The sequence below is a fragment of the Paraburkholderia sp. J11-2 genome, assembly GCF_905220185.1.
Lineage (GTDB): Bacteria > Pseudomonadota > Gammaproteobacteria > Burkholderiales > Burkholderiaceae > Paraburkholderia.
On sequence record NZ_CAJMYY010000020.1, the window covers coordinates 1 to 57,010 of the forward strand.

Annotated in this window: 49 protein-coding genes and 3 pseudogenes (1 of these 52 cut by a window edge); 36 read left to right on the plus strand and 16 right to left on the minus strand. The window is 64.8% G+C overall.

Going from position 1 to position 57,010, the window contains the following annotated elements; all coding sequences use genetic code 11:
* Positions 1-851: 851 nt before the first annotated feature.
* Positions 852-1,121 (plus strand): annotated as a pseudogene (locus U5A57_RS25880) (energy transducer TonB); the annotation flags it as partial.
* 81 nt (positions 1,122-1,202) lie between these two features.
* Positions 1,203-1,481: a superinfection immunity protein gene (locus tag U5A57_RS25885; RefSeq protein WP_321914478.1), complete on the plus strand. Its 279-nt coding sequence runs from the start codon at positions 1,203-1,205 to the stop codon at positions 1,479-1,481.
* A gap of 196 nt (positions 1,482-1,677) precedes the next feature.
* Here U5A57_RS25885 and U5A57_RS25890 read toward each other — a convergent pair whose 3' ends face one another.
* The 3 genes from U5A57_RS25890 to U5A57_RS25900 form a co-directional block, all read right to left on the minus strand.
* Entirely contained in the window at positions 1,678-2,313 is a 636-nt protein-coding gene (locus tag U5A57_RS25890) for a hypothetical protein (RefSeq protein ID WP_321914479.1), read from the minus strand.
* 156 nt (positions 2,314-2,469) lie between these two features.
* Positions 2,470-3,525, minus strand: a complete 1,056-nt coding sequence (locus U5A57_RS25895) for an alpha/beta hydrolase (RefSeq protein WP_321914480.1) — start codon at positions 3,523-3,525, stop codon at positions 2,470-2,472.
* Entirely contained in the window at positions 3,482-4,063 is a 582-nt protein-coding gene (locus U5A57_RS25900; protein ID WP_321914481.1) for a TetR/AcrR family transcriptional regulator, read from the minus strand. Before U5A57_RS25900 ends, U5A57_RS25895 begins: the two co-directional genes overlap by 44 nt.
* Positions 4,064-4,134: 71 nt before the next feature.
* On the opposite strand from U5A57_RS25900, the pseudogene U5A57_RS25905 reads away from it, so the two are divergent.
* Positions 4,135-4,305 (plus strand): annotated as a pseudogene (locus U5A57_RS25905) (IS5/IS1182 family transposase); the annotation flags it as partial.
* Between the two features lie 525 nt (positions 4,306-4,830).
* Positions 4,831-5,706 carry a lipid A biosynthesis lauroyl acyltransferase gene (locus U5A57_RS25910; protein ID WP_321914482.1) on the plus strand — a complete coding sequence of 292 codons (876 nt, stop codon included), beginning with the start codon at positions 4,831-4,833 and terminating at the stop codon, positions 5,704-5,706.
* A 390-nt stretch (positions 5,707-6,096) separates the two neighbouring features.
* Here the strand turns inward: U5A57_RS25910 and U5A57_RS25915 are convergent, their stop codons facing one another.
* A complete protein-coding gene (locus tag U5A57_RS25915) occupies positions 6,097-6,870 on the minus strand; it encodes an MBL fold metallo-hydrolase (RefSeq protein ID WP_321914483.1) in 774 nt (257 codons plus the stop codon).
* Positions 6,871-7,085: 215 nt separating this feature from the next.
* On the opposite strand from U5A57_RS25915, the gene U5A57_RS25920 reads away from it, so the two are divergent.
* A complete protein-coding gene (locus U5A57_RS25920; RefSeq protein WP_321914484.1) occupies positions 7,086-7,793 on the plus strand; it encodes a GntR family transcriptional regulator in 708 nt (235 codons plus the stop codon).
* Between the two features lie 69 nt (positions 7,794-7,862).
* Here U5A57_RS25920 and U5A57_RS25925 read toward each other — a convergent pair.
* From U5A57_RS25925 to tcuA, 3 genes and pseudogenes are all read right to left on the minus strand, one after another.
* Positions 7,863-8,117 (minus strand): annotated as a pseudogene (locus U5A57_RS25925) (MFS transporter); the annotation flags it as partial.
* 59 nt (positions 8,118-8,176) lie between these two features.
* On the minus strand, positions 8,177-9,196 hold the full coding sequence (locus U5A57_RS25930; RefSeq protein ID WP_321914485.1) for an MmgE/PrpD family protein: 1,020 nt from the start codon (positions 9,194-9,196) through the stop codon (positions 8,177-8,179).
* Between the two features lie 23 nt (positions 9,197-9,219).
* Positions 9,220-10,701 carry an FAD-dependent tricarballylate dehydrogenase TcuA gene (gene tcuA / locus U5A57_RS25935; protein ID WP_321914486.1) on the minus strand — a complete coding sequence of 494 codons (1,482 nt, stop codon included), beginning with the start codon at positions 10,699-10,701 and terminating at the stop codon, positions 9,220-9,222.
* A 495-nt stretch (positions 10,702-11,196) separates the two neighbouring features.
* Between tcuA and U5A57_RS25940 the strand changes: the two genes are divergently transcribed.
* The 4 genes from U5A57_RS25940 (at position 11,197) to U5A57_RS25955 (ending at position 16,412) form a co-directional block, all read left to right on the plus strand.
* Complete coding sequence (locus U5A57_RS25940) at positions 11,197-12,513, plus strand: MFS transporter (RefSeq protein WP_321914487.1); 1,317 nt, start codon at positions 11,197-11,199, stop codon at positions 12,511-12,513.
* A gap of 63 nt (positions 12,514-12,576) precedes the next feature.
* Positions 12,577-14,058, plus strand: coding sequence for an aldehyde dehydrogenase (locus U5A57_RS25945; protein ID WP_321914488.1), 1,482 nt, complete (start codon positions 12,577-12,579; stop codon positions 14,056-14,058).
* A gap of 37 nt (positions 14,059-14,095) precedes the next feature.
* A complete protein-coding gene (locus U5A57_RS25950; protein WP_321914489.1) occupies positions 14,096-15,013 on the plus strand; it encodes an NAD(P)-dependent oxidoreductase in 918 nt (305 codons plus the stop codon).
* A 91-nt stretch (positions 15,014-15,104) separates the two neighbouring features.
* A complete protein-coding gene (locus U5A57_RS25955; protein WP_321914490.1) occupies positions 15,105-16,412 on the plus strand; it encodes an MFS transporter in 1,308 nt (435 codons plus the stop codon).
* Between the two features lie 194 nt (positions 16,413-16,606).
* Here the strand turns inward: U5A57_RS25955 and U5A57_RS25960 are convergent, their stop codons facing one another.
* Complete coding sequence (locus tag U5A57_RS25960) at positions 16,607-17,842, minus strand: CaiB/BaiF CoA-transferase family protein (protein ID WP_321914491.1); 1,236 nt, start codon at positions 17,840-17,842, stop codon at positions 16,607-16,609.
* 155 nt (positions 17,843-17,997) lie between these two features.
* Here U5A57_RS25960 and U5A57_RS25965 point away from each other — a divergent pair, with 155 nt between their 5' ends.
* The 15 genes from U5A57_RS25965 (at position 17,998) to U5A57_RS26035 (ending at position 32,271) form a co-directional block, all read left to right on the plus strand.
* Entirely contained in the window at positions 17,998-19,206 is a 1,209-nt protein-coding gene (locus tag U5A57_RS25965; protein ID WP_321914492.1) for an ABC transporter substrate-binding protein, read from the plus strand.
* On the plus strand, positions 19,203-20,060 hold the full coding sequence (locus tag U5A57_RS25970; protein WP_321914493.1) for an FAS1-like dehydratase domain-containing protein: 858 nt from the start codon (positions 19,203-19,205) through the stop codon (positions 20,058-20,060). Before U5A57_RS25965 ends, U5A57_RS25970 begins: the two co-directional genes overlap by 4 nt.
* Positions 20,061-20,145: 85 nt before the next feature.
* The gene (locus U5A57_RS25975; protein WP_321914495.1) at positions 20,146-20,889 is read left to right on the plus strand and encodes an SDR family NAD(P)-dependent oxidoreductase; all 744 of its coding nucleotides are present in this window, start codon (positions 20,146-20,148) and stop codon (positions 20,887-20,889) included.
* A 16-nt stretch (positions 20,890-20,905) separates the two neighbouring features.
* On the plus strand, positions 20,906-21,826 hold the full coding sequence (locus U5A57_RS25980; RefSeq protein WP_321914496.1) for an NAD(P)-dependent oxidoreductase: 921 nt from the start codon (positions 20,906-20,908) through the stop codon (positions 21,824-21,826).
* The gene (locus U5A57_RS25985; protein WP_321914497.1) at positions 21,823-22,701 is read left to right on the plus strand and encodes a branched-chain amino acid ABC transporter permease; all 879 of its coding nucleotides are present in this window, start codon (positions 21,823-21,825) and stop codon (positions 22,699-22,701) included. Before U5A57_RS25980 ends, U5A57_RS25985 begins: the two co-directional genes overlap by 4 nt.
* A 1-nt stretch (position 22,702) precedes the next feature.
* A complete protein-coding gene (locus tag U5A57_RS25990) occupies positions 22,703-23,701 on the plus strand; it encodes a branched-chain amino acid ABC transporter permease (protein WP_321914623.1) in 999 nt (332 codons plus the stop codon).
* Positions 23,698-24,516, plus strand: a complete 819-nt coding sequence (locus U5A57_RS25995) for an ABC transporter ATP-binding protein (protein WP_321914498.1) — start codon at positions 23,698-23,700, stop codon at positions 24,514-24,516. The genes U5A57_RS25990 and U5A57_RS25995 overlap by 4 nt, the downstream gene beginning before the upstream one ends.
* The gene (locus U5A57_RS26000) at positions 24,509-25,273 is read left to right on the plus strand and encodes an ABC transporter ATP-binding protein (protein ID WP_321914499.1); all 765 of its coding nucleotides are present in this window, start codon (positions 24,509-24,511) and stop codon (positions 25,271-25,273) included. The genes U5A57_RS25995 and U5A57_RS26000 overlap by 8 nt, the downstream gene beginning before the upstream one ends.
* Before the next feature lie 22 nt (positions 25,274-25,295).
* Positions 25,296-26,231: an SMP-30/gluconolactonase/LRE family protein gene (locus U5A57_RS26005; protein WP_321914624.1), complete on the plus strand. Its 936-nt coding sequence runs from the start codon at positions 25,296-25,298 to the stop codon at positions 26,229-26,231.
* 209 nt (positions 26,232-26,440) lie between these two features.
* Positions 26,441-27,658, plus strand: a complete 1,218-nt coding sequence (locus U5A57_RS26010; RefSeq protein WP_321914500.1) for an FAS1-like dehydratase domain-containing protein — start codon at positions 26,441-26,443, stop codon at positions 27,656-27,658.
* A gap of 79 nt (positions 27,659-27,737) precedes the next feature.
* Entirely contained in the window at positions 27,738-28,901 is a 1,164-nt protein-coding gene (locus U5A57_RS26015; protein WP_321914501.1) for a CoA transferase, read from the plus strand.
* Positions 28,901-30,100 (plus strand): CoA transferase, encoded by a 1,200-nt coding sequence (locus tag U5A57_RS26020; RefSeq protein WP_321914502.1) that lies wholly within the window; start codon positions 28,901-28,903, stop codon positions 30,098-30,100. The genes U5A57_RS26015 and U5A57_RS26020 overlap by 1 nt, the downstream gene beginning before the upstream one ends.
* 48 nt (positions 30,101-30,148) lie before the next feature.
* On the plus strand, positions 30,149-30,730 hold the full coding sequence (locus U5A57_RS26025; RefSeq protein ID WP_321914503.1) for a cysteine hydrolase: 582 nt from the start codon (positions 30,149-30,151) through the stop codon (positions 30,728-30,730).
* A gap of 10 nt (positions 30,731-30,740) precedes the next feature.
* On the plus strand, positions 30,741-31,550 hold the full coding sequence (locus U5A57_RS26030) for a CoA ester lyase (protein WP_321914504.1): 810 nt from the start codon (positions 30,741-30,743) through the stop codon (positions 31,548-31,550).
* Between the two features lie 91 nt (positions 31,551-31,641).
* Complete coding sequence (locus U5A57_RS26035; protein WP_321914505.1) at positions 31,642-32,271, plus strand: GntR family transcriptional regulator; 630 nt, start codon at positions 31,642-31,644, stop codon at positions 32,269-32,271.
* Positions 32,272-32,313: 42 nt separating this feature from the next.
* Here the strand turns inward: U5A57_RS26035 and U5A57_RS26040 are convergent, their stop codons facing one another.
* Entirely contained in the window at positions 32,314-33,279 is a 966-nt protein-coding gene (locus tag U5A57_RS26040) for a LysR family transcriptional regulator (protein WP_321914506.1), read from the minus strand.
* 127 nt (positions 33,280-33,406) lie between these two features.
* On the opposite strand from U5A57_RS26040, the gene U5A57_RS26045 reads away from it, so the two are divergent.
* The 6 genes from U5A57_RS26045 to U5A57_RS26070 all read left to right on the plus strand — a co-directional run bounded on the left by U5A57_RS26045 (position 33,407) and on the right by U5A57_RS26070 (position 39,885).
* A complete protein-coding gene (locus tag U5A57_RS26045) occupies positions 33,407-34,399 on the plus strand; it encodes a hydroxyacid dehydrogenase (protein ID WP_321914507.1) in 993 nt (330 codons plus the stop codon).
* On the plus strand, positions 34,396-35,097 hold the full coding sequence (locus U5A57_RS26050; protein ID WP_321914508.1) for an RraA family protein: 702 nt from the start codon (positions 34,396-34,398) through the stop codon (positions 35,095-35,097). Before U5A57_RS26045 ends, U5A57_RS26050 begins: the two co-directional genes overlap by 4 nt.
* A gap of 100 nt (positions 35,098-35,197) precedes the next feature.
* Complete coding sequence (locus U5A57_RS26055) at positions 35,198-36,694, plus strand: MFS transporter (protein WP_321914509.1); 1,497 nt, start codon at positions 35,198-35,200, stop codon at positions 36,692-36,694.
* Positions 36,695-36,715: 21 nt separating this feature from the next.
* The gene (locus U5A57_RS26060; protein WP_321914510.1) at positions 36,716-37,639 is read left to right on the plus strand and encodes an SMP-30/gluconolactonase/LRE family protein; all 924 of its coding nucleotides are present in this window, start codon (positions 36,716-36,718) and stop codon (positions 37,637-37,639) included.
* 29 nt (positions 37,640-37,668) lie between these two features.
* Positions 37,669-38,907 (plus strand): alpha-hydroxy acid oxidase, encoded by a 1,239-nt coding sequence (locus U5A57_RS26065; protein ID WP_321914511.1) that lies wholly within the window; start codon positions 37,669-37,671, stop codon positions 38,905-38,907.
* 105 nt (positions 38,908-39,012) lie between these two features.
* Positions 39,013-39,885 (plus strand): glyoxalase/bleomycin resistance/dioxygenase family protein, encoded by an 873-nt coding sequence (locus U5A57_RS26070; RefSeq protein WP_321914512.1) that lies wholly within the window; start codon positions 39,013-39,015, stop codon positions 39,883-39,885.
* A gap of 84 nt (positions 39,886-39,969) precedes the next feature.
* Here U5A57_RS26070 and U5A57_RS26075 read toward each other — a convergent pair whose 3' ends face one another.
* From U5A57_RS26075 to U5A57_RS26085, 3 genes are all read right to left on the minus strand, one after another.
* Complete coding sequence (locus U5A57_RS26075; protein WP_321914513.1) at positions 39,970-41,511, minus strand: methyl-accepting chemotaxis protein; 1,542 nt, start codon at positions 41,509-41,511, stop codon at positions 39,970-39,972.
* Between the two features lie 164 nt (positions 41,512-41,675).
* A complete protein-coding gene (locus tag U5A57_RS26080; protein WP_321914514.1) occupies positions 41,676-42,716 on the minus strand; it encodes a porin in 1,041 nt (346 codons plus the stop codon).
* Positions 42,717-42,794: 78 nt separating this feature from the next.
* Positions 42,795-45,230, minus strand: coding sequence for a membrane-bound PQQ-dependent dehydrogenase, glucose/quinate/shikimate family (locus tag U5A57_RS26085; protein WP_321914515.1), 2,436 nt, complete (start codon positions 45,228-45,230; stop codon positions 42,795-42,797).
* Positions 45,231-45,587: 357 nt separating this feature from the next.
* Here U5A57_RS26085 and U5A57_RS26090 point away from each other — a divergent pair, with 357 nt between their 5' ends.
* Complete coding sequence (locus U5A57_RS26090; RefSeq protein ID WP_321914516.1) at positions 45,588-46,448, plus strand: 3-keto-5-aminohexanoate cleavage protein; 861 nt, start codon at positions 45,588-45,590, stop codon at positions 46,446-46,448.
* A gap of 179 nt (positions 46,449-46,627) precedes the next feature.
* Here the strand turns inward: U5A57_RS26090 and U5A57_RS26095 are convergent, their stop codons facing one another.
* From U5A57_RS26095 to U5A57_RS26105, 3 genes are all read right to left on the minus strand, one after another.
* On the minus strand, positions 46,628-47,926 hold the full coding sequence (locus U5A57_RS26095; protein ID WP_321914517.1) for an MFS transporter: 1,299 nt from the start codon (positions 47,924-47,926) through the stop codon (positions 46,628-46,630).
* 96 nt (positions 47,927-48,022) lie between these two features.
* Positions 48,023-48,955: a 3-keto-5-aminohexanoate cleavage protein gene (locus tag U5A57_RS26100; RefSeq protein ID WP_321914518.1), complete on the minus strand. Its 933-nt coding sequence runs from the start codon at positions 48,953-48,955 to the stop codon at positions 48,023-48,025.
* Between the two features lie 64 nt (positions 48,956-49,019).
* On the minus strand, positions 49,020-49,802 hold the full coding sequence (locus U5A57_RS26105) for an SDR family oxidoreductase (RefSeq protein WP_321914519.1): 783 nt from the start codon (positions 49,800-49,802) through the stop codon (positions 49,020-49,022).
* 95 nt (positions 49,803-49,897) lie between these two features.
* On the opposite strand from U5A57_RS26105, the gene U5A57_RS26110 reads away from it, so the two are divergent.
* From U5A57_RS26110 to U5A57_RS26130, 5 genes are all read left to right on the plus strand, one after another.
* Positions 49,898-50,710: a GntR family transcriptional regulator gene (locus tag U5A57_RS26110; RefSeq protein ID WP_321914520.1), complete on the plus strand. Its 813-nt coding sequence runs from the start codon at positions 49,898-49,900 to the stop codon at positions 50,708-50,710.
* Positions 50,711-50,955: 245 nt separating this feature from the next.
* Positions 50,956-52,101, plus strand: a complete 1,146-nt coding sequence (locus tag U5A57_RS26115) for a transporter substrate-binding protein (RefSeq protein ID WP_321914521.1) — start codon at positions 50,956-50,958, stop codon at positions 52,099-52,101.
* The gene (locus U5A57_RS26120; RefSeq protein ID WP_321914522.1) at positions 52,098-52,694 is read left to right on the plus strand and encodes an ANTAR domain-containing response regulator; all 597 of its coding nucleotides are present in this window, start codon (positions 52,098-52,100) and stop codon (positions 52,692-52,694) included. Before U5A57_RS26115 ends, U5A57_RS26120 begins: the two co-directional genes overlap by 4 nt.
* Positions 52,695-52,884: 190 nt before the next feature.
* Positions 52,885-53,721, plus strand: a complete 837-nt coding sequence (locus U5A57_RS26125) for an acetamidase/formamidase family protein (protein ID WP_321914523.1) — start codon at positions 52,885-52,887, stop codon at positions 53,719-53,721.
* Positions 53,722-53,729: 8 nt separating this feature from the next.
* Complete coding sequence (locus tag U5A57_RS26130) at positions 53,730-55,070, plus strand: APC family permease (protein ID WP_321914524.1); 1,341 nt, start codon at positions 53,730-53,732, stop codon at positions 55,068-55,070.
* A gap of 84 nt (positions 55,071-55,154) precedes the next feature.
* On the opposite strand, the gene U5A57_RS26135 is transcribed toward U5A57_RS26130, so the two are convergent.
* Positions 55,155-57,010, minus strand: partial view of an acetate--CoA ligase family protein gene (locus U5A57_RS26135; protein WP_415774664.1) — the 3' portion only. Its footprint extends 295 nt past the window's final position; the window shows 1,856 of its 2,151 coding nt (coding positions 296-2,151); the start codon falls outside the window, past its right edge — the gene reads right to left on this strand; it ends in the stop codon at positions 55,155-55,157.

A 57,010-nucleotide genomic window follows, 5' to 3' on the forward strand; every position in this document is an offset into this window, starting at 1 on the left:
TCTGGCCGGTTAGCGTCGATCGCCAGTGAGCACGCCGGTGCGCTCCATATCCCGCATGAGACGCGGCCGGATGCGAGCGCCTTGCTGGCATCCTCAATCGGCGTATTCATACGTTCAGTTATTGCGTGGCCGCTTCAATATCTCGTCGACCACGGGCTGGTCGTCACCGCGTGATTTAAATGTGCATTGGCGGCGTACTGTCGCATACATTTTGCTTACATTTCTTATATAGTTGATATGTCAACTTGAATTTGATGCGAAGCAAGCGCACGGACGTTCTGAACGGCGACGGGCGGATGATGCTGATCGGCCGCGTACTGCCCGACTCAAACGCAAGCCAGATCGGGTCTCGGAAGGAGTAAAGCATGGTAGCGAAGTCATGGCTGCTTACGGCGATCTGCATTTTCCTCACTGTCTGCTCTAGTGAGCTGACGACCGCCCAAACCAGGCAGGAGTTACCCACAAGCATTCCAGATCTGAGCGGCTACGACACCGAGACGCGAGAGTTAATGCGGCTCGCTTGCGCTTCGCAAAATACGAGGGGGCCCGTCGCCTACGGCGCATGCCTGAATCGCCAGATTGCTTCGCTGAATAACTCTCCGGGCATCCCTAATCTGCGCGGCTACGATGACGAGACGCGAGAATTAATGCAGCTTGCTTGTGCTTCGCAAAGTGTGAGGGGGCCGGTCGCCTACGGCGCGTGCCTGAACCGGCAGATCGCTTCGCTGCAACAGGCGTTGGGTGGCCCAAAACTGACCGGCTTCGACACGGAGACACGGCAAACAACTGCGCGCCGCGGCCGATATATGGAGGTGCGGAGTGACGCGCACGATTCCGTAGTGCAGGCCGACGCTTCCAGACCAGGCTACTCGGACAAGATCAGGCGGCGCGTTCACCCGAACATCGTCTGGTCGGGCGAGACGTCGGGCCTTGAAACGGAGATCTCAGTGCGATGCTCGCCGAGCGGTACGCTGCTTTCAGCGCAGATCTCGCGCTCCAGCGGCAACTCGTCGTGGGATGACGCTGCGCTGCGCGCGGTTCAACGCTCCGACCCGATGCCCGTAGACACTGACGGCAAGGTGCCAGAGTCATTCACGATCGCTCTTCGCCCGGCTGGATAGTAGCCAGACGAATGTTGAACGGGGCACCGGCGACGAGAAGATCGACATCGTCCGGCTTGCGCCGGGCACAGGGATCGCATCATGGAACGTCCAGATTATTGGGTTCACTTGCTGGTTGAAAACTGGCCAGTGTTGGTGGCGGTGCTGGTAGTCGTCTACTTCGTGCCATCCGTGGTAGCCGCGCTTCGCGACCATCACAACTTGGCAGCCATCGTTGCTCTGAACATTCTTTTGGGCTGGACATTTCTTGGCTGGACCATCGCGCTTGTCTGGTCGCTCATGAATCAACGGAGCCAGGAGCTACCACGATCAGGCGACACACAGGCACGACACGAACCCACGTACAGGGGACCCGACTGAATCAGGCAGAAGTCGACCCTCAAGCGCCTTTCGGCTTCTTGCGTCAAATGTCTGATAGGTGGTCAAAAGCTGACATCTAACATCTGGAAGTTGCGCTGATGAGCTTTCGCTTCGATCCGACACGTGAACGGATCTGGGCACTGCTACAGAGCCTGTTTTCAGTCGACTGGTCTGATGACCTCGGCCGTGGCATGGATCAGTGACGCAGAAGCAGTGGCATAAAATAGACCGATTCGACAACTTCATAGACTGCGCCCAACAATAGCGCCAGCACGATGAGGCTGTATAGCTTGAGCGTCGACAGGACGCCGGCTTTATATCCGGCCTTGTGCGAGTTCAATCCGTACCGATGCGGCCAGAGAAACATTCGCGCCTGCACATAAGCCGCGAATGCAGCCAGTACATGAGCTTGGCCTTCGACGAGCAGGGTAAGCGAGTGCGGGATCAGCGTCACGCGCAACGGACCGATGGGTGCGAACAGAACACCCCATAAAAACGCGCGATAGAACTGGGCCAGTATTCCGACGAACGGTAACGCGAACGATGGAAGTGTCGTCATGCCGAATGCCGCAATGATGAGATTGACGAGGAACGTCAAGCTGATCGCGAGCAGCAGATTGCGGTTTGCGTAGGCGTCGGCCACGGTTTTGAACAGTCCGGGGTGGGCGAAGGCCTGCTCGGTGGAGGGCTTGTACGGCGCCTGCAATTCCGGGATGTGCAGGGTGGCGACCATGCTCAGTGCAACAAGGCCATAGAACACCATATTGAGAACGACGAACGCTCCCCTGTGCCGTTTGATAATTGCAATCGCGTCGCAGAAGGTGGTAGCCAACACATCGTTCCTTCGTTGTAGTCGGGAGTTCTCATGAGGCAAGTCAATCCGCCATGTGGTGCTTACCAGCATTGGCAAATTGCCTTTGCCGAAGCGGCAAAGAGGCCGATGCCTGGCGGCTGCAAAATCGGGAGTGTGGCGTCGCCCGTTTAAAGGTCAACCGGGGTCCGGCAGATGCGCGTGGACAAAGCGAGCCACTTCCGCGCGCAACTCTCTGTCTTCTGGCGCGCCCATGAAACCGCCATGGGGCATTGCTTCGAAGATGTGCAGCTCGCAGGGAACGCTGACGCGGCGCAGGGCGCGGTGCAGGCGAACGGCGTTCGACAGGAACAGGTCGCGCGTGCCGCTCTGGATAAAGGTCGGCACAAAACCCCGGGAGAAATCGCCGAACAGCGGCGACAGATAGGGATGAGCCAGATCGGCATCCGCGGCATACAACAGGTTGTTAGGCATAAGCGGTCTGGGCAGCAAAACGTCGACGAGCTGGTTCAGTACAAAGCTGTCGCCCGACTCGGTCAGATCCACTTCCGGCGATAGCAGCACCAGCGCCGCCGGCAGTGGCAGACCTTCGTCGCGCGCGCGCAGCAGCATGGCTGCGGCCAGATTGCCGCCGGCGGACCGACCGCCGACGACGATATTTCGTTGCGAATATTGTTGCAGCAGGCGCCGGTACACCGCCAGGCAGTCGTCCAGCGCGGCCGGATACGGGTGCTCCGGTGGCATGCGGTAATCGATGCCCCAGCAGCGCAGGCCCAACTGGTCGGCCTGCATTTGCGCAGCTATACGGCAGACTGCGCCACCGCCGAAGACCAGGCCGCCGCCATGCAGATCGACATAGATCGCATCCTCGGCCAGAGGGTTTGTCGGTATGGCGATGTGTACTGTGGCGCCATCAACCTCCACGGTTTCCACGCTCGCGCGCAACTGGCCGGCCATCTGGGCCATCGCGGCCCCGTATTGCGCGTCGGCGGCGGCCTTGACGCGCATCCAGCCGTCGAAGTCCTCCGGGTGGGGCGGGCAGTGCAACGCATTCAGCGGGGTGCCGTCGGCGTTGACCAGGCGGCGCAGCGCGGCTTGGGCCTCGACGCTGATGCTGTGGGGAAAGGGGATGTCACGGGCCGGAACTCGGACTCCGTCGGCCGGGATCGTGTTCATGGCAAAGCCTTCTTTAAAGTGCGTCAGGGCTGGACGGCCAGTGCTGTAGCGCCACATGCAGGGCCTCCAGACTGCGCCGCCACGAGGTTTCGGCATCGGGCGCGCTATGTGCGAATGCGGTCGACAGTTCGAGCGTTGCATAGCCCATGAAAAAGCTGCCGAGAAAGCGGATGGCATGGACCTGTTCGGCCTCGGGCAACGCGTAGCCACGCAGCACCGCGCGACTCAACTGCGCCAGTTGCGGGCCGGCACTGGCAGCAGCGAGTTCCGGCGCCAGTTGATAGCGGGCGGCGGCGAAGCGGCCGGGGTGCCGATGCGCATAGTCGCGATGGACATCGGCCAGCGCCCACAGCGCGTCCTTGCCAGCGCGGCCAGCGATAGCCTCGGTGGCGGCGTCGGCAAGTTGCCGTAGCGCGAACAGAGCAATCTGGGATTTCAACGCGTCCAGATTTTTCACGTGGGAGTAGAGGCTGGCGAGCCGGACATTGAACCTGCGCGCCACCGCGGCGCCAGTCAGTTGTTCGAAGCCGATTTCGTCGGCCAGTTCGGCCCCGCCTTCCACCAGCCGCGCGACCGTCAACCCTGTCTTGGCCATTGAGTTCCTTGTCTGAATCCTAATTATATAAGTCATTTTCCTAACTATATTAGGAACAAGGCGTAGGGTCAAGTTGTCCGGAGATACGTGCATGCGATCTGATCGAGATCAGCGCGTACATTCCCAGGCCACTCACCTTCGCGTCAAGGAAGACAGGTCTCTTCACGAAGGCCGACTTTGTCTACGAGTCAAACAACGATGTGTATCGATGCCTTGCTGGCGAGCGGGCCATTCATCGGTTCAACGCCTAGACAGCGTCAAGCAGCACGGCCGGTCGGCCAAGATAAACGTCGCCGCCCAAACGCCGTTGAGAACAAGATGACTCTACGTGTATAGCCTTGACGGCTACGGAGCCGACATTCGTGTCGGCGGCCTCATCGACCGGTTGTGGCCGACTACCGCCGGCCGTAGCCGACCCGTAGCCGTCGTTCGCTGTCTTGCAGAACGAAGGTCCCTTTGCGGCGCGGAAGTGCCATTCGCATAACCACCGCAGGCAGGAACCCCCTTTCAGTTGTGGGAAAGCGCCGTCGGTGCCAGCGGCGACTACTCACCACCAGGATCTTTTGGGATAGATCGCACCGAAGCCGTTTGTTAGAGTCGGTAATTTCGCGAGTCGTCCCAGTTGCCCGGTGATCACGCCGGGACTGTATGCTCCACGGTTGATCTCTTGAGCGAAACCGTTTCCATTGAGCGGTGACGAGCAGAAAGGTCACCTGCCTGGCATTTGACTTCGCATTCCTGGTTTCACCGCCTATAAGGGACAATCTTTGAAACGTCTCAGCCATGTGCTCATCGTGGCGTTGCTACGCACGCTTTCCATCCTTCCTTACAAATTTGTCGCCAGGCTCGGAATGGTTGTCGGCACTGCGTTGTACGCGCTTCCGAGTCGCCGCAAGCATATTGTCCTGGTGAACTTGCGTCTTTGCTTCCCAGAGAAGACCAGCCGCGAACATCAAAAACTCGCCAGAGCTCACTTCCGCCATGTTGTTCGTAGCTATCTTGAGCGAGGCATCCAGTGGTTTGGCAGTGCGCAGTCGATCCGGGATATCGTCCAGATCGAAAGCAAAATTGATCTCGATGACGATGCAGCCCCGCCGACCATCTTCATGGGTTTTCATTTTGTGGGCATTGAGGTCGGCTGCATGCTCTACTCGACGCACCTCCCCGTCGCCTCTCTGTATACGCGTATGTCAAGCACAACCCTGTGTGACCTGGCCAAGCGGCAACGCGGGAGATTCGGTGCGGAAATGATCGAGCGTGCGACCAGTGCAAGAAAGATCGTGGCATTGCTGCGTTCCGGCAAACCAGTCATGCTCGCGGCGGATATGGACCAAGGCGTTGACAACTCCGTATTTGTCCCATTCTTCGGCGTTCCCGCCTGCACGCTCACAGCCGTTTCGCGTATCGCGAGACTGGCGCGCGCGCGGGTTGTTCCCTTCGTGACCGAGGTGCTCCCGAATTATCAAGGGTATAAGCTGACAATTTTCGAGCCGCTCGCGGAGTTCCCATCGGGGAGCGATATGGTCGACGCGCGTCGCATGAATGCGTTCCTTGAGGAACAGGTCGTTAAGTTTCCCGAGCAGTATTACTGGGTGCACCGACGTTTCAAGCATCGACCACCAGGTATGGCATCGGTATATTGAACGGTTCACTGGGGCATTGAGCCTGTAGGCCGCGTTTGCCAGCAGCACCGCGTTGTGTTCGACCTTTGCGTATGCAGGCTGTGGAGCAGAAAGTGTCGGCGAGCAATGGCGAATAGATAACGCTTTAGACCGACGGTCTCTGACCAGGGACCGACGCCCCGCCGTGTCTCGATACCGCGAGAGCGGGCGCGCGGACCTCGAACGCCCGTTGACGCGGGCAGAACGGACATTTGACTGTCCATCTAAATGTGCCGACGAAAGGCTGGAGATGGCCGTTCTTTGACCCACGGCGTGCGCCAGATCGGCCGCCACCAGGCGAGTCTATGCGGCGGCATAAGCCGACCCTAACCAGCCAGTCACTATGGCCGGAAGCGCCGACCCGAAGAGCGATCAGGTACGTTTCGCCAGATAGGCATCGACTAACTCGACCAGTCGTTCTCGCCCGAAGCTCCCATCATGCCCAGCGTGGACTACTTGCACGGGCAGTTCACGCAAGCGTTTCATCGTTCGCACATAAGTCGGAATATCAGCGCCGCTTATCTCATCCAGTAGCGGGCCATCGTAGATCGCATCGCCTGAGAACAGAGTGCCAGTAGCCGCTTCCCACAGGCCAATGCTGCCCGGTGAGTGGCCGGGCAGATGCAGAACTTCAAAGTTCCGGTTGCCGAGATCAACGACGTTCCCGTCCTTGACGATTTCCGTGACCGTCGCGGCCCGCACGCGATAGTCAGACATCGAGTAATCAGCGTCGGGAAGGGCCGTGATCAAATCACCGTCGAACGAATACCCGGCTTCGCGATACCGGCGAATGGCTTTGTCGCCTAATACCGACGCCAGAAGGGTGCCTGGTTCGCGCGGCGAGCGCAGATTCTCTGCCTCCAATTCGTGAACCAGTGTGTGGTCGAACTCGTGATGTCCGCCGACATGATCCGAGTGTGTATGCGTCGCAACGGCGGTTACGTTGTTCTGCAGCAGATGCTTTGCCGCATCGCGTAGGCTAGCGATACCCATCCCTGTGTCGATCATCAGGTCTCGGTCGCGGCCGCGCACATGCCAGATATTGCAGCGCATCAGCGGCACAACGTGGGGTTCCCAAAACAGGGTGATGTCATCGCTGATGCGTTTGAGTTCAAACCACCGCTGGGCAATTGGTAACCTGGTCATGTAGGGGCACTCACGAGTATGAGTTGTTACTTTGACACACTTCGCATCGCACCTCGAGATGTCTCCCGATAGGGCCTGGAGGCGCACAACCTTGTCTGCGGAACGTTCTCAATGTCGTTCGTCCTGACAGCGTACAGGTATCTAACTTTGGGTACTTGCGTATACAATGGTACGCACCCAGTCGGGTCCGCAGTCAACAGGCCGAAGGTGAGTCCTTGAGCGAAAAATCCAATTCATCGTTACGCGAGATCGAGCCGCCGGCGGATGCCGGTCAGGGCTCGCTTGCTCAATATGTCTATACCCGGCTTCGCCAGGAAATTCGCAACCGCGAACTCGGTTCGGGCACACGGCTGCGGGAAACCGATATTGCCGAGCGTCTGGCCGTGAGTCGGACCCCCGTCCGCGAGGCGCTCAAGCGGCTCGAGTCGGAAGGCATGGTGCGTTTCGCGCCGCCACGGGGCTATGTCGTCGAGCAGCTTTCGGAAAGGCAGGTCATGGAGCTTTACGCGATGCGCAAGGTCATGGTTGGCGCGGCAGCCCGCTTCGCGGCCGAGCAGGCTTCGCCGATCGAAGTGCTCTCGATGAACCAGGTCATTGCGCAACTGGAGCGCACGAAAGTGCCGGAGGAAGTAGCAGCGTTGAACCGGCGTCTGCATGAAATCATCGTGGCCGCTGCGCATAACGAGTATTTGTCGAAGGCCGCCAGTGTGCTCGGCGACGCGCTCGCGCTGCTCGGCACGACCACCTATTCGCAGCCGGGCCGCATCAAGAGCGGACTCGCGGAGAACAAGCTGATTGTTGCATGCATCGCGCGGCACGACGCGGACGGCGCGGAAAAGGCCGCGCAGGCGCACGTCGCCGCCGCGACCGAACTGCGCCTGCAGATGCTTTTCGGCCCGGAGAGCGGCCAGTCGGGCAGTTAGGATTCGGAACCGTTTGGCCGCCGTGCTGAGCGTTTCGTCCGGCGTTCCAGCGAGCGCGGGGTGGATCGTTTCGAGCTTGCGCCCCGTCGTGCGCGCACCGAATGCGAGCGTGACGGCTGCGACCGCGAGCCACGCCCCGGCGATATACGCGAATACCCACACATAGCCGAAGCGCGTGAAGATCGCCGCAACGATGAACGCGTTGCCGACATTGGCGAGCCGTCCAACGCCATACGCGAAGCCCGCTCCCGTGTTGCGGATATCGGTGGGATATTGCTCCGGCGTATATGCGTAGCACAGCGAAACGAAAGTCTGCGTGAGCATGCCGACGCAAAATCCGAACGGCACGATGACCCTATGCGCCCTTGCGTGCCGGCGTGCGATCAGGGCACCCAGGCGGTTTCGTCGGAACCGTCGCCGGGCGTCGTGCTCAGCGCGAGCGGTGCGCTCGCCGCGTCGGCGCCCGGCAGCGTGCGCCTCGCCATGAGCGTGCCGAGCAGGGCGATGTCGCTCGCTTCGTCGATGGCTTCGAGGCGTTCGTAGAGCGCGAGCGCTTCGGACGCGCCGATGGTTGCGATGCAACGCGCGACGAAGGCGTCGCAGCGGTCATGGTGTGCGGGCGGCGCGGCGCTCGATGGGCCATGGCGCGGCTCGCCGAAGGCGTCGGCGGCCCGCGTCAATGCGTCGGTCAACGTGTCGGTCAGCGGGCCGTGCGGTGTTGGCCCGGCTGTCTCGCCTTGCTCCGCAAGCGTGACCGTATGGAGCGCCACGCGCGCGCACCGACCGGCGCGCAAAGGGGTTGTGAACGCTTCGTCGGGCGCTGCGGCTGCGAAGTCGGCTTCATCCATCATCATTGCGCCAGGAGCGAGCGCGAGCGCCGCCGCCGTCGTCGAGGCGTCGAAGCGAAGCAGATGGCTTGCCGCGGCGACCGTCGCAAGCGTCGTGGCGAGCATGGGCGCGAGGTTCGGCGCAGCGCTTGCAAGCCCCTGGGCGGCCGCTTCGCCCGCAAGCCACGCGGCATGGAACCGCTCGCCGGAGAGCCTGCGTGCGCCGGCCAGCGCGAACAGCGCGGCGAAGCGCGCGGCGTGCGCTTCGCCGTTGTCCGTGCTCGCGCCCTGCTGTCCGGCGGCTGCCGCCGCGCCGTTCGCGAGCGCAGCGTCGAGCGCCGTTGTGCGGCGCGCGGTGCCCGCAACGAGGCATGGCCCATCCTCGGCCAGCGCGCCTGACGTATGCGCGGGCCGCTGCGCTGCCGGGCTGCCCGCGCCGCTCATCAACGCGCCGACGGTCTCGATGATGGCGTCGCGCGTCGCGGCCCGGGCGTGCGGTGTGGCCTTGCGCGCGTCGAAGGCCGCGATGCGCCGGGCCAGCGGCAGCGCGGCGGCAATGAGTGCGTGTTCGGTCATCGGTTTGCCCTCGCTGTGCGCGTTCACGAGCGCGCCGACGTGCGGCCGGCAATGCGCCCGAACGTTGCGCCCGAAACGAGCCCGGTTCCCGCCGGGTAGTTGTCGTAGAAGAGGCCGCCGACCATCTCGCCGCAGGCGGTGAGCCCCTCGATGGGCCGCCAGTCCGTGCCGATCACGCGGGCCTCTTCGTCGATCTTCAGGCCGCCGAACGTGAAAGTGATGCCGCCCGTGGCCGAGTACGCGTAGAACGGCGCCTTGTCGAGCTTGAGCGCCCAGTTGGTCTTGTCGGGGCTCAGGCCGTGCGTGGCGAGTCCGTCCTTGCCAGTGGGGTCGAAGCCGTCCGAGGCGTCGTGCGCGGCGGCGTTATAGGCTTGCACGGTGCGCAGCGCCTGCGCCTTGTCATCGATGTCGAGCTGGGCGATCAGCGCCTCCAGCGTGTCCGCCTTGAGCGGCTCGCTCGTCGCGTAGCGCGGTTCCAGCAGATGCACGGTCTGCGAGTCGAACAGCTGATAGACCTTCGCGCCGGGCTCCGCAAGAATCGCGCGGCCGTACTTCGCGTAGGTGAACATCGCGCCGTCCTCGCCTTCGTCCACGAAGCGCAGGCCCTTGCGGTTGATCATCACACCATAGAGGTAGCTCAGGCGATTGCTGCGGTCGGTCATTTCGCGCGGCGCGAAGTTGCCCCAGTCGGCGCTGATCGGCGTGGCGTGGCAGCCGCTCCACTGGCCCCACGGCATCGCGCCGATCTCCATTGCCATGCGCAAGCCATCACCCTGGTTGTGCGGCGTGCCGCGCACCTTCGCCCCACCCACGAGCGGGCCGATATGCTGCGTGCGCATCTGCACGTTCGCCTCGAAGCCGCCGCAGCCGAGGATCACCGAGCGGCTGTTGAGCGTGCGGATGCCTTCGTCGTCGCGCACGCGCACGCCGCACACGCGGCCGCTCGCGTCCTGCAGCAGCGCCGTGACGGCCGCGCCGTAACGCACCTCGATGTCGAGTCGCTCCGCCGCCGCGAACCAGCCGCGCGACAGGCCCACGCCCTCGTGCTCGGCGCGCACCACGAGCCCGCGCGCCCAGATGATCTGATTGCCCTTGCGCACGCCGGTGAGGCTCACGGCCGGCTCCATGCGGATCTGGCCGGTTTTGTGCATCCAGAACACGGTGTCTTTCGAATTGTCGACGAGCACGCGCGAGAGCACAGGGTCGGTCTGGCCGCTCGTCACGCGCATGAGGTCGCCGTGAAAGTCGCTGCGCGTGTAAGGATGGATGCCCGCGTAAAAGTCCTCGAACTCCTTTTCCACGCCCGGCAGGAGCGGGCCGATCTCGCGCGGGTCGTCGAAGGCGAAGCGCAGCACGCCGCCGCTCCAGTGCGTGTTGCCGCCGCGCATGCCGCGCGGCGCCTTTTCCAGCACGACAACGCGTTGGGCGCCGTTTTCGCGCGCCGATACGGCGGCGGCCAGTGCGGCGTTGCCTGCGCCTACCACGATCACGTCATAGTCGGTCATTCCGGGGCTCCTCTCGGTGGGGACGTTTGCTGGCGTTTCGATGTCGGTCCGAATGATGGCCTGCGCGTTTCGTCCGGCCTGGCGCCGGCAATCGTTTCGCGCGCAACCAAACGCTTTTCTCGCGCTTTCCGCGTACTTCGCTGACGACACGCAGACCGCCTGATTGTCCGAGTCAGAATACGACTGTATACACAAGTACTCCAGTAAGTACATTCCCTGGCTACATGACGGGTCGAGGAAAGGACTAGGCTTTCGCCATCTCGTCGGCCATGGCGAGCGTGCGCAGTGACGATTCGTTGTGTGTGCCACGGTTCGCGCGCCGGTATGTCTGCGGGTAAGCCTGCTGCGCCGGAAGCCTTGCACCGATCCGGCCACCGCCGCCACGCACGCAAGGCCGTGCGCTGCGGCAAATGAATCAGAACCACAAGAACGTGCCTCGGCAAGCGGCGTGTGTCCGTTGGCCCGAGCCTTTGTGCAGAGCCAGGAGACATGAGCATGGCAACCCCGAGCGGCCCCTTGTCGATTCCCGTCAGCCGCGCAGCCGCGATTTCGGAGCAGGCCACTTACCGCAAGGTGGCGTGGCGCCTCACGCCGCTGTTGCTGCTGTGCTATGTGGTCGCCTACCTCGACCGCGTGAACATGGGCTTCGCCAAGCTGCAGATGGCCGCCGACCTGCAGCTGTCGGACGCCGTCTATGGCTTCGGCGCGGGCGTGTTCTTTCTCGGCTATTTCCTCTTCGAGGTGCCGAGCAATCTGATCCTGCATCGCGTCGGCGCGCGGGTATGGATCGCGCGCATCATGATCACGTGGGGCGTGGTCTCGGCGCTGACGATGTTCGTGCGCACGCCGGGCATGTTCTTCGTGATGCGCTTCTTGCTCGGCGTGGCCGAAGCGGGCTTCTTTCCCGGTGTGATCCTGTATTTGACGTATTGGTATCCGTCGAGCCGGCGCGGCATGACGACGGCGTGGCTCGTCACCGCCGTGGCGGTCTCCGGGCTGATCGGCGGCCCGCTTTCGGGCTGGCTGCTCAAGACGCTCGACGGCGTGAACCAGTGGCACGGCTGGCAGTGGCTCTTTCTGGTGGAGGGGCTGCCTTCCGTCCTTGTCGGCTTCGTTGTGCTGGCGAAGCTCGACGAGCGCATCGAAACGGCCCGCTGGCTCAGCGACGACGAAAAGTCGCTCCTGCTCGCCAATCTGCGCGCGGACGCCCAGGCGAAACCCGTTGTCTGCCTGCGTGCGCTCTTTGCGAATCCGCGCGTATGGCTCATCTCGCTCATCCACTTCCTGTTCGTGATGGGGCTCTACGGCGTGGGCTTCTGGCTGCCCACCATCATCAAGAGCACCGGCGTGGCCGATCCGCTGACGATCGGTCTGCTCTCGGCGATTCCGTTCGGCGCGGCCGTGATCGCGATGCTGGCGGCGGCGAGGCACGCCGACCACCGCCGCGAGCGCCGCAAGCACGTCGCTGCTTCGGCGTTGGCGGGCGCGCTCGGGCTTCTGCTCGCCGTGCTCTGGGCGAACCACACAGCGCTCGCCATGTGTGCACTGACGCTCGCGACGGCCGGCATCATCACGACGCTGCCGCTTTTCTGGTGCCTGCCCACGGCGTTCCTGGGCGGCGCGGCGGCGGCGGCCGGCATCGCATTCATCAACGCTATCGGCAATCTCGCGGGTTTTCTCGGGCCATACGCGGTGGGCTGGCTCAAGGAGGCGACGCATAGCAGCGCGCCGGCCATGTATCTGCTCGCGGCATGCATGGCGCTCGGCGCGCTGCTCGCGCTCGCGTTGCCGGCGCGGCTCGTGGACCGTTAGCGCGCCGCGCAAACCGCACAACCACCCGGCGCGCGCGACGCGCGGCCAGATCAAGGAGGCGATGTGGATATCAGGAAGTGTCGGCTGTATATCGGCGGTCAGCGTGTCGAGGCGCACAGCGCTCGCGTGCTGCCGAGCGTGAATCCCTATACCGGCGAAGTGTGGGCCGAGATTCCCGAGGCGGACGAAGCGGACGTCGCGCGCGCGGTGGCGGCCGCGACGCGTGCGTTTCACGACGGCTGGCGGCAGACTTCGGGCGTGGCGCGCGCTGCGCTCATGCTCAAGCTCGCCGCGCTGATCGAAGCCAATGCGGACCGCATGTCGGCAATCGAGAGCGCCGACAATGGCAAGATCGTCCGCGAGACGCGCCCGCAAATGCTGTGGGTGGGACGCCAGTTGCGCTATTTCGCGGGCTATGCCGACAAGCTGTTCGGCCAGCATGTTCCGCTCGATCAGGCCGATACGCTCGACTTCGTTTCGCTCGAACCGTATGGCGTGGTGGGCCTCATCACGGCCTGGAACTCGCCGCTCTCGCTGCTCGCGAACAAGCTCGCGCCCGCGCTCGCCGCGGGTAACTGCGTGGTGGTGAAGCCGTCCGAGCACGCCTCGGTGTCGACGCTCGAATTCGCCTCGCTGGTCGAGGAGGCGGGATTTCCACCGGGTGTATTCAACGTGGTGACCGGTGGCGCCGAAACCGGGCGCGCGCTCGTGAACGATCCCGGCATCGCGCTCGTGAGCTTCACGGGTAGCGCCAACGTGGGCCGCGAGATCGCGGCGGCGGCGGGGCGGCGCCTTGTCCCCGTGAAGCTGGAACTGGGCGGCAAGTCGCCCAACATCATTTTCGACGACGCCGATCTCGACAAGGCCGTGGTGGGCGCGCTCGCCGGCATCTTCGGCGCGACTGGGCAAACCTGCGTGGCGGGCTCGCGCCTCTTCGTGCAGCGCGGCGTGTATGCCGAGGTGGTCGAGCGTCTCGCCGTACGCGCGCGGGCCATCCGCATGGGCGACCCGTGCGATGCGGCTACCGAAATGGGCACCGTGGCCAACGAGCCGCAGTTCCGCCGCATCCTCGCCGCCATCGAGGCGGCGAAGGCCGCGGGCGCGCGCCTCGTCACGGGCGGCGCGCGCGCGCAAGGCGCGGCGCTCGGCAAGGGCTTCTTCATCGAACCGACCATCTTCGCCGATGTCGACAACGCCAGCGAACTCGCCCAGGAAGAGATCTTCGGCCCCGTGCTCGCGATCATTGCGTTCGACACCGAAGCCGAGGCGATCAAACTCGCCAACGACTCGCGCTATGGCCTCGCGGCCGGCATCTGGTCGCAGGACATTTCGCGTGCGATGCGTGTGTCGAAGGCGCTGAACTGCGGCACCGTGTGGGTCAACACCTATCGCGCACTCGCGGCGCAGGCGCCGTTCGGCGGCATGAAGGAATCGGGCATCGGCCGCGAGCGCGGCGAAGCGGGGCTGCGCGAATACCTGACCACGAAGAACGTGATGATCGATTACTCGAGCGCCGTGCGCGACCCGTTCGCGATCCGCACGTGAGCGCGCGGCCAGAACGCATGACAGGAGAAGCAGGCATATGAACGCGATTACCCGTATCGGATTCATCGGGCTTGGCGTGATGGGCGGCCCCATGTGCGCGAATCTCGCGCGCAAGTCGGCGCTGCCGGTTCACGCATTCGACATGTCGAAGGAGGCGCTCGCCGAAGCCGTCGCGAACGGCGTCACCGCGGAGGCTTCGCCGACGGCAGTGGCGCGCGCCGCCGACATCGTGTTTCTCTCGCTGCCCTCGATCGATCAGGTCGAGAGCGTGTGCGCCGAACTCGCGAGCGCAGGCGAGCGCCTGCGAACCATCGTGGACATGAGCACGAGCGATGTCGCACGCACGCGCGCGCTGGCGCAGAAGCTCGGCGAGCGCGGCATCACGCTGATCGACGCACCGGTGGCCCGCACGCGCGAGGCCGCCGTGAAGGGCACGCTGATGATTTCGGTGGGCGCGACCGAGGCCGACTTCGCGGCCGTGCAGCCGCTGCTCGCGCTGATGGGCTCGGACGTGCTGCATTGCGGGCCGGTCGGCAACGGCCAGACGATCAAGATCCTCAACAACATGCTGGTGTTCATGACCGTCAACGCGCTTTCGGAAATCATCACGCTCGGCCGGCGCGCGGGCTTCGACGGCGAGACGCTTTTCAGCCTGCTCTCGAAGGGCTCCGCGGACAGCTTCGTGCTGCGCAATCACGGCATGAAGTCGCTCGTGCCGGACAGCTTTCCCGAGAAGGTGTTCCCGCTCGTCTACGCGATCAAGGACGCGGGGCTCGCGCTCAATCTCGCGGCGGAGGCGGGGTTCGAGCCGCATATCGCGAACTACACGTATGACCTCATGTGCCGTGCGCGCGACGCGGGCTTCGGCCAGAACTATCACCCGGCGATCGTGCAGCTCGTGGACGGGCGCGTCGGCTCGCCCGCGCCACAGCGGCACGTGAGCGAGCCGGACTGAGACAGCTTTGCGCCACGCGCCGCTTTCGCGGCGGCGCAGTGCATCGCGCACACTGACTCTCGTTGTATCGCCGACATCAAGGAGACGGACAATGACAATGGCCTCACAGGAAGCCGCGATCATTTCGAAGATTCGCCGGCATATCGTGCCGCTCCTGATGCTGTGCTATTTCGCGGCGTACCTCGACCGCGTGAACCTCAGCTTCGCCGCGCTCTCAATGAACGAGGAACTGGGCTTCACGCCCGCCGTGTTCGGCGCCGGGGCGGGTATTTTCTTTTTGGGTTACGTACTGTTCGAAGTGCCAAGCAATCTGGCGCTGCGCCGCTTCGGCGCGCGCCGATGGTTCGCGCGCATCATGCTCACGTGGGGTGTACTTTCGCTGATGTTCGCCTTCGTGCGCACGACGCCGCAATTCATGGGCTTGCGCTTCCTGCTGGGCGTGGCCGAAGCCGGCTTCTTTCCCGGCGTGATGTTCTTTCTCACGCAGTGGTTTCCCGCCACGCACCGCGCACGCATGATCGGCGCGTTCGCCGTGGCGATTCCGGCCTCGGCGGGCATCGGCGCGCCGCTTTCCGGCCTGCTGCTGAACCTGCACGGCGCGGGCGGCCTGAGCGGCTGGCAGTGGCTTTTCATCATCGAGGCAGTGCCTTCGCTCGTGCTCGGCGTCGTGCTGCTGCGCACGCTGGCCGACTCGCCGAGCGAGGCCGCCTGGCTCGACGACGAGGAGCGCCGCTGGCTCAGCACGCGCCTCGCCGATGAGCGCCGCGCGCTGCCGCCCGGCGACGGCCATGCGGGCGCGTGGCGCGCGCTGTGCAATCCGCGCGTGTGGGCGCTCGGTTTCGTGTATTGCGGGATCGTCGCGGCCAACTACGGCGTGACCTTCTTCCTGCCGCAGATCGTGCGCGCTTTCGGCGCGTCGTTCACGGCGGTGGGCTTCATGTCGGCGTTGCCGTTCGTCGCAGCGGCGATCGGCGTGCTGTGGTGGGGCGCGCGCTCGGACCGGCTGCGCGAGCGGCGCTGGCACCTCATGATTCCCGGCATGGTCGCGGTGCTGGCGCTGATCGTCGTCGCGCTGACCGACTATCCGCCGGTGCGGCTCGCCGCGCTGATTGCCGGCGGCTTCGGTGCGTTCGCCAATCTCCCGGTGTTCTGGGCGCTCACGCCGACGCTGCTCGCGCAAGCCGAGGCGGCGGCGGGCATTGCGGTCGTCAGTTCGATCGGCAATATCGCCGGGTTTCTCGCGCCCTATGCGGTTGGCGTGCTCAAGCAGGCGACCGGCACGTTTGCGAGCGGGATGCTGGGGCTCGCGGGTTTCATCGTGGTGACGTTGATCGTTGCGGCCGTGCTGCTGCGCACGCGTCGCGAGGGCGCGTCGCTCGCGAGCCGCGCGGCGCCTTGACCCAAAGCAGTATCCGGTAGCAGGGCGGCTCCGGCCGCGCAACGGCGCGCAGTGTTTGCGCGCGTTTCTTTTCTTTGCAACGTTTTGCTGGACATGCCCGAATGGCCGATGCGAACAGTCATGCCGCCACAAGTCACTTCGTAGAACGAAGCGACACGCAGACGCATTGCGCGTCCGCGCGTGCCCGGCAAGCGTCATACCGACTGACGAACCGGCGCCCAGGCGAACGAATCGTCCTGACGCACGCCAACCGCGCCGCAGGCGAGCAGCGCCGCGCACTCCTGTGCGCTGAGCCCGGCGGCTTCGAGCACCTCGAGCGTGTGCTCGCCGAGTTCCGGCGGTGGCAGCGTGCCGGGCGATGCGCCTTGCGCGGCCATGCGCGGAAACTCGGGCACGTCGAACGGCAAGCCGCGATAGTCGACCGCGCGCAGTTTCCCCGGCTGATGCGCCTGCGGCGCTTCGAGCACGCGTTCGAGCGGCAACACCTCGGTGCAGCCCACGCCGATTGCCTTCAGGCGCGCGGCAACGTCGTCGAAATCACAGGCGCGCACGGCGTGGCGCACGATCTCCTCGACGCTCTCCCGAGCCTTCTTGCGCTGACGCAGCGTGGCGAGCGCCGCATCGGTGGCCTGCGGCAGACCGAGCGCTTCACAGAACTTGCGCCAGTGGGCGTCGTTGAGCATGAGCAGATAGATCCAGCGGTCGTCGGCCGTGAGGTACGCGCCATAGCCCGGCATGCTGAATTCGCCGTGCGGCTCGCGCTCGGGCCGGCCGAACAGATGCGTCTTCAACTGCATGCCGACGAGATCCCGCGACGCCACATGCAGGCCCGTTTCGTAGAGCCCGACCTCCACGTGGCGCTCACCGCCGTCCGCGTGTTCGCGGCCTTCGAGCAAGGTCGCGAGGATGCCGATCACCGCATAGGCGCCCGCAAACTGATCGTGATACGAGGGCCCGAGGCGGCTTGGGCGGCCATTCACGCGATTGGCCTCCATCACGCCGGTGGAGGCCTCGGCAACGGGGTTCGACGCGAGATCTTCGGCCTGCGGCCCCGCCGCATAGCCGCGGATATGGCAGTAGACGAGCGCGGGATTGACGGCGCGGCACGCTTCGCGCGTCACGCCGAGCTTGCGCGCGGCTTTGGGCGCGAGATTGTGCACGAGCACGTCGGCTTGGGCCACGAGCTTCATGAATGCCGCCTGGCCTTCGGGCTTGCCGAGGTCGAGGCACACGCTCTTCTTGCCGTGGCTATAGGCGATGAATGTCCCGCTCGGGCCGCCGCGCACGAGGCTGCGCGTCGGGTCGCCAGCGGGCGGCTCGACCTTGATGACCTCGGCGCCCAGCTGCGCAAGGATGTGGCTGGCGAAAGGGGCGGCGAGCATGGTGCCCAGTTCGATGATGCGTCGTCCGGCGAGGGGTGCGTGTCTCATAGGTTTCTCGGTGGTGGGATGAGAAAGGCGTCTAAGAATGCATTCTATATTCCGCTTGAAGTCCGTGAAACGCCATAAATATGGGAAAAACCCTGACTTGAACGTTCTTCAATACTTTATAGAATGCATTCTTAACGACGCCAACAGGTGAGACCATGCGCAGAAGAACCTTTGTCTTCAGCAGTACGGCAGCCGTGTCAGCCGGGTTGCCCGGTTTAAGCTTTGCCCAGCAGGCGACGCCGGGCATCGACCCCGTCAGCAAGACCGTGACGGTCGGTGCGTTCACTCCGATCACGGGGCCGGTGCCTTTTTACGCGATCGTTACGCGCGCCACCGACGCCTGCTTCAAGTGGTCCAACGACACCAACGCGCTCAAGGGCTGGAAGATCAACTACGTCGTCTACGACGACGGCTACGAACCTGCGCGCAGCGTTGCCGTGACGCGGCGTCTGGTCGAAGAGAACAAGATCTTCGCGCTCGCAGCGCCAGTAGGCACCGCGCAGACCCAGGCCGTGATTCCCTACGCGAAGGAAGTGGGCTTGCCCATGGTCGGCCCGGTGGGCGGCGCGAGCGCGCTCTTCACCGAGCGCCTGTCGTTTCCCCTCCTGCCTGACTACGGCTGGTCCGCCGCCTCGAACGCGGACTACGCGCTCAAGGCGCTCGGCGTGAGCCGCGTCGCGCTGCTGTGGGAGAACGACGAGCTTGGCCGGTCGGCCAAACGCGGCTTCGAGCTGTACCTCGAAGGAGCGAAGAAGCAGGCCGTCGAATCGATTCCGTTCGAAGTCCGAAATACGGATTTCACGCCGCACATTCGCCGTCTTGTCAACGCGAAGGCAGACGTGGTCATTCTGTTCGGATCGAACTCGAATCTCGCCGCCGCGCTGAAATCGGCGGACCGTATCGGCTTCGAGGCGAAATGGATGGCGCCGTTCTTCACCGCTGATCCCACCACGCGCAAGCTCGCGGGATCGTTGCTCGACGGCGTGTACTTCTCGTCGTGGCTCATGCCTGTCACCTCGAACGACGCCGAAATCAAGGCCTACCGTGACAGCATCGCGAAGTACTACGCGAGCGACCCCGTGGGCGTTTTCGGCCTCAACGGCTGGAGCAACGGCATGCTGTTCGTGAAGTCATTCAACATGCTGCTCGAAAGCGGCAAGCCGCTCACGCGCGCCAGTCTCGTCGACGTGATGGAGACAATGCACGATCAGAACATTGGCGGCACGCGGGGGGTGAGTTTCAAGCCCGGCGATCATCGCGGCGCGCGCCAGGAAGGCATCATTCAGGCGACCAGCGACGGCTTCAAGCTCGTGCGCGATTTCAAGCCGTATCCCGAGCAAGTGTTCGACGCGAGGCTCTCATGAGCGAAGTGGAACTGGAGAACGTCTACGAGTCGTGGATCGGCCGCGAGGAGGTGCACACGGCCCGCATCGAGGCGGGCGCCGTGCGCGCCATGGCCGCCACGCTCGATCTCGACGCGGCGCCCACGCCAGGCGAATCGTTGCCGCCCGGTTGGCAATGGCTCTTTTTCAATCCCGCCGTGCGGCGCAGCGGCCTGGGCGCGGACGGCCACCCGCAACGCGGCAGTTTCCTGCCGCCGATCGCGTTGCCGCGGCGCATGTGGGCGGGCAGCCGCATCCGCTATCTGCAGCCCCTGCCTGTCGATGCCGGCGCGACGCGCACGAGCCGTATCCTCAAGGTCGAGAAGAAGGCGGGCAAGCGCGGGACGCTGTGGTTCGTCACGGTGGGACACGTTACGTCGTGCGATGGCCTGCCGTGCATCGAGGAGGAGCAGGACATCGTCTATCGCGAGGCAGCGCCGCCGGGCGGCGCGAACGCAGCGGCACCGGCTGTGTACGAGGCGCAGGCGCAATGGCGGCGGGATTTTCGCGCAGATTCGACGCTGCTCTTCCGCTATTCGGCGCTGACCTTCAACGGCCATCGCATTCACTACGACGAGACCTACGCGCGCGACGAGGAGGGCTATCCCGGTCTCGTCGTTCATGGTCCGCTCACCGCGACGCTGCTGCAGCAGTTCGCCGTCGAGCATGGCGGCGGGCGGCGGCTCGCGCGCTTCGATTTTCGCGGTGTCAGCCCGCTATTCGTCGACCGCTCGTTTTCGCTCGAAGGGCGCGCGGCAGCGGAGGGCGGGCTCGATCTCTGGGCGCGCGGCGCGCAGGGCGAACTGGCGATGTCGGCCACGGCGGCTTTCGCGTAGCGCCCCGGCCTCGCTGCGCCTGCTTATCGCGGGCGCCGTCGGTACCTCAATCGGATTCTCAATCGGAACACAGGAAACCTGACACATGGCACAACATCTGAGCGGTCCAGCGAATCTGGAAGGGCAGGTCGCGTTGATCACCGGCGGCGCGGGCGGCATGGGCCGCGCCATTGCGAATACGTTTCGCCGCGCAGGCGCGCGCGTGATCGCCACCGACCTCGGCGTGCACGAGGACATCGGAGCGGGCGTGCAATATCTGCGCTACGACGTGACTTCGCGTGTGGAGACCGACCGCGTGATCGACGGCGTGCTCGCCCAGCACGGCGCCATCGACATTCTCGTGCTGTGCGCCGGCATCATCGCACGTACGCCGCTCGGTGACAGCACGGACGAGGAGTGGGACGCGATCCTCAACGTGAACGTACGCGGTGTGGTGAATCCCACGCGCAAGCTTTTTCCGCTCATGTGCGAGCGCGGTTTCGGCAAGATTCTCGCGGCCGGGTCGATCGCCGCGAAGAACGGCGGCGTGGCCTCGGGTCCGGCGTATGTGTCGGCCAAGTCGGCTGTGCACGGCATGATGCGCTGGGTGGCCAAGGCGGGCGCGCCGCACGGCGTCTACGCCAACGTGCTCGCGCCCGGACCCGTCGAAACAGCGATGTGGTCGAACGTGACGGGCAACGTCGCGCCCGCGGCGAACGCAACCGTGCCGCTCGGCCGTTACGGCAATGCCGACGATATCGCCCAGGCCGCGCTGTTCCTCTGTTCGCCGGCCTCGAACTGGATCACCGGCACGTCGCTCGATATCAGCGGCGGCATGTGGATGGACTGAGGGCGAGGAGCGAGCGATGGCGACAGACAATCAGCTGGTGATCGGCTTCGTGGGCCTCGGCGTGATGGGCGGCCCGATGTGCCGCAACATGGCGCTCAAGCACATGGGCGAAGTGCTGGCATTCGACACGAACGGCGAGGCCTTCCAGGTGCTCGAGGGCACGCAAGCGCGCCGCGCGCAATCGCTCGACGAGATCGCGGCGCAGGCCGATATGGTGTTTCTTTCGCTGCCCGGCGGCCCCGCCGTGGAAGCGGTGACGCTCGGAGCGCAGGGCCTCGCGAGCGGCGCGCGGCGGCCGCAGGCGATCGTCGATCTCAGCACCACGACGGTCGCTTCAGCGCGCAAGGTGGGCGAGGCGCTGGCCGCACGCAACGTTGCATTCGCGGATGCACCTGTCGCGCGCACGCGTGAAGCGGCGCAGCGCGGCGAACTGAGCATTATGGTGGGCGCGGACGCTGCGCTCTTCGCACGTATCGCGCCGCTGCTGCACTACATCGGCACCGACGTCACCCACTGCGGAGCCATCGGTTGCGGCCAGGTGGTCAAGCTCATCAACAACGCGCTCGTCTTCGAGAACACGGTGGCGCTGGCCGAGATGATGGTGCTCGGAGAACGCGCGGGCGTGGAGCCCGCCACGCTGCTCGACGCGGTATCGAAGGGCTCGGGCGACAGCTTCGTGCTGCGCAATCACGGCCGCAAGGCGATGCTGCCACGCCAGTTTCCGGAGAAGTCGTTTCCGCCCGAGTACGTGCTCAAGGACATCGGCTACGTGCTCGAACTCGCGGGGCAGACGGGGGTGTCGACGCGCATCACGGAACTCGCGCACCGCTACTATGCCGCCACGGCGCAGCAGGGCTACAGCGGAAGATATTTTCCGGCCGTGATCGAACTGATCGCGCGAGACGCCGAACTCGCGCCGGGAGGGGCCACGGCATGACGGATTTTCTCGGTCTCGTCTGGGCGGGCGTGGTGAGCGGGTGCCTCTATGCACTCGGCGCCATCGGACTCGTGCTCATCTACAAGAGTTCGAACGTCGTGAACTTCGCGCACGGCAATCTAGCGGGCCTCGCCGCGTTTCTCGTTTATGGCTTTACGGCGGGCACGTTTGCCCAGATGGACTGGGGCGTGGCCGTGCCGCTCACGCTGGTCCTGATGGTGGTCGTCACGACGCTCAGTTGCGCCGTGATCGCGCCGCTCGTGCTCAAGTCGGACATTACCAGCACGATCGCCACCCTCGGCATCGGGTTGATCGCCCAGGGCGGCACGCAATTGCTGTTCGGCTCGAACGTGGTGTCGCTCGACTTGCCGTTGCCGAGGTGGCGCGCGCATCTTGGGCCGGTGCGGGTGACGTCGTACGATCTCGCGGTGCTCGCGGCTACGGTCGTGATCGTCGCAATGCTGTATCTGCTGATCGAGCGCACGCGCATTGGCGTGGCGTTTCGCGCCGTGTCGGCCAATCCGTTCGCGAGCCGCGTATGCGGGCTGAAGCTCGGGCGCATCCACCTCTTTTCGTGGGTGCTGGCCGGGTTGCTCGGTCTCGTGGCCGCGCTTCTGATCGTGCCGACCACGTTTCTTTCGTCGACGAGCGTCGCGTCGTTCATGCTGCAGGCGTTTGCGGCCGCAGTGGTGGGCGGTTTCAGCAGTCTACCCGGTGCGGTGATCGGCGGAATATTCGTAGGCATCCTGATGAATATGCTGTCGTTCTATCTTTCCGCCGAGTTCAGCAACACGTACATGCTCGTACTGATGCTGTTCGTGCTCAATCTGTTCCCACGCGGCGTACTGGCTGCGCGAGGAGGCGCCCGTGCCTGACATGTTCATTCCCCCAGCCGCCGTCGCGAACGAGGCCCAAGGGGCAGATGCCGCGCTGGCCGCCGGCCGCAGCAGGTCATGGCGTGCATTCGGCGTGAGCGGCGTTGCCGGGCTCGTGCTGCTCGCCCTGCCGCTCGTGGGCGGCGGCTACTGGATCTATACGCTCGGCCTGTGTTTCGCGAACGCCATCGCCATTATTGCAGTGAGCTTTCTCGTGCGTTACGGCGGCGAAGTGTCGATCGGGCACGGCGTGTTCGTCGCGGCGGGCGCCTATACCGTGGCGCTCGTGGAGAAGTACTGGGGCTTGCCGATCTTCACGAGCCTGCCGCTTGCGGCGATCGTTGGCGGGGTGTTCGGCATGCTGTTCGCGTATCCGTCGCGCCACCTGAAGGGGATCGCGCTGGCGGTGGCGACCATGGCGCTCGCGCTCGCGTTTCCCGAGTTCCTCATGCACTTCTCGAAGATCTCCGGCGGTTACGAAGGGCTGTACGTGAAGCTCGATGCGCTCGGCGGCGTGCCGCGCAATCTGCAACGCTATTACTTTCCACTTCTCGTGCTGTTCGCCGTGATCGCGTTGCTGCGGCAATTCCGCCACTCGCGCCAGGCCATGGCGCTGCTGCTGATCCGCGATTCCACGCACGCCGCCGAATCGTTCGGCGTGCGACGCAGTTGGGCGCGTCTGTCATGCATGGCGTTGAGCGGAGCCATTGCCGCGATTGCCGGGGCGATGCAGGCGTTCACGGCGTCGACCGTGTCGCCCAACAGCTTCACGCTGTGGACGTCGATCTTCCTGCTGGTGGGGTCGGTCGTGAGCCTCTATGCGCTGTCGCTGGTGGGCGCGCTTGCGGGCGGTCTGTTCCTCACGCTCGTGCCGCTGCTACTGGCCGGCGCGGGTGACTGGGTGCCGATTCTGTACGGCGCGGCGCTGCTGGCAGTCGTATTGGGGGCGAATGCGCTGCCCGCCGGCTGGCGCGCACGGCTCGAAGGGAGGCGTCAATGAGCGAGGCTACGATGGCGCACGCAGAGGGTGCATTGGAGATGTCAGCAGGGGCACGCGCGCTTGTCGTCGACAATCTCGTGCTCTCGTTCGGCGGCAACGAAGTGCTGCGCGACGTGGGCGTGCGGCTCGAAGCGGGGGAGATCACCGGGCTCATCGGCCCGAACGGCGCGGGCAAAACGAGCTTCTTCAACTGCCTCACGGGACTCTATGCGCCGCAGCGCGGCAGCATCCGTTTCGGCGGCGAGGACATGACGCGCGTGCCGCCCACGGGGCGCGCCGCGCGAGGCTTCTCGCGCAGCTTCCAGCATGTCGCGCTGTGCCCCGAGTTGACGATTGCCGAGAACGTCATGATCGGACTCCAGCGGGGGGCCGCGGCCGGCTGGCTCGACGCGTTCCTGCCGCTTTCGCGCGGCCGTGCCGAACGTGCGCGGCACCGCGAGATGGCGCTGGCCGCACTCGCGCGCCTCGGCATCGAGCCTGTCGCCGATTCGTTGCCCGCGCAACTGCCGCCCGGCGTGCTGCGTCTGGCAGAAATCGCCCGGGCGATTGCGGGCTCGCCACGCGTGTTGCTGCTCGACGAACCAGCGGCGGGCCTCAATTCGCTCGAAACACGCGATCTCGCGAACGCGCTGAAGAAGTTGCGCGGTCCCGAACTCGTGCTCGTGGTCGTCGAGCACGACATGGATCTCATCATGGACGTGTGCGACACCATCCACGTGCTCAATGTCGGTCGCGTGCTCGCGTCGGGCAGTCCCGCGCAGATCCGCGCGAACGCGGACGTGGTGCGCGTCTATCTGGGAGAAGACGATGAGTGAAGCGCAAGCGCAGCGTCTGCTCGAAGTCGAGGCGCTCACCGTGCGGTACGGCGCGGGCCCGGTCGTGCACGGCGTGAGCTTCGGCGTGGGGCACGGCAGCGTGGGCGCGCTGCTCGGTGCCAACGGCGCGGGAAAATCGAGCACGCTGCGCGCCATTGCGGGCCTCGAGGCCGCTCAGGGCCGCGTGTGCTTCGACGGCCACGACGTGAGCCGCCTGAACGTGGCGGCGCGCTTTCGTGCGGGCATTGTCTACGTGCCGGAGGGGCGCGCCATCGTCGCCGATATCTCGGTGGCGGAGAATCTCACGCTCGGCGCGTATTTCGTCGACGCGCGCACGCGTTCGCGGCGCCGCGACATGGTGCTCGACTTCTTTCCGGAAATCGCCAACCGGCTCAAGGCGCCGGCGGGCCTCCTGAGCGGCGGCGAGCAGCAGATGCTCGCGATCGGGCGCGGGCTGATGTCGGGGCCGCGTCTGTTGCTGCTCGACGAACCTTCGCTTGGGCTTGCGCCGCTGCTCGTCGCACGCGTGTATGAACGGCTCGCTCGCATCCAGCAGGAACAGCAACTCGCGGCGCTGCTGGTCGAGCAGAGTTTTCACGCGGCGGCGAAGCTGGCCTCGCATGCGTGGGTGATGCGGCACGGCCATATCGTCGGCGAACTCGACGAGCCGCTCCTGCGCAGCCGCGAAGGCCGGCAGCGAGCCGTGGACGCCTATCTGGGCGCGCGTCAGGACGAGCGCGCGAATGCACACATCTAGAACGGAAGAGGGCACGACGATCATGGGAGCACGCATCAATCTCACCCTGCAGGGCCGCGTGATGGCAAGCGGCCTGAAATTCCCGGAAGGTCCGGTGGCGCTGCCCGACGGCAGCGTGCTGGTGGTGGAGATCGCCGGCGGGCGCCTCACGCGCGTGATGCCGGACGGAGAGCTGAAGGTGGTTGCCGAACTGGGCGGCGGCCCGAACGGTGCGGCGCTCGGACCCGACGGCCATTGCTATGTCTGCAACAACGGTGGCTTCAGCTGGCGCACCGACAACGGCTTTACGCGCCCAACAGGTGCCGCGGCGAACTACGGCGGCGGCTCGATCCAGCGTGTGAACATCGAGACAGGCGAAGTCGAAACGCTCTATACGCATTGCGGCGACGTGCCGCTGCATGGGCCGAACGACATCGTGTTCGATGCCGAAGGCGGCTTCTGGTTCACGGACTTCGGCAAGACCTTCGAAGACCGCATCATGCGCGGCGCCGTGTATTACGCGCGCGCGGACGGCAGCCAGATCCGCTGCGCCGCGCATCCCGTGCTGACACCGAACGGCGTGGGCCTCTCGCCCGACGGCCGCACGCTCTACGTGAGCGAAACGGAGACGAGCCGGCTCTGGTCGTATCCGGTCATCGGGCAAGGGGAGCTGGGACAGGAAGCCTGGCCGTCACCGAATGGCGGACGGCTCGTGCATGGGCTCGCGGGCTATCAGCGCTTCGATTCGCTCGCAGTGGAAGAGAGCGGCAACATCTGCGTGGCGACGCTCGTGCGCGGCGGGATCAGCGTGTTTTCGCCCGAGGGTGAACTGCTCGAGTTCCATGAGGCGCCCGAGGGCTACTGCACGAATATCTGCTTTGGCGGCCCCGACCGGCGTACGGCGTTCATCACGTTGTCGGGCTACGGGCAGCTATTCGAGGCCCGGTGGCCGCGGCCGGGGCTGACGCTGGCCGCTTGAGCTTGTTGTGCCGCGCGTGTGTCGATTCCATGATTGAGCGCGCGGCGTAACTGGTTGCATACACAGCGAATAGTGACCCGCGTTCCACGACACGGGACTAGTAAAAATATCCGTAAGGATACCTGAGTGATGTGATTCACAGGCGACGTTTCGTCATCTCAAAAAGAATGCATTCTGCACCCTTTGCGGTTAAATCACGGAGAAACCACTTGGATACGACCACTTTCACCCCTGCCCAAAGCGACGTAGGCAACGCACCGGCCGAAGGCCGCATCACCGATCAGGCCATTGCCGAAGCGCGCGCGATGATCGGCCTGCAACTGCGCCCCGAAGGCCCGTATTTGCAGGACGCAAGCGCCGATACGCTGCGCAACTGGTGCAACGGCATTGGCGACCTGAACCCGCTCTATCGCGACTACGGCTATGGGCCGGCCACGCGCTTCGGCTCGATGGTCGCGCACCCGATGTTTCCGATGGCGTTCGGCTGGCTCGGCAGAACGCGCTGGGGTCTTGCGGGCGTGCATGGCTTTTACGCGGGCAACGACTGGGAACTGTTCCGCCATGTGCGCCCGGGCGACCGCATCACGGCGATCGAACGCGTGGTCGGCGTGGAGGAAAAGGAGAGCAAGTTCTCGGGCCGCCTCGTGTTGCAGTATGTCGAGGCCAGCTATTACAACCAGCGCAGCGAGCTCGTGGCGCGCGCGCTTGGCACCTGCACGCGTCACGAGCGCAAGGCGGCGCGCGACACCGGCAAGTACAAGGAGATCGTCCAGCACGAGTACAGCGACGAAGAACGCGACCGCATCGATCAGATGGTGCTCGACGAGCCCAAGCACATTCGCGGCGCGAACGTGCGCTATTGGGAAGACGTTCGCGAAGGCGAGGAATTGCCCGCCATCGCGCGCGGTCCGCTTTCGCTGATGGACACCATGGGCTTTCTCGTCGGCTGCGGACGCGGCCACACGCACGGCGTGGTGCTGCAGACAGCCGTTAAGCATCCGGGACACTTCTTCCGCAACCCGGAAGCGGGCGGCGGCGTGGAGTACACCGGCATCGGCCACCATCGCGAGTCGGTGGCGAAGGAAGTGGGCGTGCCGGGGACTTACGACTACGGCCCGCAGCGCTCGTCGTGGATGTGCTCGCTCGTCACGAACTGGATGGGCGACGCGGGCTTCATCAAGCGCGTGCGCACCGAAATGCGGCGCTTCAACATCATGGGCGATACCACCTTCTGCAAGGGTAAGGTCGTGCGCAAGTACATGAAGGACGGCGCGGGGCTCGTCGACATCGAACTTGCCGCAGTGAACCAGCGCGGCGAAGTGACCACGCCGGGACTTGCGACCGTGGCGCTGCCTTCGCGCGACGTGCGGCTGCCTGCTTTCATCGACGGCGCGGCCATCGACCTCGAACTGCCGGTCGTGCGCTGAGCGTGAGACCAGGCTCTGCCGCACGGCACAGCGGCAGCGCGACAACAGCGCGAGAGCAGCGCGACAGGGAGGGGAGCACATGGAAAGCAACGACGAAGCCGGCCACGCCGCACTCCCGCTCGCGGGCTGCCGCGTGCTGGAGCACTCGCGCACCGTGGCGGCGGCGTGGGCGGGACGTCTTCTCGCCGCGATGGGCGCGCGCGTGGTGATGATGGAGCCGCCTCAGGGACATCGCCTGCGTGGCGCCGCGCCGCTCATCGACGGCAGCGGCGAGAGCGCGCTGTTCGCGTATCTGGCGGCGGGCAAGCACAGCCTGTTGTGCGATCTCGCGACGTCCGAGGGCAAGGCGCGGTTCGAGCACGAACTCGAGCGCGCGGACATCCTGATCGACGACACTCCGCTCGCCGAGCGCGAGTCGCAAGGTCTCGACGCGAAACGGCTGGGCGCTCGCTTTGCGCAACTCGTGCACGTCTCTGTGTTGCCCTTTGGCGCCCATGGCCCGAAGGCGGCCTGGGACGGCGAAGAGGTGAACCTTCTGCACGCGGGCGGCGAAGGCTACCTGCTGCCAAACGGCCTCTCTGGGGAGTTGTTTCCGCAGCGCGCGCCGCTCAAGATCTACGGCCATTTTGCGGGCTATCAGGGTGGCTGCACGGCCGCGCTGGCGGCGCTCACGGCGTGGTGGGCCGTGCCATCCGCGGGCGGTCAGTACGTGGACGTCTCGGTGCAGGACGCGGCCCTCGCGGTAGGCGCGTTCGCGCTGCAACGGCTCGGCGACGGCTCGCTCGAACATCGCTCGACGCGCAGCTTCCGCTACGGCGGCGTGTTCGAGGCGAAAGATGGCTTCGTGGAAGTGCTCACGCTCGAAGACCGCCAGTGGAGCGCGCTCGTGCAGTTGCTCGGCTCGCCCGCGTGGGCGCAGGAGGAGGCGTTGCGCGATCCGCTCGAACGCAGCCGCCGCGGCGGCGAGATCAACCGTCACATTCGCGCGTGGATGGCGCAGGAGCGTGTGGAAGACATCGTGAGACGCGCGCAGGCGCTCGGCGTGCCGGCCGCGAAATACCGCACGCCCGAGGAAGTGCTCGCGGGCGCGCACGAAAGCGCGCGCGGCCTGTTCGCGCAGGCAACGCTCCCCGACGGCCGCGCCGTGGACGTGCTCGTTGCGCCGTTCCAGTTCCGCTGCACGACGCTCGAGGCGCATGCGCACGTGCCGGCGCCGGGCGAACTCGAAAAGGAGGACTGCTGATGAATTCAGCCAGTGCGCCACTCGCCGGTGTACGCATCGCCGATTTCACGATTCACGCGGCTGGGCCGTTCTGCACGCACCTGCTCGCGCAACTCGGCGCCGAATGCATCAAGATCGAAAGCCGTAGCCGGCCCGATGCGTTTCGCAAGCCGCATGCCGTCTATGGCCGGATGTCGGCGGCGACGTTCGATCAGGTGTCGTCGAACAAGCGCTCGGTGCGGCTCAATCTCAAGCAGCCCGAAGCGATTGCGCTCGCGAAGCGGCTCGTCGCGGTATCGGACGTCGCGGCGGAGAGCTTTCGTCCCGGCGTGCTGGAGCGGCTCGGCCTCGGCTTCGAAGCGTTGCGCGAGAGCCGGCCCGATATCGTCATGCTCTCGCTCTCATCGTGCGGCCAGAGCGGGCCGGATTCGTCGTTCGCGGGCTATGCGCCGCTCTTCGGCGCGTGGGGCGGGCTCGGCTGGATGAGCGGCTACAGCGACGGACCGCCCGTCGAAATGCGCCACGTCATGGATCATTCCGCTGGCCTGCATGCCGCGCTGGCGACGGTCGCCGCGCTGCATCAGCGGCGCAGGACAGGGCAGGCGCAGCACGTGGATCTCGCGGCGCGCGAGGTGGCCTCGGCGATGATCGGCGACGCGCTCGTGCTCGCAAGCGCGGGGATCACGCCGCCGCGCCCGGGCAACGGCGACGCGTCGATGGCGCCGCACGGCGTCTACGCCACCGCCACGCCGGACCGCTGGCTCACGCTTGCCGTACGCGACGACGCCGCCTGGCGCGCGCTCGCGCGCGTGGCGGGCTGGCCCGAGGACGACCCCGATTACGCCACCGGGTCCATGCGGCTCGCGCGCCGCGAGGCGCTCGACGCGCGCGTGGCCGCGTGGCTTGCCGGTTGCGACGCCGACCGCATTGCCGAGGCGCTGCAACGCGAGGGCGTGTGCGCGCACGTTTCCTGGACCATGCAGGACATCGCTTGCGATCCGCATCTGCGCGCCCGCGGCGCGATCGTCGATGTCAGCGCGCCCGATCTTCCCGCGCGCGCCGCCGTGGGGGCGCCCGCGCGTTTTTCACGCACGTCCGATGTGGGGATCCGGTCGCTCACCCCCGCGCTCGGGCAAGACGAGGATTACGTGTTCGGCGAACTGCTGGCGTTGAGCCGCGCGCAGCGCGACGATCTGGAAGCGCGCGAAATCATCTGTTGAAAAGCGGCGCGCGAGCGCGCCACCCGAAGAACGAGCAAGGAGCATGTCGTGAAAGACACCATCTATCTCGTGCTGGACATGGAGAACGACCTCGTCCACGCAGACGGCCCGAACGGCAAGGCGGGCTATGCGGAGCAGGTCGCCGGCCGGCGCATCATCGAGAACACGCGTCGCGCCATTGACAAGGCGCGCGCCGCTGGCGTGCCGGTCGGCTTCGTGCGCGTGGGCTTTTCGCCGGACTACCGCGAGTGCCCGCCCGATTCGCCGATCTTCTCGGGAGCCCGCAAGAACGGCATCTTCAAGCTGGGGACGTGGGGCACGGAGGTGCATCCCGACCTTGGCCAGCAAAGCGGCGACTTCGATATCGTCAAGCACCGCGTGAGCCCGTTCTACGCGACGAGCCTCGAAGCGATCTTGCGAGCGCACGGCATCAGGCGGATCGTCTGCTCGGGCATCTCGACGAACGCCGTCGTGCAGGCGACCGTGCGCGAAGGCCACGACCGCGACTACTCGATGACGGTGCTCGAAGATTGCTGCTGCGCGATCACGGCCGAGGAACACGAGAACGCGATTGCGGGGCTGCGGCGCTTCTGCACGCTCAGCACGTCGCACGGCGTGACGTTCGAGTGAGGGGCGGCCCATGCGGATCGCACGCAGTTTGCTGTTCGTGCCGGGCGATCGTCCGGCACGCTTCGAAAAGGCGCTCGCGAGCGGCGCGCACGAAGTGATCGTGGATCTGGAAGACGCCGTCGCGCCCGAGGCCAAACCTGCGGCGCGCGAGGCGGCGGCTGCCTGGCTGGGCGCAGGACGCGACGCGCTCGTGCGCATCAACGCGATGGGCACTGAATGGTACGAGGACGACCTGCGCCTGCTCGCCCGTGCGCCGGGGGCGGCGGTGATGCTGCCCAAAGCCGACGAGGCCTCGCTGCGCGCCACCTCCGACGCGTTGCCCGGAAGGCGCATCGTCGCGCTCATCGAAACCGTCCGGGGCTACCTGGCGTTGCGCGCGCTCGTGGCGGTGCCGGGCGTAGCGCGTCTCGCCTTCGGCAGCGTGGACTTCAGCGCCGAGACCGGCATTGCCGACGAGGGCGGCGCGTTGCTCGCCGTGCGCACGCAGATCGTACTGGCGTCTTGCCATGCGGGGCTCGCGGCGCCGGTGGACGGGGTGAGCACCGGTTTCGCCGACGCGCAGGCGCTGGGCGCCGCTGCCGCGCACTCGCGCGCGCTCGGCTTCGGCGGCAAGCTCTGCATTCACCCGGCGCAGGTCGCTGCGGTGAACGCGGCGTTCCGGCCGTCCGCCGGGGAGTGCGACTGGGCGCGCCAGGTGGTCGAAGCGTTCGCGGCGAGCGGCGGCGCCGCGACGGCGATGGCGGGGAAGATGATCGACAAGCCCGTGGTCGAGCGCGCGCGGCGCATTCTCGCGGAATCGGGCGAGGGCGACATCGCTTAAAATCAGCCCGGAGGCGGGCCCGCGGCGCGGCCGGACCTTGCGCGCCATGCGCGCCATCAGATCGAGACCCAACCGGCCCAGACGACAGCAAATGGAATACAGAACCAAGGAAGAGCAGGTTGCCGATTTCCTGCGCGAGCAAATCATCTCTGGCGCGATCGCGCGCGGCTCGCGGCTCAAGCAGGCCGAGATCGCCGAGCAGTTGCACCTGAGCATCACGCCCGTACGCGAGGCGCTCAAGCTGCTGGAGGCCGAGGGGTATATCAGCGGAGACTCGTACCGCGGCGCGCGCGTGGTGCCGTTCGACGCGGCGGCATCGTCGGAAATCCTGAATCTGCGGCTTCTGCTCGAAACGCAGCTCGTGAAGGGCACGGTCGAAAAGATCAAGGCGCAGGACATCGTCGAGCTGCGCCAGCTCGCCGACGAATTCGCCGTGGCGTTCGCCAAGGGGGATCGCGCGGTTGCGAGAGGCATCAACTATCGCTTTCACCGGCGCATGTACGACATTGCGGACATGCCGCAGACCCTCCATTTCACGCAGATTCTCTGGGCGCGCTATCCGTTCGACATCATCAACGCCGCGCACGATCGCGGCAGCGACGCCGTAGCCGAACACGAGGAAATTCTCCAGGCCTTTGCAGCCGGCGACGTGACTGCCGCGATGCTCGCGATGCGCAAGCATATCGAATCGGGCTGGTCGGTACTCAAGGCGGCGAAGTAGAAGAAAACCGGCGTTACGATCAAGCGGACGGGGGTAGAAAGCCTATGGGTCCTTTCTCACCTTCCGATTCCCCGCAGAAACGGATTTGCGCCGCATCGCCGGCGCTTTTGCCGTTTCGTTCTGCTCGCGCACGATATCGATGATTCGCCGCGCCGCCGGCGATAAATAGCCGTCATTGCGATGCACGACCCCGAATTGACGCGTCATCGTCGTTTCGGGATTCGGCAGTTCGACGAGCGCGGGCGTGAAGCGGCCCGCTTCCAGGTTGCGCCGGGAAATAAAACTCAGCAGGCCCGTTTCGGCGATCAGGCGCGGCAGCGCGGCGATCGAGCTCGTCATGATGGCCGCGCGCGGCAACGGCAGCCCGCGCGAGGCGAACGCGTGTTCGAGCCACTGGCGCGTCGCCACGGATTGCGCGGGCAGCACCCAGCCATAGCGGGACATGGCTTCGAGCGTTGCACGCTTGCCCGCGAGCGGATGCGTGGCGCTGGCTGCCACCACGACGTGGTCGGCGACGATGGGAATTTGCACCAGCGTTTCGTCGTGGCCGCCGAGCGGACCGATCACCACGTCGAGCAGCCGCTTGCGCAACGCGTCCTGCAACACGTCGTTCATGCCGATCTGCAATTCGACGACAACGGCAGGCGCCTCCTCCTGCAACACGCGGCACACCGTCGGCATGATGAATTCGGCGATGGTGGCCGCCGCGCCAATCTTCACAAGACCCGCCAGCCCAGCGCCTAACGACGCGATTTCCCGCTGCGTTTCGTCCAGCGTGCGCTCGACGAGCCCCGCGCGCTGCTGCAACAGCCGCCCGGCGTCGGTGAGCCGGATGCCGCGGCCGCTGCGCTCGAAGAGCGCCGCGCCATAGTTCTCTTCCAGCCGGTCGATGCATTTGGAAAGCGCGGGCTGCGTAATGTGCAGCGCTTGCGATGCGCGGCCCAGGTGCCCCAGTTCGGCGACTTTCGCAAAGTACATCAGGTCGCGTACCTGCAGGTTCATCACCATGGGCGGCCCCGTTGGGTGGACAAATACATAACCATCAGGAATGAAAAGATGAAAAATCGAAAATAGACATTATGAGTCGCGGTGTCAACAATGTCGTGAAGCCTCATGAAGACAGAAGGAGACACCCATGTCCCACCGAATTCTCGTCACGGCGCCGCGTCTCGCGCAGGCCGGGCGAAGGGTGCTGGCCACGGCGCAGTGCGAAGTCGTCTATATCGACGACGCGCAGAACGCCGCCCAGGTCGCCCACATTCTTGCCACCCAGCCCATCGACGCCGTGATTTCGCGCACCGTCGAGCTTTCCGGGGCGGCGATCGCGAGCTGCCCGTCGCTGCGCGTCATCTGCAAGCACGGCGTGGGCGTGACGAACATCGACGTTGAAGCCGCCACGCGCCACGGCGTTCCCGTTTTCACCACGCCCGGCACCAACACGCATTCCGTCGCCGAATTGACGATGGCGCTCATGCTGGGCGCCGCGCGCAAGGTCAACTACTACGACAGCGAATTGCGCGCGGGCCGCTGGACCCGCACGGGCGACGGCCGCCAGTTGCATGGGCGCACGCTCGGTCTCATCGGCTATGGCCAGATCGGCCGCAGCGTCGCGGCGATCGCACACGCGCTCGGCATGACGGTGCGTGCTTTCGATCCCGTCGCGACGCAGTCAGGCGCGCAGTCTTTCGTCACGCTCGAACGCTCGGTCGAGGATCTGCTGGCGCAGGCGGACGTGCTGAGCCTGCATTGCCCCGTCAATGCGCACACGCGCAATCTGCTCGACGCAAACGCCATCGCGCGGCTGCCCGACGGCGCCATCGTCGTGAACACGGCGCGCGGCGAGCTGATCGACGAAGCCGCGCTCGTCGCGGCGCTGCAAAGCGGCAAACTCGCCGCCGCGGGCCTCGACACCTTTCGCAACGAGCCGCTCGGCGCGGACGATCCGCTGGCCGCGCTGCCAAACGTGGTGCTCACGCCGCATGTGGGCGGCTCGACGCCCGACGCGCTCGATGCCGTCGCGGTGAGCGCCGCCGAAATCTGTTTGCGCTATCTGCGCGGCGAGGGCGTCGACGCCAAGAGCTGCGTGAACCCCGACGCTCTCCACTCCGAAAAAAAGGTCATCGCATGAATACGTCGCAGGATCGGGCCGGCTGGCCCGCAGGCTTCTTCGTCGGTCAACGCACGTCGCTGCCGACGCCCGCGCAGGTCGAAGCGTTTCGCAACGTGCCCGTCGCGCACGCAGGCGATTGCCTTGGCCGCAGCATCGGTGCGATGGGTCTGACGGCCTATCACCACTCGGTTTCGCTCACGATGTGCGGGCCGGCCCTCACGGTGCGCGTGCGCCCCGGCGACAACATGATGATCCACAAGGCGATCGAACTCGCGCAGCCCGGCGACGTGATCGTGATCGACGGCGGCGGCGACCTGACCCAGGCGCTGATCGGCGGCCTCATGCGCACGTCGGCCCTCACGAAGCACATTGGCGGCTTCGTGGTAGACGGCGCGATCCGCGATCTCGCGGAATGGGCCGAGGGCGTGATCCCGGTCTATGCGCGCGGCCACACGTTCCGCGGGCCGAGCAAGGAGGGCCCCGGTGAAGTCAACGTGCCGGTCGCGTGTGGGGGCCTCGTCGTGAACCCCGGCGATCTCGTGATGGGCGATGCGGACGGCGTGATCGCCGTGCCGGTGGATCGGCTCGACGCGCTGCTGCCGCTCGTGCGCGCACACGCGGACAAGGAAGCGGCGATCCGCGCGAGCAACGCGGCGGGCACGGCCGACCCGGAGCGCTTCAACGCGCTGCTGCGCAAGAAGGGCTGCCCGGTGTAAGCGCCGCCGGCGCATCGAGCGAATCCTTCGCGCGGCATAGGCCGCCGATGCCGCCCCGGCCGCGGCGGCATCGCCAGCACAACAATCAGGAGACGAGGCCATGCATCCCTATTCAAACACCGCCGACGCGCACGACGTGGCAGGCGCGAACCACGATGCGCTTGCACCGCACGCCGCACCCCACGCGGCGCTCGCACCCGACGCCCACGCGCGCCAGATCTCGGCGCGCCTCGACCGCCTGCCGCCCAGCGCGCCCGTGTGGCTGTTGATCGCCGCGCTCGCCATGGGCGGCTGGTTCGAGATCTACGACATGTTTCTCACCGCCTACATCGCGCCGGGGCTCGTGAAGGCGGGCATCTTCACGAAGACGACGGCGTCGCTGTTCGATCTGGGCGGCCTGGGCGCCTTCGTCGCGGCGCTTTTTCTCGGGCTCTTCATCGGCACGATTGGCGTGGCATTCGTTGCTGACCGCCTGGGCCGGCGCCGCGTGTTCGTCGGGGCGCTGCTCTGCTATACGTTCGCCGCCGTGATGATGTCGCTGCAAAGCGATCCCGTATGGGTCGTGTTCTGGCGCGTGGTCGCGGGCATTGGCGTGGGCGCGGAGCTTGTGACCATCGACGCGTATGTCTCGGAGTTCGTGCCTGCGCGCCTGCGCGGCCGCGCATTCGCATTCGTGCAGGCGATTCAGTACACCTCGATTCCCACCATTGCCTTTCTGTCGTGGCAACTGGTGCCGATCGCGCCGTTCGGCCACGACGGCTGGCGCTGGGTCGTGTGGATCGGCTGCTCGGGCGCGGTATTCGTCTGGCTGATCCGGCTCGGGCTGCCCGAGAGCCCGCGCTGGCTGATCCAGCACGGCCGCATGGCCGAAGCCGAGGCGATCGTCACGCGGCTCGAACGGCGCATCGAACGCGCGACGGGCAAGCCCTTGCCGGCTGCGGCGAGCGCATCTTCGAGCGCGCAGAACGTTGCGCAAGCAACGAGTCAGTCTGCGTCGAACGATGGCCCCTGGAGCAACCGCTATCGCCGCCGCACGGTGATGCTGCTGGTATTCAACTTCTTCCAGTCGATCGGCTATTACGGTTTTGCGAGCTGGGTGCCCACCTTGCTGGCGGAGAAAGGCGTGACGCTCACGCACAGCCTCTGGTATTCGTTTCTCATCGCCATTGCCAGCCCGCTCGGGCCGCTGCTCTCCATGCTGATCGCCGACCGCGTGGAGCGCAAATGGCTGATCGTGGGCTCGGCCGCCGCCATGGCCGTGCTCGGCGTGATTTTCGCGCAGCAGCGCGATCCCACGCTGCTCGTTGCGATGGGTCTCTTGATGACGCTCGCCGGCAATTGCATGACGTTCTCGTATCGCACCTATCAGGCAGAACTCTTTCCCACCCGGATGCGGGCACGCGCCATCGGGCTCGTGTATTCGGCGAGCCGCATCAGCGCGATGCTCTCGGGCTTCCTCATCGGTTTCTTTCTGCGGCATATGGGCGTGGCGGGCGTGTTCACGCTCATCGCAGGATCGATGTTCGTAGTCGTCCTGACGATTGGATTCTTCGGTCCGCGCTCGCGTGGCCTGAGTCTCGAACAGATCTCCGGATAACACCAGGCAGAAGGTTACGACATGTTCTATCTCGATCAACCGCCGCGCGTTATCGAAACGCGCGTGTTTTCCGCGATGCCCGAGCATTTTCGCCAGCGCGCTGTTGCGTCGGCATGGGCGAACGCCAACAAGGCAGGGCAGAGCGTCGACAGTTTCCTCGAAGGGCCGTCGTTCGACGCGCAAGGGCGCCTGTACGTGGTGGACATTCCGTTCGGCAGGATTTTTCGCATCGGCAAGGAAGGGGACTGGACGCTGGTCGCCCAATACGACGGCGAGCCGAACGGTCTCAAGTTTCACCCGGACGGCCGCATTCTGATTGCCGACTATCGCAACGGCATCATGCAGCTCGATCCGCAAACGGGGCGCGTGGAGCCGCTGCTGGTGTCGCGCAACGGCGAATCGTTCAAGGGCTGCAACGATCTCGCGATCGCCGCCAATGGTGACATCTATTTCACGGACCAGGGTCAAACGGGCCTGCAAGACCCGACGGGCCGCGTGTACCGCCTGAGCGCGGATGGCCGTCTCGACTGCCTGCTTGCGAACGGTGTGAGCCCGAACGGGCTCGTGCTCGACCCGTCCGGACGCGTGCTGTTCGTCGCGATGACGCGCGATAACGCGGTGTGGCGCGTGCCGCTGCTCGCGAACGGCGGCACCGCGAAAGTGGGGCGCTTCTGTTCGCTCTTTGGCACGAGCGGCCCCGATGGGCTCGCGATGGACGAAGCCGGCAACCTGTACGTCGCGCACGCGTCGCTCGGGCAGGTATTCGTGTTTGCTCCGAATGGCGAATGCATTGCGCGCGTGAAGTCGTGCGCGGGCGAGACGGTGACCAATCTGGCTTTCGGCGGAGCGCAGCGGCAGCACATTTTCATCACCGAATCGAAGAGCGGCAGCGTGCTCGTGGCCGACGTTGGCGTGCCCGGCATTGCGTTGCCGCGCGTCGCCTGAGAACGGCCGTTCGACCTCGCATCGGAATCATGTCAGATACGTTCAACCTGCGCGACTATCCGCTCGCCAATCACACCGCGCCGCGCGCCGCGGCGTCACCGCACATTCCGCGGCGTCTCGCGCGCGTGTTGTCGCTCGCGGACTTCGAAGTCATGGCGCGCCGCCATCTGCCGCCGCCGATCTTCGCCTATGTGAGCGGAGGCTGCGAGACCGACCGCTCGCTGCGCGAGAATCGCAGCGCGTTCGAGGACTACGACTGGGCGCCGCGCGTGCTGGTCGATACGTCGCAGCGCACGCTGGAGACGACGCTGTTCGGCCAAACCTATGCGGCGCCTTTCGGCATCGCGCCCATGGGCATCAGCGCGCTCACGGCGTATCGTGGCGACCTGATCCAGGCGCAAGCGGCGGCGCTCGCCAATGTGCCGATGATCATGAGCGGCTCCTCGCTCATCCGCATGGAGGAGATCTGCGCGGCCAACCCGCAGGCGTGGTTTCAGATGTACGTGCCCGGCGAGCCCGACAAGATCTCGGCGCTGCTCGAACGCGTGGCGAACGCGGGCTTTCGCACGCTGGTCCTGACCGCCGACGTGCCCGTGTCGGGCAACCGGGAGAACAACCTGCGCGCGGGCTTCTCGACGCCGCTGCGGCCCACGCTGCGGCTGGCGTGGGATGGCGCGACGCACCCGCGCTGGCTGCTGGGCACGGCGTTGCGCACGTTGTGGCGGCACGGCATGCCGCACTTTGAAAACTCGCGCACGGCGCGCGGCGCGCCGATTCTTTCGTCGAACGTGCTGCGCGACTTCGGCGCCCGCGATCATCTGAACTGGGAGCATGTGAAGCTGATCCGGCAGCAATGGCCAGGCAAGCTTGTCGTCAAGGGCATCCTGAATCCCGACGATGCGCGCCGCGCCCGCGAGCTTGGGGCCGATGGACTGATCGTGTCGAATCATGGCGGGCGTCAGCTCGACGGATCGATCGCGCCGCTGCGCGCGCTGCCCGCCGTGGTGGCCGCCGTGGACGACGCGTGCCCCGTGATGATCGACAGCGGATTCCGGCGCGGCGGCGACGTGCTCATGGCGCTCGCGCTGGGCGCGCGGGCGGTCTTTATCGGCAGGCCGTTCAACTACGCGGGCGCGGTGGCCGGGCAGGCGGGCATCCTGCATGCGTTTGCGATCGTCGCCGCCGAGATGATGCGCAACATGGCCCTGCTTGGCGTGTGCCGGCCCGACGAACTGGGCGCGAGCCATATGACTCGACGCGTCGGCTGAAAAATGCGAACCTGAATGCTTGGCGGAACCTGTGCCGTGATGCGGCATAATTTTGCAGGACGTCTCGCGGTTCCTTTAACAGCTCCCGATCGCCACGCCGACCCAATGGAACATATCTACGCAGCCGACGATACAGGTAACCTGATTCTGCTCGAGCACGTCAATCTTCGGGTGCCTGACCAGCTTCTCGCCACCACCTTTTACGTGAGCGGTCTCGGGCTCACGCGCGACCCGTTCATGATGACCGGCGTGAACAATATGTGGATCAATATCGGCCGATCGCAGGTTCATTTGCCGACCGGAGAAGCACAGCGCGTAAGAGGCAGCGTCGGTATCGTCGTCGGTGAGCTGGATGCGCTCGTCACGCGCCTGCAAGCGGTTGCGCCGCTGCTCAGCGACACGCAGTTCGCATGGGCCGAACGCGCGGGCTACGTTGAGGTGACCTGTCCATGGGGGAATCGCTATCACTGCCTCGATCCCCAGCGCCGCCCGGACTCGGCTCCGTGGTCGAAAATCGATTTGGGAATGGCGTTCGTCAAGCTCGATGTGCCGGTCGGCAGCGCTGCCCAGATCGCCGACTTCTATCGGGATGTTTTCCGCACGCCGGTTGCCGTGCAGGACCAGGACGGCGCGCAGTGCGCCGTGATCGGCGTCGGAACGCATCAGCAACTGCTCTATGCGGAAACTTCAGAGCCGATTCCCGAGTACGACGGGCATCACATTGCGGTGTACGCCGCGAGTTTTTCGGAGCCGTACGCGCGTCTGGCCGAACACGGCGTGGTCTATGGTGAAGAGCCCCATCAGTTCCGCTTTGCCAGCATCGTGAATCCTGCATCGGGCGCGCGTTGCTTCGAACTCGAACACGAAGTGCGGAGTTTGCATCACCCGCTTTATGCACGGCCACTGGTCAACCGGAATCCGCAACAGACCAACCGCCACTATCAACAGGGCGCCGATTCGCGCGGCGGCGCGTTTTGAAGCGACGCCTCAAGCGGCGCCGCCTGTAAAGCTGCCTGTTTGCCTGCTCAGTTGCGCGGCACGGTCATCGCGCGCGCTTAGCGCTCACGGCGCAAGCCTGAACGCACCGACTGTCGCGCGCAACCGTGCCGCCTGCTCGTCGAGCGCTGCGGCGGCCGCGGCAGCCTCTTCAACGAGCGCCGCATTTTGCTGGGTGACCTCATCCATCTGCGAAACCGCGCGATTGACTTCCTCGATGCCCGTGCTTTGCTCGACGGAGGCCGATTCAATCTCGCCCATGATGTCGCTCACGCGCGTGATGGAATGCACGATCTCCTTCATTCTTTCGCCCGCAAGCGCGACCTGACCCGTACCTTCGTCCACGCGTCCCACCGAAGCGCCAATGAGCGCCTTGATATCCTTCGCAGCCGACGCACTGCGCTGCGCGAGCGCGCGGACCTCTCCGGCGACGACCGCGAATCCGCGACCTTCCTCGCCGGCGCGCGCGGCCTCGACGGCCGCATTGAGCGCGAGAATGTTGGTCTGAAATGCAATGCCTTCGATGGTGCCGATGATCTCTTCGATTTTTCTCGATTCTTCGGCAATTCCCCGCATGGTCAGGATGACTTCGTCGACTGCGGACCCGCCCCGGCCCGTCGCATCGGAAGCGAGTGTGGCGAGTTGGCGAGCCTGCCGGGCGTTGTCTGCATTCTGCTTCACCGTGGCGGTCAATTGCTCCATGCTGGCCGCCGTTTCCTCCAGCGAGGCCGCCTGTTCTTCGGTACGTTGCGAGAGGTCGGTATTGCCGTGCGCGATCTCCGACGCGCCGGTTGCAATCGAGTCGCTCGATTGCTGAATGCCTTGAACCAGTTCTCGCAGCTTGCCGCGCATTTCGCTGAGCGCGTGGAGCAGGCTCGATCTGTCGCCAGCGTGAAGCTCGATGTGTGCAGCGAGATTGCCGGCTGCGATCTGCGCGGCGAATTCGGCAGCGTCGACAGGCTCACCGCCCAGCGCACGGCGAATGCCACGCATCATCGACCATGCCATGACGCCGACCATCGCGAAGATGAGCGAGGAGACGGCGAGCATGGTCCGCGCAACGCGCCAGAAAGCGGCGTCGATGTCGTCGTAGAAAAACCCCGTACCGATCCACCATTGCCATGCGGGAATGGCCACGACGCCCTGCAATTTGGGCTCCAGCGGGCTCGTCGGGGTGCGGTGGATCAGCACGTCGACGAGCGCGATATGGTTGACGGCGAGTCCCTGGGCGTAGGCCTGAGTATCGGTGAGGTCCCCGGAAGTCGTGCGGTTGCCGCCGGACTTCTTGCCAATCAAGTCCGCCACGGGATGGACGAGATTGATGCTGTCTGACGTCGTTACCCAGAAGTAGCTCTTACTGTTCGCATTCAGCTGACCGATGGCGGTTTTCGCCGCGGCTTGTGCATCCGCGCGCGTCATCTTCCCCTGGGATTCCAGCGACTGATAGTAAAGGACCAGGTGCTCGGCCTTCAGAAGCAGATTCTGGATCTGCTCCTGACGGCCCTCGACGAGCGCCTGTTTCAGTTGTGTCAACGTGATGGCGGCGATGCAAAGCAAACCGATGAGTGCGGTGCCGGCAAGTAAGGCGAGCTTGGTCGAAACTTTCATGTCTGGCGGATAGGCAGGATGGCGATAGGTGAAATTAACCAACTGGTTAACACTATCGGCATGAAGGGTTCGACTTTAATGCTCGCTATCCCTGGGTACGAGGGGTGTATGTCATACGATTTGTATACTGAATAGTTAATAACGCCGCTGTGGCGAACGTCAGTCTAAAAGCGGTCGATCATCCCCAGCTGAACGCCTCGCACGGAAGCGCCGGGCCAGGAAGGCGTAAGGCCGGTCACGTTCACGCCTTTCAGGGTGAATTCCGCTTGCCCGCGATTACGAAGCCAACCGGCGCTCGCGTAGAGCAGCACCCGCTTCGAGAGATCGTATTCGCATGCGGCGCTGAACTGGTCGGCATCGTTGTCGCCTCCTGAGCGGTCACGCAGCCAGGCATAGCCGAGCGACGCCCGAAAACGCGCGCTCGCCGCATAGCGCGCGGAGACGGACACGCCATCGTTGTGATATCGCGGCGTACCGCCGTCCCCGTTGAAATACGAAAGGAATCCGGTCAACGGGCCGAACGCATAGGAGACGCCGCCCAGGTTCGCGCGCAGTGCGCCGCTACCGTGGGTTTGCTGGTGCGCGTACGAGAGGCGCAATGAGCCTTCGTGCCACGAGAACGTTTCGATGTGGCCGGCGAGTCCGTTGCCGTCGCCATCCGTTGCGTCGCGCAGCGAAGCCATGATCGTGGTGGAAAAGCCGTGCACTTCGGGCGAAAGATACGTGAGCGCATTGCTTTCGTAGGGCGTGATCTTCGAGAGATTGTTCAGGCCCGAGGCGATCGTGCCAGCACCGAATGCATCGAGCTGACCCTTGAATGGGATATAGATCGGAGAATATTGGCGGCCCATGCGCAGCGTGCCGTAGGGCGTGCCGACACCGATCCACGCTTGACGGTTGAACAGGGTGTTCGCAACGGCGAGGGTGCCGTCAGCGGAGCTGAAACCGTTTTCAAGGTCGAACAGAATCTTGACGCCGTCGCCGATATCCTCGGCGCCGCGCACGCCGAAGCGCGAGCCGCGATACGCACCGGAATCCATGCGGGCGACGTAACCCGCGCCAGGGTTCGTGACTTCGATGCTCGTGTCGATCGAGCCATAAAGCGTCACGGTGCTTTGTGCGTGGACGGCGGCGGCGTGAGCCACGAGCGCGGTTGCAGCGACGCCGAAGCGCAACGCGCAGGGTACGAGAAAAGAATGACGCATGGGTAAAGCAGAAAAGGGAGGGCGCGGCACACCGGCGATCGGCATGCCGACCCTCCCGAATACGGTCTGGTTCGACGCTTACTTCTGATCAGGCAATGCGTAAGCAATCACGTAGTCGCCGCGATCCGGCGACTGGCGCGCGCCGCCCGCCGAAATGACGATGTACTGCTTGCCGTCGACGGTGTAGCTCATCGGCGTCCCCTGGCTGCCGACCGGCAGACGCGCCTTCCACACTTCCTTGCCCGTCGAGCTATCGAAGGCGCGCAGGTAGTAGTCCTGGGTCGCCGCGAAGAATACGAGGCCGCCACCCGTCGTGAGCGAGCCGCCAATGGTCGGCATGCCGATGGGCGAGGGCATCTGCATCTGCACGCCGTAGAGGCGCGTGTCCTTCACCGTGCCGAGCGGCACTTGCCATGCGATGCTGCGCGTCTTCAGGTCGACGGCAGTGAGGCTGCCGAACGGCGGCTTCTGGCAGGGAATGCCGAGCGGCGAGAAGAAGCGGTCCTTGAGCACCGAGTACGGCGTGCCGCCAAGCGGCACCGCGCCCATGCCGGCGTTCACGGCTTCGTTGCCGTCCGAGGCGCCGCTGCGGTTCTTTGCCTTCTCGAGATGGACCCACAGACCGAGGCGCATGTCGTTCACATAGATCATGTCCGCGTTCGGGTCGTACGAGAGGCCGCCCCAGTTCATGCCGCCGAGCGAGCCCGGGAAGCTGAGCGAGCGGTCGGTGTCCGGCGCGGTGAAGAGACCGTCGTAGCGCATGCCGCGGAAGATCACGCGGCACATGAGCTGGTCGATCGGCGTGACGCCCCACATGTCCGAGTCCTTGAGCACTTCGGCGCCGATCTGCGGCATGCCCACGGAGAGCGGCTGCGTCTTCGCGTAGGGCTCGTTGGGAATCGTGGCGGGCTTGACCGGATGCTCGATGACCTTCGTGAGCGGCTTGCCGGTGAGGCGGTCGAGCACGAACAGTTGGCCCATCTTGGTGCCGACGATGAGGGCCGGCACGCGCTTGCCGTCCTGCATCGGGAAGTCGATGAGCGTGGGCTGCATCGGCACGTCGTAGTCCCAGAGATCGTGGTGAACGGTCTGGAAGTGCCACTTTTCGGCGCCTGTGGTGGCGTCGAGCGCGAGAATCGACGCGCCGTACTTCTCGTCGAGCGCGGTGCGCTTCACGCCCCACAGGTCGATCGCCGCGTTGCCCACCGGCATGTAGACGGCGTTCGACGTCGCGTCATAGGTCATCGGCGCCCACACGTTCGGCGTCGAGCGCGTGAAGATCTTGCCCTGCGCCGGCTCGGCGTGGTCGTCCGGATTGCCCGGATCGAACGCCCACTTCATCTTGCCGGTCATCACGTCGAAGCCGCGGATCACGCCGCCCGGCATGTCGAGCGAGACGTTGTCGGCCACCCGGCCACCCGTGACCACGGTCGTGCCCGCGACCGTCGGCGCGGACGTGAGCTGGTACAGCGGACTCTTCGCTTTGCCGAGCCCCGCCTTCAGGTCGATGATGCCGTGGTCGCCGAAATCGTCGCAGAGCTTGCCCGTGTCGGCGTCGAGCGCGACGAGTTTCGCGTCGATCGTGTTCATGAAGATGCGACGGCGGCAGGCGGCCGCATCGGTTCCATCGGCCGGGGCGGCAATCGGCGACACCGGCGTCGATCCGGCGACGGTGGGCTGCACGAGCGGCCTCGTCGCGTCGAAGTAGGCGAGGCCGCGGCAGCGCACCCAAACCGTGGTTTTGGTCGGGAATTCATGACGCCACTTTTGCGTGCCGGTGGCGGCGTCCACGGCGATCACGGTGTTGTGCGGCGAGCACAGGAACAGCGTCTTGCCGACCTGCAGCGGGGTTTCCTGGTCTTCCGAGCCGCCGCCGTCGGGGCTCATCGGCGTGTCGCCGGTGTGGAAGGTCCACGCAACCTGAAGGTTCTTCACGTTGTCGCGGTTGATCTGCGCATTGCCCGCGAAGCGGTCGCCGCCGGCCGAGTGGCCGTAGGCGGTCCAGTCTTCGGTGCCGGTGTTGCCGGCCGTGGGCGTGGGCGTTTCGGCGCCGAATTTGCCGTGTGGGACGAACATGCCGTAGCCGAACGCGACGTTGCAGGCGAGCAGCACGGCGGCAAGGCCCCAGGCCGCGCCGCGCGCCGGCGTCTTGCCTTCGCCCCGGCGCAGCGCGGGCCAGGCTGGCGCGAGCAGCATGCCGATCATCGAGAACATGAAGATGCGCGTGTTCAGCGGCCAGAAGTCGAAGCCGGCTTCCCACACGGCCCATAGCGCCGTGGCGATCAGCAGGACGAGGTAGATGACGAACGCACTGGAGCGGCGCCGTGCGAGCTGCACGCCGGTTGCGCAGAGCGCGAGACCCGCCAGCAGGTAATACCCGCTGCCGCCGCGCGCGATGAGCATGCTGCCGCCGATGGTGAAGTAAAGCCCCAGGAGCAGGCCGGCGAGACCTGCCAGGGTAAAGCCGATCCGGGCCGGAGCGGGGATCGGTTCTGTGTTCGCTTGCTTGGACATACCAGTGTAAGTCGCCTAAATTAACTAAGTGGTACATTTTATGATTAAATTGGCGAGTTCGCCCGAGAAGTTGCATCGGGGGAGGTCGGCACGCTCGTGCTTGCCGGTCAAGACAACTCGATTGTTTCGTATCACTAAGTTATGGCGGGCAAGGAGGAGTCGGTAGGCTGCCTCTCGGTGCAAACCCGGCAAGTGAGCGTTTATCGCACGCGCGCGTGCGATAAACGCGCGCCACGGCCGTTCGAAATATTGCTGTCCGACCGGCGTCAGCCTATCCTTGGGCGACTCGGGCTGCTTGTGTTCAGTGCTCCTTCGGCGCAAATAGCCTGATGTCTGTACATGGAAAAAGGTGTCACGATGAGTTCGACCTTGAAGCAGCCCTGCATCATTTCCGTCGCCATTACGGGTTCCGTGCCGCGCAAGAAGGACAACCCGGCCGTGCCGATTTCGGTGCCAGAGCAGATCGAAAGTACGCACGAGGCCTATGAGGCGGGGGCGACACTCGTGCACCTGCATGTGCGTGACGAAGAGGAGCGCTCCAGTTCCGATCGCAGCCGTTTCGCAGCGCTTCAGGAGGGCATCCGCAAGCACTGCCCGGACATCGTCATCCAGTTTTCGACGGGCGGACGCGGGCGCTCGTTCGAGCAGCGCGGCGCGATGCTCGATTTGCGACCCGATATGGCATCGCTGGCCACCGGCTCGGTGAATTTTCCGACCATCGTCTACGAAAACCCGCCGGATTTCGTGCGCTCGTTAGCGCAGACGATGCTCGACCTCGACGTGAAGCCCGAAATCGAAATCTTCGATCTGGCGATGCTTTACAGCACCGTGGATCTGGTTCAGCAAGGTCTTCTGAAGGAGCCCGTGCACGTGCAGTTCGTGTTTGGCGTGAAGAACGCATTGCCAGCCCGGCGCGAAATCCTTGAATTCGAAGTCGCTCAACTGAACAAGCTGCTGCCGACGGCAACGTGGACTGCCGCGGGTATTGGTCGCCATCAGCTGGAGGTGAACCGCTGGACGCTCGAAATGGGCGGCCACTGCCGCACGGGTCTCGAGGACAACGTGCGCTGGGATAAGGACACGCTCGCGAAAAGCAATGCTCAGTTGGTTGAGCGAGTGGCTGCGCTGTGCGGCGAATTTGGGCGGCCGGTTGCTACGGCGAAACAGGCTCGCGAGATTCTGGCGCTTAGGCCTGTGGGTGATCAGGCGAGTTCGTGATGTTTGCGAGCATTGCAGGACTTTGATCCGCCGGGGCCCGCCCAGCGATCAGGGCGTCTCGCATCCCATGGTGGGTGTCAGCGCGCGCAAACGAAAAATGCCGCCTGGAATGGCGGCATCGTGTTTGCGAGCCTTCGCGTTCGGGTGGCCGTGTTGCAGAACGACCCCTGTGGCGACGCTTATTCGTGCCCCTGCCGCATGAACGGCGCACCGATAGCCGCGACGAGCAGCAGCACCGCGATGACGACGAGTCCGTAGCGCGTGCTGCCCGTGGTCTGTTCGATCACGCCCATGACCGATGGCCCGACGAAGCCGCCCACGAGTCCGCACGTGTTGATGATCGCGAGCCCGCCTGCGAGCGCCGCGCCTTTGAGCCGCGACGACGGGAATACGAACACGATCGACTGCACGACGAAGAACATCAGCGCGGTGAGCGAGAAGCCGACGAGGCCAAGGACCGGCCCGCTCGACGCGGCGAGCAGCATGCCAGCGGCCATGACGACGAGACCGACGACAAGCAGCAGCCGTCCGCGGCGTGCCGTGCTTGCGTATTGGGGCAACCATGCCGCACCTACTGCTGCAACGACCCACGGCAGCGAATTGAGCGAGCCGATCTGCAGCGGGGTGAGCTTGCCATACGTTCCGATAATGCCGGGCAGAAAGAAGATCACCGTATAAATAGCGATCTGGTGGCAGAAGTAAATGAAGATCGCGAGCCACACCTGGCCATCGCGCAGCGCACCAAGGAACGTGTGCCCGCCGGTGGCTGCATGGCTCCCGGTTTCGGTGCCGAGGCGCTGTCGCACCTCCTGCGCCTGCGCCGGGGTGAGCCACGCCGCGGATTCCGGGCCGTCAGGCAGCTTCTTCCAGACCACGAATGCGAGCAGGATTGCGGGCACGCCTTCGATCAGGAACATCCACTGCCAGCCCTTGAAGCCCAGGATCCCGTCCATTTCCAGCAGTGCGCCGCCCAGCGGCCCGCCCACGATATTGGCGAGACACACGCCAAGCAGAAAGTAGCCAATGGCCCGTGCGCGGTCTTCCTGACCAAACCAGTAGGTCAGGTACAGCATCACGCCGGGAAAGAGGCCCGCTTCCGCCGCACCCAGCAGCACACGCATGACGTAGAACGAGACTGGCCCCTGCACGAAGGCCATCGCGGCCGAAAGCACGCCCCACGTCACCATGATGCGCGCGATCCAGAAGCGCGCGCCCACGCGATGCATGATGAGGTTGCTCGGCACCTCCAGCAGGGCATAGGACAGAAAGAAAAGACCGGCGCCCAGCCCATACGCGGCCGCCGAGATGTGCAGATCGACGGCAATGTGCGCCTTGGCAAGCGCAATATTGGTTCGGTCAACGAAGCTGATGACGTAGGCCAGCACGAGCAACGGCATCAGCTTGCGAAACAGCAATGCGGTCAGTGTGCGATCGGCCGGGCGCGACAGCGAGGCGCCGCAAGCATGAGCGGTAGGCATGATCGGAAGTCTCCAAGGCACGCCGGCGGCTTGTGCCGGCGTGGCGACCCGGGTGGTCAGTTGAAAGGGGCGGTCGGGACAGGCAGCTCAGTAGATTCAGAACGCCGTGTCCCTCGCGCCCTTCAGTTCCAGTATGTCGCGTGCTTCGGCAGGCGTTGCCACATCGATGTTAAGGGCGTCGAGCACGGCGCGGATGCGCAAGACCTGTTCCGCGCTCGACGCGGCGAGCTGGCCTGGCCCGATCCAGAGCGAATCCTCGAGACCCACGCGCACGTTCGAGCCCATGGCGGCGCCAATGGTCGCGAGCGGAATCTGGTTGCGTCCCGTACCGAGGACCGACCAGCGAAAGCGCTCGCCAAACAGGCGTTGCGCTGTCCGGTGCATGTGCATCAGGTCCTCGGGGTCCGCGCCAATGCCGCCGAGAATGCCGAACACCGTCTGCACGAACACGGGGCCCGTCACGAGACCCCGGTCGACGAAGTGCTTGAGATTGTAAAGATGGCTGATGTCGTAGCACTCGAATTCGAAGCGGGTGCCGTTCGCCGCACCGATACGCAGGATGTTCTCGATGTCCTGATAGGTGTTCTTGAAGATGAGGTTGCGGCTGTTTTCCAGATGCTCGCGCTCCCAGTCGTGCTCGAAATCCTTGAATCGCTCCAGCATCGGGAAGAGGCCGAAGTTCATCGAGCCCATGTTGAGCGACGCCAGCTCTGGCTTGAAGGTGGTGGCCGGACGCATGCGTTCCTCGACAGTCATATGCGGACTGCCGCCCGTGGTGATATTGATCACCGCGTCGGTGGCCGCGCTGATCTTCGAGAGGAACGGGCGAAACAGTTCGGGGTCCTGAGAGGGCCGCCCATCGCGCGGGTCGCGCGCGTGGAGGTGCAGAACTGCAGCACCGGCGCGAGCGGCGTCGATGGCTGCCGTGGCGATCTCGTCGGCGGTGACGGGCAGATGCGGCGACATGCTCGGCGTATGGATCGCGCCGGTGGGCGCGCAGGTGATGATGGCTTTGGCTCGCTTGGCCATGGGGTCTCCTTGCTCTTCCTGATTGGGGTGGGGCGGCTGCCCGGTTCGACGTGAGCGCGACGACCTAGCTGAGTGCCTGCGTGAGGCCGTCGACGACGAGTTCCTGGCCGTGCACGTTCGCGGCCTGATCGCTGCAGGCAAAGCGCACCATGCAGGCGATGTCGCGCATGGTCACCATGCGGCCCAGTGCGGCCTGCGAGGTGTAGCTGCGCGTCACGTCCTCGAGCGGCTTGCCGAGCGAAGCCGCCTTGGCCGCGATCACGGCGCGGATGCGTGGGCCGTCGACGGCGCCGGGCAACACGGTGTTCACACGAATGCCCTGCGGCCCGAGTTCGAGCGCCAGCGACTTCGTAAAGCCCACCACGGCCCACTTCGAGGCCGAGTAGGCCGAGCGCCCCGGCATGCCCAGATGTCCCGCTGCCGACGAGAGGTTCACGATTGCCGGCGCGCGACCGTTGCGCAAGCGCGGCACCGCGGCCCGCGCGCAGAGGAACTGGCCGGTGACGTTGACGGCGAGCGTGCGTTCCCAGTCGGCAAGCGTCAGCGTTTCGACACCGCCGGTCGGGCCGGCCACGCCCGCGTTGTTGACGAGCACGTCGAGACCGCCGAGCGTTGCGTCAATGCGCTCGAAGAGCGCCGCGACGTCGCCTTCGTTCGAGACGTCCGCCTTGATGGCGAGCACGCCGGGCAACTCGGCCGCGATGCGCTCCAGACTTTGCCCCGCAACGTCGCAGACGGCCACGCGCGCACCCGCTTCCACGAAGGCTCGCGTGATTTCCAGTCCGATGCCGTCCGCGCCGGCCGTGACCAGCACGCGTTTGCCGACAAGCGATTCATCCTTCCACATGTGTTCTCTCCGTCAATAGATCGTGACCGGATTGAATGTTATAACTGTGATCACAGATCTCATATCGGGCATACCCTATGTGCTATGATCTGCTCATGGCTCTGAACGAACTCGTGACCCCGCTGACGCGCCAAACGCTCAGCCGTGACGTCTACGCGCAACTGCGCGAACTCCTGATTACCGGCCAGATGATGCCGGGCGAGCAGATTTCGCTGCGCAATATCGCAACGGCGCTTGGCGTTAGCGTGATGCCGGTGCGTGAGGCGGTGCACCGGCTGGTGGCCGAGCAGGTGCTCGAGCTCACACCCAACCGGGCGTTGCGCGTATCGACCATGAGCATCAGCCAGTTCGGCGAGATCACGCAGATCCGCGTGAACGTGGAGGGCCTCGCAACGGCACAGGCGGCCGCACGGATCGGGAAAGAAGACCTGTCGCGCCTGCAGGCGCTGCACGAACGCTTTGCCGAAGAAATGCAAAAGGCGAAGCCCGACGGTGCGAAGGTGATCGCGATGAACCAGGCGTTTCACTTCGCCGTCTACGAAGCGGCGCGCATGCCCATGCTGCTGCAGATGATCGAGACGCTGTGGCTGCGCATCGGGCCGATTCTCAACTACGACCTGCGCTCAGGTTCGAAGCGCGTGGGCGAGCGCGTTGCCGTCAAGCACCACGACAAGCTGCTCGACGCGCTGCGCAAGGGCGACGGCGACGCGGCCTGCGCGGCGTTGCGCGGCGATATCGAAAGCGCGGCGGCTTATATCGTGTCGGCGGGCGTGCTGCTCAGCGCGGATGCCGGCGGGGCGGTCCCGGTTGCGGCATCGAGCGCCAAAGTGGCAAAGCCGCCAAAGCGGGCAAATCCGGCAAAGCCGCCGCGGGCTGCGCGTGCGAAGGCCGAGTCGTCCGACGCCTGAGCGCAAGCTGGAGGGGCCGCCCGAATGTGCTGCCTGCGGGAAGGGTTATTTCCTATTGGATACACTCGCGCTTTTGCTTTATCATCCGCTCGCGTTGTTGCGTGAGCAACGATTTTGCTGAATAGCTGAAAACGCAAAGCATGGCGACGTTAGGCCTTTAAGACTTTGTTTCGCTGAAACAGGCACCGAAGCCTGAACCTGCCATGAATGGCGGTTCAGGCTTTTTTTATTGCGAGAACAATAACTTGACGCTTGAAGACGTTCCGATTGGATTGCTATGGTCGAGCAAAGGCACTTACGAGTGCCTGGGCCGCAGCTCGCTCGCCGGTGCGAGGCATGCTATCGATCGTATCAACCGCTCGGGCCGTTATGGATTCCGTTTGTGCGCGCGCGAATACGATCCGCGAGGCGGGGCCGAAGCCTATCGCGACGGCGCGGCCGCTTTGCTCGAGCAGGGCGTGCGGCATATCTTCGGCGCATCGACGTCTGCGAGCCGCAAGGACATCATTCCCGACCTCCAGCAGCACGGCGCGCTGCTCTGGTATTCCTGTTCCTACGAAGGTTTCGAGAGCAACGAAAACGTCGTTTATCTGGGCGCCACGCCGAATCAGGCTCTGCTGCCCCTGCTGCGATACGCTCTGCACGCATACGGCAAAACCGCCTTCCTGATCGGCTCGAACTACGTCTGGGGTTGGGAGAGCAACCGCATTACGCGCGAAGTGCTGCAGATATCGGGCGGCGAGGTGCTGGGCGAACGCTATCTGCACCTTGGTTCGACCACGGGTATCGACGAACTCGTCGACGCACTCCTGGTCCGTCCGCCCGCGTTCGTTCTCAACAATCTGGTTGGCGAGTCGTCATATGCGTTCCTGCAAACGCTCGATGCAGCGAGCCAGCGCCTCGGACTGCGCCTGCCCGTGCTCAGTTACGACCTGACGGAAGCCGAACTGGAGAAGATCGGTCCGCTGGAGGCGCTGTCGCTCCTGACGGCCGGTCCGTTTTTCGAAGAGTCCGCGCCGGAATTCACGCGGCGGCAGTACGCTGGGCACGGGCAAATGCGGCTGTCCCACTTTTACACCGGCGCGCATGTCTCGATCGAACTCTTTGCAGAGGCGCGTGCGGCGTGTGGCAACGACGACCCGGGCCAGTTGCTTGCCTGGCTCTATGAGAGGCCTGTTGCAACCTCAATCGGCGCGATCCAGCTTTGCTCACGCAATAACCACGGTGCGCTGCCTTGCCATATCGCCGAACTCGCGGGCAACCGTTTTCGCATCGTTCACACCGAACCTCATCCGATCGAGGCGGACCCGTATCTGACCCAAACCGACTTGAGAACCTTCGAAAGCTTGTCGGTCGATTCGACCCGCCCGCGTTTAAGAATCGTGAAATGAAGCCGACCATCAACGCACCAGACTTCGGACACCAGCGCGTCGCGCTGGTCGACTGCAGCGAACGCCATCTGGCCAGCCTCGAAAAGAGTCTTCAGCGGCTCGGTATCCGCTGGTTCACCGTGCACGGCGACACGCCAGCGTCAATCGACGATTGCTTCGCCGCCATCGTCGAACTGGACACATTCAACAGTCCATCCGTTGCCGAGCGCCTGCGTGCACAGGGCGTGCCGATCTGTGCGTTGACGCGCCAGGAAACGCTTTCGCAGATCCAGCGCGGTGTGGCGCTCGGCGCCACGGCGATGCTGCATCCGCCGATCACGCAGGGCGCGGTCTATACCGCACTCATGATGGCGTTTGCGCTCGGCGAGCGGATTAGCGCACTGCAGGCGCGAAACACCGGGCTGCAGAAAAAGATCGAGGGCTATCCGCTCGTCGCGCAGGCCGTTGCATACCTGGTCGGGAAACACAGCCTCACCGAGAAAGAAGGCTACGAACGGCTGCGTTCGAGCGCAATGGCCACGCATCGAAGCATCGTCGAGGTGAGCGAGGAAATTCTCCGTCACGCAGCCGCCGTGCGCCTCGCGTCATCATGAACGACTGAGGGCGAGCCGGAAGGCAACGGAACCAGAGAGGCCTCGGTAATCAGTAATCCTATATACGTCTAACTTTGCTTGGCTAATAGGCGCTATCGCCCGTTGAGAAATGAAAGAGAAAGGAATCGTTGTGCATCGAGTTAGCAGAAACCACCTCATCTATGCAATGGGCCCGGGGAACGCTCCCGCTTTGACCGTAAAGGACGGCGAGCGGGTCGTATTCGAGACCTGTGATTGCTTCGAGGATCAGATCCGATCCGCCGACACACCGTACACCGGGCTCGACTGGAGTCGCATCAATCCGGCGACGGGCCCGGTCTATGTGGACGGCGCGCAACCGGGGGACGTCCTCGCCGTTCAGATCGAACGAATCGTACTTGGCAAGCAGGCGGTCATGATGACGGCGCCGGGCCTCGGAGTCTGCGGCGATGAGATCACGGCGCCGTCGATCCGCGTGATTCCCGTGGAAGGTGGCTTCGGCACGCTGCCCCAAGGCGTACGCGTGCCGCTCAACCCGATGATCGGTGTCATCGGCACGGCCCCGTCCAGTGACTCAGTGTCATGCGGCGTTCCGGACGCGCACGGCGGAAACATGGACTGCAAGATCATCACTGAAGGCACGACCCTTTATCTGCCAGTCAACGTGCCCGGCGCACTATTGGCACTGGGCGATTTGCATGCCGCCATGGGAGACGGCGAAGTCTCCGTTTGCGGGATGGAGATAGCCGGCGAAGTCACCGTCAGCATTTCAGTGCTCAGGGACCGTGTGCTCCCGACACCGATGGCCCAGACGGCGGACACCCTCTATACGATCGCATCCGCTCGTTTGCTGGATGACGCAGCCAATCTGGCTGCGCGCAATATGGTCAGCTTCATTGCAGGTGAGACGGGGCTCTCGACAGATGACGCAGTCAATTTGCTGTCAGTCGCCGGCGATCTGCAAATCTGTCAGGTCGTTGACCCTCAGAAAACATGCCGCTACGCACTGCCCAAATCGATCGCGGAGCAGCTCGGAATCGTCCTCTAGGAAACACTATGTCAATCGAAAGAGAATTCGGATATACGCAGGAGCTCAAGCGCGCACTCACCGTTTGGGATCTGGTCATCTACGGGATGATTTTCATGGTGCCAATCGCGCCATTCGGTGTCTTCGGCTACGTTTATCAGGACGCGCGAGGCATGGTGCCGCTCGCCTATCTGATTGGCATGGTCGCGATGTTCTTCACCGCCATGAGTTACTGGGCGATGTCACGGGCATTCCCGGTTGCTGGCTCGGTTTACGCCTACGCCCAACGTGGCATTCATGAGACGGTTGGCTTCTTTTCGGGCTGGCTGATCCTGCTTGACTATATTCTCGTTCCGGCGCTTCTGTATCTCGTGAGCGCCGAGGCGCTGCGGCCGATCCTCCCGCAAGTGCCGGACTGGCTGTGGCTAGTGGGATTTATCGGCATCAACACGCTGATCAACTTCGTTGGCGTAGAGTTCACCGCGAAGGCGAACCGGTACATCCTCGTGGCTGAAGGCATCATCCTCGCCGTGTTTATCGTGCTGGGTCTGATTGCACTCTATTCGGGCGATCATCCCACGGGTCTCACATTGAAACCGCTCTACGATGCGGACAAGTTCAGTGTGTCAGTGGTGGTCGGAGCCGTATCGATCGCGGTCCTTTCGTTTCTGGGATTCGACGGCATTTCTACTTTGTCCGAGGAGAGCAGGGACGGGGTTGACAGCGTAGGTAAGGCATCGCTTTGGGCCCTGCTGGTGGTGGGCTCGCTATTTATCCTGCAGACGTGGGTTGCGGTCGATCTTGCGCGTGGAACGACGTTCTCCAGTACCGATGGGGCGTTCTATGACACGGCGGCGATTGCAGGCGGCCCCGCGCTGCGCTACGCGACCATTTGGGCCACGGCGCTTTCGTGGGGCATTGCCAACGCGCTTGTCGCGCAAGCGGCCATTTCGCGGATCTTGTTCGCGATGGGTCGTGATCGCAAGCTGCCACACGTGCTCTCCAAGGTTCATCCCAAGTACCAGACGCCTTACGTGAGCACGATTCTCGTCGCGGTTGTGTCGCTTGTGGTCGGCCTCGCTTTCCTCGGGCGGATCGATGAACTCAGCAGCATCGTCAACTTTGGCGCGTTGACGGGTTTCTTCGTACTGCATCTGTCGGTCATTAATCACTTCATGATCCGGCAGCGATCGAAGCGATGGATGCTCCATCTGGTGTTCCCGCTCATTGGCCTTTTTATTATCGGCTACGTCCTGTTCCTGATGGACTGGCGAGCAAAGGCGATCGGCCTGGCCTGGCTAGCGGCCGGAGTTGTCTACTACCTTGTCAACACCCGTCTGTTCCGGCGAGGCGTCAGTATGGAGCTGTGACGTGCGCCTGGCGACTTTGCCTGGCTCGGGCGCACCAGGCGGGAAAACCTGGTGCGTCTGAACGCCCGTCACGCGCGCCATGCTTCATTGTTTGATGCGCACTAACGCATCGACAGCCAGTACGCCGTCGCCTTCACGCCTGATCATCACGGGATTGACTTCGGCTTCGACGACACAAACATCGGGAAGGGTGGCCAGTCGAGACATGGCCACCACCGCTCTGGCGAGAGCATCCATGTCGCCGCGTGGTTTGCCTCGATAGCCCTCGAGCGCGCGCAGTCCCTTGACTTCGGCAACCATCGCCCGTGCTTCGTCGAAATCGACGGGCGCCAGCCGCAACGCTCGATCGCGGTAAAGCTCGGTATAGACGCCGCCGGCCGCGAGCATGACGACCGGGCCCACCTGCGCATCGAGCCGATAGCCGATCAGCGCCTCGCCGAGGCCCCGGGTCATCGGTTGCACGAGGACGCGCTCGACCGCGACATCGGGCACGTGCTTTCCCACGTTCTCGACAATGCGAGCAATTGCTGCGCGCAACTGGGCGCCGTCGCTGATACCGAGTTCGACACCGCCAACATCCGTCTTGTGAGGCAGCCGCTCAGAGAGAACTTTGACCGCGAGCGGGTAGGCAAGACCTTCGGGCAACGCTGCGGCTTCGCTGACTGAGATGGCTGATGCCGGTGCATGCGCAACACCCACTCGAGCGAGCTGCTCGTACGCCACGAGCTCGTCGAGCAGTAAGGCATCCTCATATTTCGTAGTGCTTTTCTCCTCCGCGTTTTGCCGCGAGAAGGGCTTCGGCGCGCGTCTCGATGCTGCGGCGGCGATGGCATCGGCGCAAGCCTCAGGGGTCCGAAAACACGGCACGCCCGCTTCAGTCAGTCGCAGCAGCGCCTCCGGCGCTTCTGGCACGACAAACGCGGCCAGCGGGAGCAACGCCGGGTCAGCCGTCCCGCTATCGATAATCGGGCGAACCACGAGTTCTGGTGCGAAGCGAGCGGAAGATCCTGCGACGGCAATGACGAGATCGAATTCCGGTGCCGTACGAAGCACACGGAGCGCGGCGCTCATGACGTCATAACGGGTGCCCGCAAGTGTCAGGTCGACGATGCGCCCGCTGGACACGTCCACGCCCGCACTCGCGAGCCGCGCGAAGGTTTCTTCACGGGGCTGCACGACATCGATGCCGCGAACACCCAGTTGATCGACCACCATGGCCGCGCCGCCGCCGGTCGTGGTCACCACCGCGACACGCGGCACGCGCGCAGCTTCGCGGGAGCGGGGCAACGGCATTTGCCGGAGCAGGGGGAGACTTTCGAGAAATGCTTCGAGCGTGTCGACGCGAGCGATGCCGCAATCCTTGAGGAACGCGTCGGCAACATCGTCTTCGCCGGCCAGCGCGCCGGTGTGGGAGACAGCAAGCTCTGCTGCCGCCGCGGAGCGCCCCAGTTTGTAGGCCACGACGGGCTTCCCGCGCTCGGCCGCCGCCAGGGCGAAGGCGCGCAGTTTGTCGGCATGACGCAGCGTTTCGAGAAAGAGCATGTAGCCGGTGATGGCGGGGTCGTCGAGCGTTGCGGCGCAGATTTCGCCAACGCTCAGGTCGACTTCGTTGCCAACGGAAACCAGACCCGCAAAGCCAACGCCTTTGGCTTTGCCGCGCGAGAGCAGGCCGCCGATCATGCTGCCGCTGTGAGAGGCCACAAACACGCCGCCAACAGGAAGATCCGGCTCGGCAAAAGCGGCATTGGCCGTCAATGCGAGCTTGGTGCGCACGTTCACCATACCGAGACCGCTCGGCCCGAGAACACGAATGCCCGTGCGCGCGACGATGTCACGCACGCGCTGTTCGCGTGCTGCGCCGTCCGGGCCCGTCTCAGAGAAACCCGCGGCGAGAATGGTGGCCACGGGAATGCCGAAGTTCGCACATGCCTCGAGCGCGT

Coding starts and splice junctions, on each gene's coding strand:
- U5A57_RS26130 (WP_321914524.1), top strand. CDS start 53,730: ATGTCAATCGAAAGAGAATTCGGATATACGCAGGAGCTCAAGCGCGCA.
- U5A57_RS25915 (WP_321914483.1), bottom strand. CDS start 6,870: ATGACCAGGTTACCAATTGCCCAGCGGTGGTTTGAACTCAAACGCATC.
- U5A57_RS25995 (WP_321914498.1), top strand. CDS start 23,698: ATGAGCGAGGCTACGATGGCGCACGCAGAGGGTGCATTGGAGATGTCA.
- U5A57_RS26100 (WP_321914518.1), bottom strand. CDS start 48,955: ATGGCCAAGCGAGCCAAAGCCATCATCACCTGCGCGCCCACCGGCGCG.
- U5A57_RS25955 (WP_321914490.1), top strand. CDS start 15,105: ATGACAATGGCCTCACAGGAAGCCGCGATCATTTCGAAGATTCGCCGG.
- U5A57_RS26085 (WP_321914515.1), bottom strand. CDS start 45,230: ATGTCCAAGCAAGCGAACACAGAACCGATCCCCGCTCCGGCCCGGATC.
- U5A57_RS25985 (WP_321914497.1), top strand. CDS start 21,823: ATGACGGATTTTCTCGGTCTCGTCTGGGCGGGCGTGGTGAGCGGGTGC.
- U5A57_RS26050 (WP_321914508.1), top strand. CDS start 34,396: ATGAATACGTCGCAGGATCGGGCCGGCTGGCCCGCAGGCTTCTTCGTC.
- U5A57_RS25980 (WP_321914496.1), top strand. CDS start 20,906: ATGGCGACAGACAATCAGCTGGTGATCGGCTTCGTGGGCCTCGGCGTG.
- U5A57_RS26000 (WP_321914499.1), top strand. CDS start 24,509: ATGAGTGAAGCGCAAGCGCAGCGTCTGCTCGAAGTCGAGGCGCTCACC.
- U5A57_RS26030 (WP_321914504.1), top strand. CDS start 30,741: ATGCGGATCGCACGCAGTTTGCTGTTCGTGCCGGGCGATCGTCCGGCA.
- tcuA (WP_321914486.1), bottom strand. CDS start 10,701: ATGACCGACTATGACGTGATCGTGGTAGGCGCAGGCAACGCCGCACTG.
- U5A57_RS26075 (WP_321914513.1), bottom strand. CDS start 41,511: ATGAAAGTTTCGACCAAGCTCGCCTTACTTGCCGGCACCGCACTCATC.
- U5A57_RS25930 (WP_321914485.1), bottom strand. CDS start 9,196: ATGACCGAACACGCACTCATTGCCGCCGCGCTGCCGCTGGCCCGGCGC.
- U5A57_RS26090 (WP_321914516.1), top strand. CDS start 45,588: ATGAGTTCGACCTTGAAGCAGCCCTGCATCATTTCCGTCGCCATTACG.
- U5A57_RS26015 (WP_321914501.1), top strand. CDS start 27,738: ATGGAAAGCAACGACGAAGCCGGCCACGCCGCACTCCCGCTCGCGGGC.
- U5A57_RS26120 (WP_321914522.1), top strand. CDS start 52,098: ATGAAGCCGACCATCAACGCACCAGACTTCGGACACCAGCGCGTCGCG.
- U5A57_RS25975 (WP_321914495.1), top strand. CDS start 20,146: ATGGCACAACATCTGAGCGGTCCAGCGAATCTGGAAGGGCAGGTCGCG.
- U5A57_RS25990 (WP_321914623.1), top strand. CDS start 22,703: ATGTTCATTCCCCCAGCCGCCGTCGCGAACGAGGCCCAAGGGGCAGAT.
- U5A57_RS26095 (WP_321914517.1), bottom strand. CDS start 47,926: ATGCCTACCGCTCATGCTTGCGGCGCCTCGCTGTCGCGCCCGGCCGAT.
- U5A57_RS26070 (WP_321914512.1), top strand. CDS start 39,013: ATGGAACATATCTACGCAGCCGACGATACAGGTAACCTGATTCTGCTC.
- U5A57_RS25940 (WP_321914487.1), top strand. CDS start 11,197: ATGGCAACCCCGAGCGGCCCCTTGTCGATTCCCGTCAGCCGCGCAGCC.
- U5A57_RS26005 (WP_321914624.1), top strand. CDS start 25,296: ATGGGAGCACGCATCAATCTCACCCTGCAGGGCCGCGTGATGGCAAGC.
- U5A57_RS26080 (WP_321914514.1), bottom strand. CDS start 42,716: ATGCGTCATTCTTTTCTCGTACCCTGCGCGTTGCGCTTCGGCGTCGCT.
- U5A57_RS26060 (WP_321914510.1), top strand. CDS start 36,716: ATGTTCTATCTCGATCAACCGCCGCGCGTTATCGAAACGCGCGTGTTT.
- U5A57_RS25885 (WP_321914478.1), top strand. CDS start 1,203: ATGGAACGTCCAGATTATTGGGTTCACTTGCTGGTTGAAAACTGGCCA.
- U5A57_RS26110 (WP_321914520.1), top strand. CDS start 49,898: ATGGCTCTGAACGAACTCGTGACCCCGCTGACGCGCCAAACGCTCAGC.
- U5A57_RS25895 (WP_321914480.1), bottom strand. CDS start 3,525: ATGTGGCGCTACAGCACTGGCCGTCCAGCCCTGACGCACTTTAAAGAA.
- U5A57_RS25965 (WP_321914492.1), top strand. CDS start 17,998: ATGCGCAGAAGAACCTTTGTCTTCAGCAGTACGGCAGCCGTGTCAGCC.
- U5A57_RS25970 (WP_321914493.1), top strand. CDS start 19,203: ATGAGCGAAGTGGAACTGGAGAACGTCTACGAGTCGTGGATCGGCCGC.
- U5A57_RS26055 (WP_321914509.1), top strand. CDS start 35,198: ATGCATCCCTATTCAAACACCGCCGACGCGCACGACGTGGCAGGCGCG.
- U5A57_RS26020 (WP_321914502.1), top strand. CDS start 28,901: ATGAATTCAGCCAGTGCGCCACTCGCCGGTGTACGCATCGCCGATTTC.
- U5A57_RS26065 (WP_321914511.1), top strand. CDS start 37,669: ATGTCAGATACGTTCAACCTGCGCGACTATCCGCTCGCCAATCACACC.
- U5A57_RS26105 (WP_321914519.1), bottom strand. CDS start 49,802: ATGTGGAAGGATGAATCGCTTGTCGGCAAACGCGTGCTGGTCACGGCC.
- U5A57_RS25950 (WP_321914489.1), top strand. CDS start 14,096: ATGAACGCGATTACCCGTATCGGATTCATCGGGCTTGGCGTGATGGGC.
- U5A57_RS25900 (WP_321914481.1), bottom strand. CDS start 4,063: ATGGCCAAGACAGGGTTGACGGTCGCGCGGCTGGTGGAAGGCGGGGCC.
- U5A57_RS26035 (WP_321914505.1), top strand. CDS start 31,642: ATGGAATACAGAACCAAGGAAGAGCAGGTTGCCGATTTCCTGCGCGAG.
- U5A57_RS25960 (WP_321914491.1), bottom strand. CDS start 17,842: ATGAGACACGCACCCCTCGCCGGACGACGCATCATCGAACTGGGCACC.
- U5A57_RS26045 (WP_321914507.1), top strand. CDS start 33,407: ATGTCCCACCGAATTCTCGTCACGGCGCCGCGTCTCGCGCAGGCCGGG.
- U5A57_RS26040 (WP_321914506.1), bottom strand. CDS start 33,279: ATGGTGATGAACCTGCAGGTACGCGACCTGATGTACTTTGCGAAAGTC.